Below are 56,822 nucleotides of genomic sequence, written 5' to 3' on the forward strand. Positions count from 1 at the left end.
GGCGCCTAACGGCGCCGGCCTCTTCCCTAATAAGTTACAAGCTAGGGAAAGCGAACTGAGAAGCTTCATGGCTGGCCCGCTGCGGCCAACGCTGGGTAATAGCCTTGCGGCGAGTATAGAAACGCACCCCATCCGGGCCGTAGGCATGCAGGTCGCCGAACAGCGAACGCTTCCAGCCGCCAAAGCTGTGGTACGCAACAGGAACAGGCAAAGGAACGTTGACGCCGACCATGCCGACTTCAATCTCATCGCAGAACAACCGCGCCGCTTCACCATCACGGGTGAAGATACAGGTGCCATTGCCATATTCATGATCGTTGATCAGTTGCATCGCCTCTTCCAGGCTGTTGACCCGAACGATGCACAGGACCGGCCCGAAGATCTCTTCTTTATAGATGCGCATCTCAGGCGTCACGCGATCAAACAGGCAGCCACCAAGGAAGAAGCCCTCTTCATGCCCGGCCACGCTCAAACCGCGACCATCGACGATCAGCGAAGCACCCGCCGACACACCGTCTTCTATATAGCCACTGACTTTGTCGCGATGCTGCCCCGTCACGAGCGGCCCCATGTCCAGCCCGCAAGAAGTCCCCGCGCCAATCTTCAGTGCCTGAATCTGTGGAACCAGCTTGGACACCAGCGCATCCGCCACCTGATCGCCGACACATACCGCCACCGAAATCGCCATGCAACGCTCGCCGCACGAACCGTACGCCGCGCCCATCAAGGCGCTGACGGCGTTGTCCAGGTCCGCATCCGGCATCAGCACTGCATGGTTCTTTGCGCCACCCAGCGCCTGGACGCGCTTGCCGCGTCGGGTGCCCTCGGCATAGATGTATTCGGCAATCGGCGTCGAACCGACAAAACTCAGCGCCTTCACTTCTGGCGCTTCGATCAGCGCATCCACGGCCGCCTTGTCGCCATGCACCACGCTCAACACGCCCTTGGGCAGGCCGGCTTCCAGTAATAGTTGGGCAATCAGCAATGTCGAACTCGGGTCTCGCTCGGACGGCTTGAGGATAAAACAGTTGCCACAGACGATCGCCAGCGGATACATCCACAACGGCACCATCGCCGGGAAGTTGAACGGCGTGATGCCCGCGACCACACCCAGCGGCTGGAAGTCTGACCAGGCGTCGATGTTCGGTCCTACGTTACGGCTGTATTCGCCCTTCAGGATCTCCGGCGCAGCGCAGGCAAATTCGACGTTTTCAATGCCGCGCTTGAGCTCACCAGCGGCGTCTTCCAATGTCTTGCCGTGTTCTTCGCTGATCAACTGGGCGATACGCGACTCGTTCTGTTCCAGCAATTGCTTGAAACGAAACATGACTTGGGCACGCTTGGCTGGCGGCGTGTTGCGCCAGGCGGGGAACGCCGCCTTGGCCGCGTCGATGGCTTGCTGGATAGTTGCGCGGTCCGCCAAAGGCACCTTGTGGATGGCCTGGCCGGTAGACGGGTTGAACACGTCGGCCGTGCGAGCGCTGTCGCTCAGCAGTTGGCCGTTGATCAAATGCGGAATGAGGCTCATGGGGACTCCAGAATTTATCCACAGGCGCCCGTGACCGGACGCCCATTATCGAAAGCTATATAGAAGGATGCGTCAGTCGAGCTTGTTCAGCACTTCACCGACCGCGTCGAACAGCCGATCCAGGTCCTGCGGCTTGCTGTTGAATGTTGGCCCGAACTGCAGGGTGTCGCCGCCAAACCGCACATAGAACCCGGCTTTCCATAACGCCATGCCGGCCTCGAAGGGACGCACGATTGCATCGCCATCGCGCCCGGCGATCTGGATCGCGCCGGCCAAGCCATAGTTGCGAATGTCGATGACATTCTTCGCGCCCTTCAAGCCGTGCAGTGCATTCTCGAAATGCGGGGCAACCTCGGCCACGCTCTGCACCAGGTTTTCCTTCTGCAGCAAGTCCAGCGCCGCCAGGCCCGCCGCGCACGCCACTGGATGCGCCGAGTACGTGTAGCCATGGGGAAATTCCACCGCGTATTCGGGTGTCGGCTGGTTCATGAACGTCTGGTAGATCTCAGAGCTGGCAATCACCGCGCCCATGGGGATCGCGCCGTTGGTGACTTGCTTGGCGATGCACATCAGGTCCGGGGTCACGCCAAAGCTGTCCGCGCCGAACATCGAACCGGTGCGGCCGAAGCCGGTGATCACTTCGTCGAACACCAAGAGAATGCTGTGCTGGTCGCAGATCTCCCGCAGGCGCTTGAGGTAACCCTCCGGCGGCACCAATACGCCGGCCGATCCGGCCATCGGCTCGACGAATACCGCAGCGATGTTGGAGGCGTCGTGCAGTTCGATCAGTTTCAATAATTCATCGGCCAGGGCAATGCCACCTTCCTTCGGCATGCCACGGGAATAGGCGTTGCTGGCCAACAAGGTGTGGGGCAAATGATCGACATCCATCATGGCCTGGCCGAACAATTTGCGGTTGCCGCTGACACCGCCCAGGCTGGTACCGGCGATGTTCACGCCGTGATAGCCCCGGGCACGACCGATCATTTTGGTCTTGGTCGCCTGGCCCTTGAGGCGCCAATAGGCGCGAACCATCTTCACTGCCGTATCGGCGCACTCGGAACCTGAGTCGGTAAAGAACACATGGTTGAGATTGCCCGGTGTCAGGCTGGTGATTTTTTCCGCCAGTTGGAACGACAAGGGGTGGCCGTATTGAAAGCCGGGGGAGTAGTCGAGCGTGCCCAGTTGTTTGGCCACCGCTTCCTGGATTTCCTTGCGGGTGTGTCCGGCGCCGCATGTCCACAGGCCCGACAGCGAGTCATACACCTTGCGGCCCTTGTCATCCACCAGCCAACTGCCTTCGGCGGCGACGATCAGGCGCGGGTCACGCTGAAAATTGCGGTTGGCCGTGTAAGGCATCCAGTGGGCGTCAAGCTTGAGCTGGCTAGCCAGGGAACCGACGGCGTGTTCGGGCATGTTCATCGACAAAACCTCGCAGAATAGGGGCGACAGGAATCGAAAGCGTTCTTGCAGCTAAATTGCCACGGCTATAAAGTCGGTGAAACCCAACTTTTCTAACCTTCAGTTAGCGGATCACTAAACCATGAGCGCTCGCCGTCCCGATCCACTGGCCCAGGTCAGCGACTTTGATATCCGCTTGCTGCGCATTTTCCGCAGCGTGGTCGAGTGCGGTGGTTTCTCCGCCGCCGAAACCGTGCTCGCCATCGGTCGTTCGGCCATCAGCCAGCAGATGAGCGATCTGGAACAACGCCTCGGCCTGCGTTTATGCCAGCGTGGACGTGCGGGATTTTCCCTGACCGAAGAAGGCCGCGAGGTGTATCAATCGGCCTTGCAGCTATTAAGTGCACTGGAAAGCTTTCGCACTGAGGTCAATGGCCTGCACCAGCATCTGCGAGGTGAACTGATCATCGGCCTGACCGACAATCTGGTCACCCTGCCCCATATGCGTATCACCCACGCGTTGGCGCAATTGAAGGAGCGCGGGCCAGACGTGCAGATCCAGATCCGCATGATCGCCCCCAACGAAGTCGAGCAAGGCGTCCTCGACGGTCGCCTGCATGTCGGCGTGGTCCCCCAGGCCAGTGCGCTTTCCGGGCTGGAATATCAGCCGCTCTACAGCGAACGGTCACTGCTTTACTGCGCGGTCGGGCATCCGTTGTTTTACGTGGATGACCAGCAGCTCGATGACGCGCGCCTCAATAGCCAGGACGCTATCGCGCCAACCTTCCGCCTGCCGGCCGAAATCCAGGCCCATTATCAAGCCCTCAATTGCACCGCCAGCGCGTCGGATCGCGAGGGCATGGCGTTCCTGATTCTCACGGGGCGCTACATCGGTTACTTGCCGGACCATTACGCCAGCCTTTGGGTTCAACAAGGCCGGTTGCGGGCGCTGAAACCAGCGGCACGTTTCTACGATTTGAGCCTGGCCTCGGTTACGCGCAAAGGGCGCAGGCCCCACTTGGTGCTGGAAAGTTTTCTCGAGAGCCTGGCGGCGACTCGCTGAGCCTGTTTGTTCCAGCAGATGTTCAGTCAGCTTTTTAGTGTGATGGCACTTGTCGGATCGATGCCGGTGCGCTATCAACGCAGTTGCTTGTCCCACAGACCCGGAAACGCCCATGACCTTTGAAGTCCCTGCCCACAGTGGCAAGCCCACCAGTCGCATTCGTCAAAAGAACGAAGAGACCATCCTCAAGGCCGCCGAGGATGAATTCGCTCGTCACGGGTTCAAAGGCACCAGCATGAATGCCATCGCGCTGAAGGCTGGGTTGCCCAAGGCGAATCTGCATTATTACTTCACCAACAAGCTCGGGTTGTATGTCGCGGTGCTGAGCAACATCATCGAGTTGTGGGACAGCACCTTCAATACCCTCACCGCCGAGGATGATCCGGCCGAAGCCTTGACCCGCTACATCCGCGCGAAGATGGAATTTTCTCGGCGCCAGCCCCAGGCCTCGCGGCTCTTTGCGATGGAAGTCATCAGCGGCGGCGAATGCCTGACCGAATATTTCAACCAGGATTATCGTGCCTGGTTCAGTGGTCGGGCCGCCGTTTTCCAGGCCTGGATCGATGCCGGCAAGATGGACCCGATCGACCCGGTGCACCTGATTTTCCTGTTGTGGGGCAGCACTCAGCATTACGCCGACTTCGCCACCCAGATCTGTCGCGTGACCGGACGCAGCAAGTTGACCAAGCAAGACATGGTCGATGCGGGCGACAACCTGATCCGCATCATTCTCAAGGGCTGCGGCCTGACACCAGCCCTCTGAGTTCGCCATGCCTTTTACCCTTGCCGGCTTTTGCGAATACCGTGAAGAGATTCGCAAAAGCCGCTTCATTACCGTCGCCGCGCCCATCACCAGCCCCGCCGAAGCCCAGGCCTTCATTGAACAGCAGAGCGACCTGAACGCCTCGCATAACTGCTGGGCCTGGAAACTCGGCGATCAATACCGCAGCAACGACGATGGCGAGCCCGGTGGTACCGCCGGGCGACCGATCCTGGCCGCCATTGAAGCCCAGGCTTGCGATCAGGTCGCAGTGCTGGTGATTCGCTGGTATGGCGGAATTCAATTGGGCACGGGCGGGCTGGCCCGGGCTTATGGCGGCGGTGCCAACAAATGCCTGCAAAACGCCGAAAAAATCGAGCTGATCAGCCGTGTCGCACTGCGCTGTACCTGTGGCTTCGCAGAGCTGGCCTTGGTGAAATTGCGCGTCCTCGAATCCGGCGGGCTGGTAATCGAGGAATGCTTTACGGCCAATGGCGTGGACTTACAGTTGGCGGTAGGCGAAGCGCAAATCGAAACACTGCAAACGCAACTGGCCGACCTGAGCCGCGGACGAATTCTGTTGGCGCGTTGAGATCCAGGCCTGCGACTTTTCAGGGCGCCCCGCTACCGTCAACTTGCCCACATCCACTGTGCACCCGGCTGTGGATAACCTGAGCACATCCCCTTGTAACCCTTCTGTCATGCGGGTTTGAGGGGGTTGTTCATTTTTCACCCAAACGCCTGCCGCACCCACAAATCCATCCAGAAAACAGACGCTTGCGGCGGTTTATCACCTTTAGAAGAAAGCCCCGCAGTGCTTATGCCGGAGTTTGCGGCTTGCGCACAATAACTGTGGAGCAACCTGTGGATAACCCGTTCATGGCTCCCGCCGCCCCAAGAAGGACATGGCCCGCAGCCGCTTGTTCATTTTTTAACCAGCCCCTACCGGACAAAGCCAGTGCATGGCCAGTCCCACGCGCCCCAATACAGTGCAAAGCGACATTGATGACAGGCGCCCCGACGCCCCAGCAAGGGCCCAAATTCCGGGGCCAGCTAAAAATCCTGACCTGATGGCCAGGAAATTGCTTTGTCCACAGGTATTCATCTCCATCGACCCGAGCCTGTCATGCCCAACCCCGATTCTGTCCCGCGCCTGCAATTACGCAGTATCAGCAAACGCTACCCCGGCTGCCTGGCCAACGATGCCATTGACTTGAGTATCGAGCCCGGCGAGATCCATGCGCTGCTCGGGGAAAACGGTGCGGGCAAAAGCACGTTGATGAAGATTATCTACGGCGTCACTCCAGCCGATTCGGGCGAGGTGATCTGGCAAGGCCGGCGAGTCAGCCTGCGTAACCCGGCCCAAGCCCGCAGTCTGGGAATCGGCATGGTCTTCCAGCATTTTTCGCTGTTCGAAACCCTCACCGTTGCGCAGAACATCGCCTTGGCGATGGGCGCGCAGGCCGGCACTCCAGCGCAACTGGAGCCCAGGATCCGCGAAGTCTCGCAGCGCTACGGCATGGCGCTGGAGCCGCAGCGGCTGGTTCACGACCTGTCGATTGGCGAGCGGCAACGGGTGGAAATCATTCGCTGCCTGATGCAGGACATCCGGCTACTGATCCTCGATGAACCGACGTCAGTGCTCACGCCAAAGGAGGCCGAGGAGCTGTTCGTAACCCTGCGTCGCCTGGCAAGCGAAGGCTGCAGCATTTTGTTCATCAGCCACAAGCTGGGCGAAGTCCGGGCTTTGTGCCACAGCGCCACGGTACTGCGCGGCGGACGGGTGTCGGGGCATTGCACGCCGGCGCAGTGTACGGACCGAGAACTGGCGCAACTGATGGTCGGCGAGGCGGCTGGGCTCATCACGGATTATCCGAAGGTCAATGCAGACAAAGCGTTTCTGCAGATCCGCGGGTTGTCGTGGCACAACCCTGACCCGTTCGGTTGCTCGCTGCACAACATTGACCTTGAAGTGTGCAGCGGCGAAATCGTCGGCATCGCCGGCGTGGCGGGCAATGGCCAGGACGAATGGCTGGCACTGCTCAGCGGGGAAACGCCGTTGCCCCACGCCGACAGCGAGCGCATCCGTTTCAGCGGGCAACCGGTGGCTCATCTGCGTCCCGACGCCCGTCGCCGGCTCGGCCTGGCGTTTGTCCCCGCTGAACGTTTGGGCCATGGCGCCGTGCCGCAACTGAGCCTGGCGGATAACACATTGCTCAGCGCTTTCCAGCAGGGCCTGGTCAGCCATGGGCTGATTCGCCGAAGCAAAGTCGAACGCCTCGCCGAGGAGATCATCCACCGCTTTGGCGTAAAGACACCCAACACCAAGACCCCGGCACGCAGCCTTTCGGGCGGCAACCTGCAAAAATTCATCCTCGGCAGGGAGATCCTTCAGCAACCGAAGCTGCTGGTCGCTGCCCATCCGACCTGGGGCGTGGACGTTGGCGCGGCAGCGACTATCCATCGCGCCCTGATCGCCCTGCGCGATGCCGGCGCGGCGATCCTGGTGATCTCCGAAGACCTCGACGAACTGTTCCAGATCAGCGACCGCCTCGCAGCCTTGTGCGGCGGACGTTTGTCGGCCTTGAGACCTACGGTCCAGACCCAACTCAGCGATGTCGGCGGCTGGATGGCTGGCCAGTTCGACACGCTCCAATCCCCTGTTCCCGCACCGGTTTAACGGAGTTCTTCAATGCTGCTTTCTCTCGAACCCCGCGGCCAGCAATCGCGCCTGATGCTTTGGTGTTCGCCGCTGCTTGCCGCCGTATTGACCCTGGGCAGCGGTTCGCTGCTGTTCATCGCCTTGGGCCATGATCCGTTGGAAACCTTGTTCACCTTGTTGATTGCGCCGATCAGCGACCTGTACGGGGTGTCCGAATGGCTGGTCAAGACCTTGCCAATCCTGCTCTGCGCCCTAGGCCTGGCAGTGGCCTATCAGGCGCGAATCTGGAACATCGGCGCCGAAGGCCAACTGCTCTTGGGCGCCCTGGCCGGCAGTGCCTTGGCGGTGAATATCATCGGCATGCAAAGCCGCTGGGCACTGGTGCTGATCCTGCTGACCGGAACCCTGGCCGGTGCGGCCTGGGCCGGGCTCACGGCATGGCTGCGCACACGCTTCAACGCCAACGAAATCCTTACCAGCATCATGCTCAATTACATCGCGCTGAACCTGCTGTTGTTCTGCGTGCACGGGCCGTTGAAGGACCCTGCGGGTTTCAATTTTCCCGAATCGGCGATGTTCGGCGAGGCCAGTCGCCTACCGTTACTGCTGGAGGATGGGCGGGTCCATGCCGGGTTGTATTTCGCCCTGCTGGCGCTGGTGGCGGTGTGGGTCTTGCTGCAGAAAAGTTTTGTCGGGTTTCAAATCAAGGTGCTGGGGCTCGACGCCCGTGCTGCCGGTTTCGCCGGGTTTCGCCAGAAGCCGCTGGTGTGGCTGGCATTGTTGATCAGCGGGGCGTTGGCCGGGTTGGCCGGGGTCTGCGAAGTGACGGGGCCGATCGGCCAACTGGTCCCACAGGTGTCGCCGGGCTATGGCTATGCGGCGATTACCGTGGCGTTCCTGGGCCGTCTCAATCCCATCGGCATTCTGTTTTCCAGCCTGTTGATGGCGTTGCTGTACATCGGCGGCGAGAGCGCACAAATGTCCCTGAACCTGCCCCAGGCGGTCACCCAATTGTTCCAAGGGATGATGCTGTTTTTCCTGCTGGCCTGTGACGTATTGATCCTGTACCGGCCGCGCCTGGACCTGCGCTGGACCCGACGCCCCCAGACCACCACCGTACAGGCAGGAGCGCTGTGATGGATATCGACCTGTTGAGCAATATTCTCTACGCCACCGTCCGCTGCGGGACCCCGTTGCTACTGGTGGCCCTGGGTGAGCTGGTCTGCGAAAAAAGCGGCGTCCTGAACCTCGGCCAGGAAGGCATGATGCTGTTCGGCGCGGTGATCGGTTTTATCGTCGCGTTCAATAGCGGCAACTTGTGGCTCGGCGTGCTGCTGGCGATGGCCGCCGGCATGCTGTTATCGGCGCTGTTTGCGTGGGTGGCACTGGTGTTCAACGCCAATCAGGTGGCCACCGGACTGGCGCTGACGATTTTCGGCGTGGGCCTGTCGAGCTTTGTCGGCGCGGCCTGGGTCGGCAAACCACTGGTGGGGTTCGAACCACTGACGATTCCTTATCTGAGCGACATTCCGCTGATCGGGCGGATGCTGTTTGCCCAGGATCTGCTGGTTTACCTGTCCTTCGCCCTGTTTGCCCTGGTGGCGTGGGTGATCGTGAAAAGCCGCGTCGGCTTGATCATCCAGGCCGTTGGCGAAAATCCCGACGCCGCCAGTGCCATGGGCCTGCCGGTGTTGCGCGTGCGGACCCTGGCCGTGCTGTTCGGCGGCGCCATGGCCGGGTTGGCCGGCGCCTACCTGTCGCTGGCCTACACGCCGATGTGGGCCGAGAACATGAGCGCCGGGCGCGGCTGGATCGCCCTGGCGCTGGTGGTGTTTGCCAGCTGGCGGGTGTGGCGGTTGTTGCTGGGCGCCTACCTGTTCGGCCTCGCCAGCATCCTGCATCTGGTGGCCCAGGGGTTGGGGCTGGCGATTCCATCGAGCTTGCTGGCGATGCTGCCCTATGTAGCGACCATCGTGGTGCTGGTGCTGCTGTCCCGGGATGCGCTGCGCACCCGACTGTATGCACCGGTGTCGCTGGGCCAGCCTTGGCGAGCGGGGCACTGACAAAGCCTGTGCCGAGGGTGCTGGCTCCCGCTCGACTGCGTAGCAGTCGCCTGCTATGCGGGGCGCTGCGCACCCCAGCGGGAGCAAGCGCCCTCACCACGGACAGGCAGTGCCTGCAGGACGCCCCACACCAACTCGAAAAACAGGAACCCCCACAACAGCGCACTTGCTCCGTGAAGCAGGGCGTAAAGCAGCCAGGCCGCAAACAAAAACCGCCCAGCCGCGTCATAACGCCCATACACCGGCTGCGGATCGCGAATCCTCAGGACCGCCCAGACACAGACAATCGAGCCCAGCAGATTCGCCATCAACAGGTGCATGGAGGCAAATTCCGGCAACTCACCGGGCAGGCCGAAGCGTTGGGTGAAGCTCACCAGCAAGCCATGCACCACCGCAAAGCTCCACGGCGTGGCAAATGCCGCCGTCACGAGCAGGTCGTACCAGGCGCTGCCGCGCACCAGCCGGCGGTATTGGGTAGAAGTCCACATCAGTATTGCTCCAGATAATCGGGGAGCAAAAAGCCTAAAGCCTGGGGTATGCTCCAAGGTCAAGCCCTACGGAGAGAACCATGCGCATCGGCGAATTAGCCCAGGCCTGCGCCGTCAGTCGAGACACGCTGCGCTTCTACGAGCAACGCGGCCTGATCGCGGCGGGACGCAGCGCCAATGGTTACCGCGATTACCCCGCCGACATGGTGCAACTTGTGCTCTATATCAAGACGGCCCAGCGCCTGGGCTTTACGCTTGGTGAGATCAGCGCCAGCGTCGCCGCCCTGTGGCAAGCCCCTGATCCGGACTGCGCCGTGACGCAACTGCTGCAAGACAAACTGAACCTGATCGAAACCCGCATGACCGAACTCGACGCGTTGCGCCACGAGCTGAAACAACGGCTGGGGCAACGTTGTCCATTAAATCCGTGACCTTTCCATTCAAGGATGCCTTCATGAATTCGGCAAAAAACGCATTGATCATCGGCGCCTCCCGGGGCTTGGGCCTTGGTCTGGTGAAAACGCTGCTCAGCGATGGCTGGAACGTGACCGCCACCGTGCGCAACCCGCAGAACGCAGAGGCGTTGAAGGCACTGGGCCCGGTGCGAATCGAAAAGCTCGACATGGACGACCAGCAAGCCGTCATCGCCCTGAGCCAACAGCTCAAGGGCGAAACCTTCGACCTGCTGTTCGTCAACGCGGGCGTCAAAGGCCCTGACAACCAAGGCCCGGGCGGCGCGACACTGGCTGAAGTCGGCCAGTTGTTCTTCACCAACGCAGTGGCCCCCATCAACCTGGCCCAGCGCTTCGTCGGACAGATCCGCAACGGCAGCGGCGTATTGGCGTTCATGAGTTCGGTACTGGGCAGCGTGACCATGCCCGACGCACCGGAGCTCGCCCTCTACAAGGCAAGCAAGGCGGCGCTCAACTCCATGACCAACAGCTTTGTCAGCCAACTGGGCAAGCAAGCCTTGACCGTGCTGTCGCTGCACCCGGGCTGGGTCAAGACGGACATGGGCGGCGAAGGCGCGGACATCGATGTCGACACCAGCACCCGTGGCTTGATCGATCAGGTCAACGCCTTCGCCAGCAAGGGCGGGCACCACTTCGTCAACTACAAGGGCGAAACGATTCCCTGGTAAAACGCCATAGCTCCTGTGGGAGCGGGCTTGCTCGCGAAGGCGGACTATCAGTCGACATCTACGTGGAATGACAGTCCGCATTCGCGAGCAAGCCCGCTCCCACATCTGGATCTCGGCAGGCTCTGGATATGCGCCGCACAACCTGAGTAAACTCCACCCCTCGCCCCCAAGGGCGACCCTGGATCAGCAGACAGGGCATCACTGAGCTGGCTAACCTGAACCCATTTTCAGAGGAGCCGGCCACCATGCCTGCGACCCGTACCTGGTTAAAAAAACCCCTCGCCATTTTCACCGCCAACGACCTCGATGCCCGTGGCGGTCTCGTCCTGCAGGACGGTGCCATCGTCGAACTGCTGAGCCCCGGCCAACATCCGACCCTGCCTTGCGATCATGTTTTCGATGCCCGTGAACACGTGATCCTGCCGGGACTGATCAACACCCATCACCATTTCTATCAAACCCTGACCCGGGCCTGGGCGCCGGTGGTCAACCAGCCGCTGTTCCCGTGGCTGAAAACGCTTTACCCGGTGTGGGCACGACTGACCCCGGAGAAACTCGGCCTGGCGAGCAAAGTCGCACTGGCCGAGTTGCTGTTGTCGGGCTGCACCACCGCCGCAGATCATCACTATCTGTTTCCCGAAGGTCTGGAAAACGCCATCGATGTGCAGGTGCAAACGGTCCGTGAGCTGGGCATGCGTGCGATGCTGACCCGTGGCTCCATGAGCCTGGGCGAAGCCGATGGCGGCTTGCCGCCGCAGCAGACCGTGCAGCAGGGCCAGGTCATTCTCGACGACAGCCAGCGGTTGATCAGCCAATACCACGAGCGCGGCGACGGCGCGCAGATCCAGATTGCCCTGGCGCCCTGCTCGCCATTTTCGGTCACGCCCCAGATCATGAGGGCCAGCGCCGAGCTGGCGGAACAACTCGACGTACGCCTGCACACGCACCTGGCCGAAACCCTCGACGAAGAAGATTTCTGCCTGCAACGTTTCGGCCTGCGCACCGTGGATTACCTGGACAGCGTCGGCTGGCTCGGCCCGCGTACCTGGCTGGCCCACGGCATCCATTTCAACCCGGACGAAATCGCCCGCCTCGGCGCCGCCGGCACCGGCATCTGTCACTGCCCCAGCTCCAACATGCGCCTGGCCTCGGGCATTTGCCCGACCCTTGACCTGACCTCCGCCGGCGCGCCAGTGGGCCTGGGAGTGGACGGTTCGGCCTCCAACGATGCCTCGAACATGATCCTCGAAACCCGCCAGGCCCTGTATATCCAGCGCCTGCGCTATGGCGCGCAGGCGATCACGCCGGAGCGCGTGCTGGGCTGGGCAACCCGCGGCTCGGCGCAACTGCTCGGGCGTAACGACATTGGCGAACTGGCCGTGGGCAAGCAGGCCGACCTGGCGCTGTTCAAGCTCGATGAGTTGCGCTTCTCCGGCAGCCACGATCCGATCTCGGCGTTGCTGCTGTGCGGCGCGGACCGGGCGGACCGGGTGATGATCGGTGGGCAGTGGCGAGTGATCGACGGACAGGTCGAAGGGTTGGACCTCAAGGGTTTGATTGCCGATCACAGCCAGGCGGCGCGGGAATTGATTGCCGGCGCCTGATCCAGCCGAGGCCCTGTGGGAGCGAGCTTGCTCGCTCCCACAATGGGTGCTGTGCTGGGCTTATAGACCCAGCATCGACAACATGATGAACGTCGCAAACAACACAAAATGAGTCATGCCTTCGATGGCATTGGTTTCGCCATCGTTGAGGTTGATGGCGCTGACAATCAGCGTGATGAAGATCATCACCGTTTGCACCGGAGTCATTGCCATCTGGAAGGGCTGGCCGGTGTAGAGCGCCATGGCTTCCATGACCGGCACGGTCAGGATCACGGTGGACAGCGAAGCCCCCAGCGCGATGTTCACCACCGACTGCATGCGGTTCGCCAACGCGGCGCGCAGGGCGGTGAGGATTTCCGGTGCGGCGGAGATCGCGGCTACCAGGATCGCCGTCACCACCGGTGGCGCGCCCGAGCCTTCCAGCCCGACGTCGAGGGCCTTGGACATGACCTCGGCCAAGGCACCGATCACCACCACCCCAAACACCAGCGCGCCAATGGAGAACGCCAGGCTGATGGGCTTCGGCTCGTTTTCCACCGGCTCTTTCTTGCGGCGTTTTTCCGGGTAGCTGTAGCTGAAGAAGTAACTGTGGGGCCCGACCTGCATGCGCAGGAACAGCGTGTACAGCACGATCATCGCGCCGATGGTAAAGGCCGAATAGGTTTTCCAACTTTCCTGGGGAATGAACTCCGGCACCACCATCGATACCCCCATGGCGGTGAGGATCATCACGCTGTAGGTGCGCGCCGAGTCATCGTTGTAGACCTGCTCGCCATGCTTGATCCCGCCCATCAACGCCGCCAACCCCAGGATGCCGTTGATATCGAGCATTACCGCCGAGTAGATCGTGTCTCGCACCAGGGTCGACGACGCTTCGTTGCTCATCATGATCGCCAGGATCACCACTTCTACCAGCACCGCTGACAGGGTCAGGATCATCGTGCCGTAAGGGTCGCCGACCTTTTCCGCCAACAGCTCGGCGTGATGGGCCACGCGCATGGAGGCCGCGACGATGAAGCCGATCAGCACCAGGCCGCTGATCAACGCCGCCAGTTGCCCATTGCCTAATATCCAGTGTTCCAACGGATAAGCCACAAACGCGGCGATGAGCGCCAGCAACAGCAGTTTTTCTTGCTTGATCAAAATGAGCATCGCGATGCCTGTCACGAGGATGGGGTCATGAGCTACAGACTGTAGTGGGCGGTGAACGTTTCGTCCGCAGTGGCGCACCAGTGGGTGGCGAGTGGCTGGCGGCGCGCACCTTTATCGCCCGGCCGATCTTATTGTGGCGAGGGAGCTTGCTCCCGCTCGGTTGCGCAGCGACCGTAAAAACCGGGGGCCGCTACGCGCCCCAGCGGGAGCAAGCTCCCTCGCCACAACAGGACTGTGTCGATTAGTTGTCCTTTTGGTCAGCATTTTGCATTGGTGCGGTATAGCCAACCTCACAACAAAATGGAGTTCGATTTCATGCATAAACGCCCGTTGAAGCAGTTGCTTTGCGCCGTCATCGCAGCCGCCGGCCTGAGCATCGGCCTGAATGCCAGCGCTGCCGACCCGCTGAAGGTCGGCTTCGTCTACATCGGCCCGATTGGCGACCATGGCTGGACGTATCAGCATGAACAGGGGCGCAAGGAACTGGCGGCGAAATTCGGCGAACAAATCACCACCCACTACGTCGAAAACGTGCCGGAAGGGGCCGACGCCGAGCGGGTGATCCGCAACATGGCCAAGGACAATTACGACCTGATTTTCACCACCTCCTTCGGCTACATGAACCCGACGCTGAAGGTTGCCAAGCAATTTCCCAAGGTGACGTTCGAGCACGCCACCGGCTACAAGCAGGACAAGAACCTCGGCACATACCTGGCTCGCACCTACGAGGGCCGCTACGTTGGCGGGTTCCTCGCGGCCAAGATGACCAAGAGCAAAAAGATCGGCTACGTCGCCTCCTTCCCGATCCCGGAAGTCATCCGCGACATCAACGCCATCCAACTGGCTTTGAACAAGTACAACCCCGGCACCGAGATCAAAGTGGTGTGGGTCAATTCCTGGTTCGACCCGGGCAAGGAAGCCGACGCCGCCAACGCGCTGATCGACCAGGGCGTGGACGTGGTGTTCCAGCACACCGACAGCCCGGCACCGATCCAGGCTGCCGAACGACGTGGCGTTTACGCGGTGGGCTACGCTTCGGACATGGCTCACTTCGGGCCCAAGGCCGTGTTGACGTCCATCGTCAATGACTGGGGCCCGCATTACATCCAGGCCACCCAGAGCGTGCACGATCACAACTGGAAATCCCAGGATTACTGGGGCGGCCTGAAGGAAGGCACGGTGAAACTGCCAATCAGCGACTTGGTCCCAGCCGCGGTCAAGGGCGAAGCCGAGCAGATCATCGCCGACATCGAGAGCGGCGCCTTCCACCCCTTCACTGGCCCGATCAAGGACCAGGCCGGCGTCGAGAAAATCCCCGCAGGCACGAGCGCCACCAACGCGGAACTGGCGTCGATGAACTACTACGTCGAAGGGATGAAGGCCGAAATTCCAAAATAACCTTCAAGTCCAATGTAAATACCCTGTGGGAGCGGGCTTGCTCGCGAAGGCGGAGTGTCAGTCAACATTAATGCGAATGTCCCGCCGTCTTCGCGAGCAAGCCCGCTCCCACAATGGAATCTTCATTCCACTTCAGGAAACCGCATGAACAGCCTGCCCATCATCGACATCAGCCCGCTCTACGGCGACGAGCCCGACGCCTGGCAAGCCGTCGCCGGGCAAATCGACCATGCCTGCCGCCAATGGGGCTTTTTCTACATCAAGGGCCACCCCATCAGCCCGGCGCGCATCGCCCAGGTACTGGACAATGCCCAACGCTTCTTCGCCCTGCCCGTCGAAGAGAAACTCAACATCGACATCACCCAGACCCGCCACCACCGTGGCTACGGCGCTGTCGCCACTGAACAACTGGACCCGGCCAAACCCAGCGACTTGAAGGAAACCTTCGACATGGGCCTGCATCTGCCGGCCGATCATCCCGAAGTGCTCGCGGAAAAACCGCTGCGCGGCCCCAACCGACACCCGGACCTGAGCGGCTGGGAAACCTTGATGGAGCAGCATTACCGTGACATGCAGGCCCTGGCACAAACGCTGCTGCGGGCCATGACCCTGGCCCTCGGCATTGAACGGGATTTTTTCGACACCCGCTTCAACGAGCCGGTCAGCGTGCTGCGCCTGATTCATTACCCGCCACGCCACACCGCCAGCAGTACCGAGCAGCAGGGAGCGGGTGCCCACACCGATTATGGCTGCATCACCCTGCTCTATCAGGACGCCGCTGGTGGCTTGCAAGTGCGCAACGTCGACGGGCAATGGATCGATGCGCCGCCCATCGACGGCACTTTCGTGGTCAACCTCGGCGATATGATGGCGCGCTGGAGCAACGACCGTTACCTGTCCACGCCACATCGGGTGATCAGCCCGCTGGGGATGGACCGCTATTCGATGCCGTTTTTTGCCGAACCGCACCCCGACACGCTGATCCAGTGCCTGCCCGGTTGCCAGGATGACCTGCACCCGCCGAAGTACCCGACCACCACCTGCGCCGAATTCCTGCTGTCGCGCTTCGCCGACACCTATGCTTACCGGCGGGAGCCGCAAGCGTTGTAGTGGATCAGCCGGTCAGGTTTTACCCGACAGCGCGGTCAGCCCTGTAGAATGCCCGCCATCGATTCGCTGATGAGAAAAGACCATGTACGACTGGCTGAACGCCCTGCCCAAGGCTGAACTGCATTTGCACCTGGAGGGTTCGCTGGAGCCCGAACTGCTGTTCGCCCTGGCCGAGCGCAACAAGATCGCCCTGCCGTGGAGCGACGTCGACACCTTGCGCAAGGCCTATGCCTTCAATAATTTGCAGGAATTCCTCGATCTGTATTACCAGGGCGCGGATGTGTTGCGCACCTCCCAGGATTTCTACGACCTGACCTGGGCCTACCTGCTGCGTTGCAAGGCGCAGAACGTGATCCACACCGAACCATTCTTCGATCCGCAGACCCACACCGACCGTGGCGTTCCGTTCGAAGTGGTGCTCAACGGCATCGCCGCCGCCCTCAAGGACGGTGAGCAGCAACTGGGCATCAGCAGTGGCCTGATCCTGAGTTTCCTGCGTCACCTGAGCGAAGAGCAAGCCGAGAAAACCCTCGACCAGGCGCTGCCGTTCCGCGATGCCTTCGTGGCCGTGGGCCTGGACAGTTCGGAAATGGGCCACCCGCCGAGCAAGTTCCAGCGGGTATTCGACCGGGCGCGCAACGAGGGCTTCCTGACCGTCGCCCACGCCGGGGAAGAAGGTCCACCCGAGTACATCTGGGAAGCCCTGGACCTGCTGAAGATCCAGCGCATCGACCATGGCGTGCGGGCCATCGAAGACGAGCGGCTGATGCAGCGGATCATCGACGAACAGATCCCGCTGACGGTATGCCCGTTGTCCAACACCAAGCTGTGCGTGTTCGATGACATGTCGCAACACAACATCCTCGACATGCTCGAACGCGGGGTGAAGGTGACGGTGAACTCCGATGACCCGGCGTACTTCGGCGGCTACGTGACCGAGAACTTCCACGCGCTGTACACGCACCTGGGCATGACCCAGGACCAGGCCAAGCGTTTGGCGCAGAACAGCCTGGATGCGCGGTTGGTGAAACCTTAAGCCTTGTGGCAATGAGCTGCCCCCAACCACAGGGGTTATGAACAACCCGTGGCGAGGGAGCTTGCTCCCGCTCGGTTGCGCAGCAACCGCAAAACCGGGGCCGCTGCGCAGCCCAGCGGGAGCAAGCTCCCTCGCCACGGGCGATCTTCATCAATTCGTCGCTTCGCTCAACTCCTCCAGCGTCTTGCCCCGCGTCTCCATCCCGAATAACCAGACCACCCCCGCCGCCACGGCGAAGCACAGCGCGCCCAGGGCAAATACGCCGCCCTGACCGGTGATGGGAAACACCAGCCCAGTCACCAGTGGCCCGAGCAAAGAACCGACGCGCCCGATCGCCGAGGCAAAGCCCGAGCCAGTGGCCCGAGCCGAGGTGGGGTACAGCTCCGGTGTGTAGGTGTAGAGCACCGCCCACATGCCAAACAAGAAAAACTGCATGAGCAAACCGCTGCCGATCAGCAAGCCGACGTTGCCACCAAACACCGCGCTCTGCCCGTAAAGAAATGCCATCAGCCCGCCGCCCAACAGCGTAATGACGCACACCGGCTTGCGCCCCCAGCGCTCTACCAACCAGGCCGCCATCAGGAAACCGGGAATCCCGCCCAGGGAAATCAGCACGGTGTAGTACACCGACTGGGTCACCGCGAATCCAGACTGCTGCAACAACGCGCTGAGCCAGGACGTCAAGCCATAGAACCCGAGCAAGGCAAAGAACCAGACGCACCAGATCATCATCGTGCGCTGGCGATACAGCGGGGACCAGATCTGCGCCAACGCCGAAAAGAAACCGCCCGGTGTGCTCGCCAACCTTGGCAGGCGGATTGGCTCGGGCAGATCCCCACACCCGAGCGAGGCGCGGACCTTGTCTTCGATCCGCGTGAGCACTGCGTCCGCCTCATCGCCTCGCCCGGCCTGTTCCAACCAGCGCGGCGACTCGGGAATGAAGAAGCGAATCGCCAGGACAAACACCGCCGGCACCGCCAGCACCAGGAAGATGTCGCGCCAGCCGATCACCGGCAGCAGGAGATACGACAACACCCCCGCCGCCACGAAGCCCAACGGCCAGAAGCCGTCCATCAGCGCAATGTAGCGGCCTCGGCGCTTGGCCGGGATCAGCTCCGAGAGCATCGACTGGGCGATCGGAAATTCCATGCCCATGCCAATGCCCAGCAAGATACGAAACAGCGTCAACGTCTCGACGTCTTGGGCGGTGGAGCACAGGTAACTGGCGAGGCCCCACAACACGATGCTCCACTGGAACACCGGCTTGCGCCCGAAGCGGTCCGCCAGCATGCCCGACAGCGAAGCCCCCAGCACCATGCCGAAAAAGCTCGAGCTGGCGAGCAATCCGGCCTGGGCCGTGCTCAGGCCGAACTCGGTTTTGATCGACCCCAGCAGGAACGTCATCATCGCCAGGTCCATGGAGTCGAAGAAAAACGCCAGGGCAATGATGATGAAGATAACCCGGTGATAACCGCTGATGGGCAGCCGCTCAAGGCGTTCCGCCGCGCTGTAGCCGTAAGTGTTCATGTCGCCTCCCCAATCCGATGATTCCCCGGACCGAGTGTGCGCGAACCTTGCAGCTGACCATTGCTGAATACGACCTGCCAACAGCCCTGAGCGACGCGGAGAAGCGCTCTAGAGCGCCATTTCCAACGTGTCCTCCCGGGCGAACCGATGAATTTCCTCCTGGCCGAGTACCGTGACCTGCAAGGCTCGCGAATCGTTGGGCAGGCTCAGCCAGCCGGACTGCATGAACAGCTGCAGCACCGCCGCTCCCAACGCGCCGCCCAGGTGCGGGCGACGTTCGCTCCAATCCGGGCAGGGGCATGCGATGCGGGCGTTGCGATGGGCCAGTGCCTGGATGAACAGGCCATGCCCGGCCAATTGATTAGCCCCCTTGTGGGTGACGATCACCCGCTGGTCATATTGTTCGATCCACCCTGCGTCCAGCAGGCGCTGGTACAAGTCGGCTGCCAGGGTTCCGCCCAAGTGGTCGTCGCAGAGCCTGGCGCGCATCAGCGACGCAGGGGCTGAAGGGGCTTTGGTCGGCATGACGCCACGCTTGAAGATTTCCGGGATCTGCCGCGGCTGGCTGACCAGCGTGGCGCTGGCCAATGCTTCGACGGCCGCGCCGATTTCAGGCGCGGCCAGGCGAAAAAACCGTTTGCGGCCACGGAGCTCGATTTTCAACAGGCCACCGCTGCACAGTCGCCCCAGATGGGCGCTGGCCGAGGACGGCGACAGCCCGGCGAGCAAGGCCAGCTCTTCGGCCTGGCGGGCCGTGCCGTCCATCAAGGCCCACATCATTGCGCTGCGCTTGGGGTCGGCCAGCAACGTGGCGATCTGGCTGATGCAAGGTGCATGTTCCATGTATTCACTCCCTGTTGAATCATTCGTCTACTGCTCTGGCGCAGGCGGTCGCTAGTATAAGCGCGGCGATCGAGGTTTCCTGTCCTCCGGAAACCTTTGGAGGCGATTGTTCGTGAGGGAAAAGTCTCTTTTTGTGAGCGACTAATGACCGCCCCCCGTTGAACACGGAAATTGAGCGGTCAACTGGGCGCAACGGGCCCGGAGCATGTCCCGCAAAAGATTGATCGGTTTACTCAATTGTGCGCGATGGGCACACAGCAGATTGAGCGGTGCCCGTTCGCATTGCAGGTGTGGCAACAGGACCTTCAAGCGTCCGGCCAGCACATCGGCGCCAACATCCAGCCACGACTTGTAGGCGATACCCGCGCCGGCCACCGCCCAGCGCCGCACCACATCGGCATCATCGCTGAAGCGGTCGCCGCTGACGGTGAGGCTCACCTCCCGCTTGCCGTCATGAAAACACCAGCGGTCGTGAACCCGAGAGCCAAGCATGTACAGCAGGCAGTTGTGCTGGGCCAATTGCTCCAACTGGAGGGGATCACCATGAAGCGCCAGGTAAGCCGGCGATGCGCACAACACCCGGTAGTTATCCGGCGCGACAGGCAAGGCCACCAGGCTGGAATCTTCCGGCTCGCCATATCGCAGCGCGATGTCCACCGGCTGCTTGAACAGATCGGCGATGCGATCCCCCAGCAACAGCCGCACCGTCAGCCCGGGATGTTCGCGCTGGAACTCATCCAGCCAGGGCAACAGTACGTTGCGCCCCAGGTCCGACGGTGCGGACAGCTGCAGCACCCCGCTCACCTGATCCTGGCCGCTGGTCAATAACCGACGGCCCTCATCAAGACTGCCCAAGGCGGCACGGGCATATTCGAGAAAACCTTCGCCCTCGACCGTCAGCCGCAGGCTACGGGTGGAGCGAGCCAGCAGACGGGCGCCGAGGTGTTGCTCGATCCTTTTCAACGCGGCACTGGCCACCGCCGGCGACAGGTCCATGACCCTGGCGGCTGCCGAGAGACTGCCCAGATCCGCCGCCCGGACAAACAGTTGCAAGTCATCGAATCGGAGCATGACGCTTCCATTATCAAAAAGTTATTGAAAGAGCCTGTTCTTTTAGCCGGTTTTATCTCGCCGATAAATAGCTAAACATTGGCTTCATTGCACTTACCCTCTCGGAGACGCCTCATGAAAGCCATTGCCTACTACCATTCGTTGCCCATCACCGACCCGCAATCGTTGCAGGACATCGAGCTGCCAGAGCCCGTGGCCGGTCCGCGAGACTTGCTGGTGGAGGTCAAGGCCATCTCGGTCAACCCCGTGGACACCAAGGTCCGTCAGAACGTCCAGCCCGAAGGCGGCGCCGCTAAAGTGTTGGGCTGGGACGTGGCTGGCGTAGTCAAGGCCGTGGGCAGCGAAGTCACGCTGTTCAAGGCTGGGGACAAGGTATTCTACGCCGGCTCAATTGCCCGGGCCGGTGGCAACAGCGAGTTGCATGTGGTGGATGAACGCATCGTCGGCCATATGCCCAAGACCCTCGGTTTCGCCGAAGCGGCAGCGCTGCCGCTGACGGCCATTACGGCGTGGGAGTTGCTGTTCGAGCGGCTGCACATCAAGGAAGACCCACTTGATCAAGGCCAGAGCCTGCTGATCGTCGGCGCTGCGGGCGGCGTCGGGTCGATCCTGACGCAACTGGCCAGCCAGCTCACCGGACTGAAAGTGATTGGCACTGCCTCCCGTGCCCAGACCCAGGAATGGGTCCGCAGCCTGGGCGCCGACCTGGTGATCGACCACAGCCGGCCATTGAGCGAAGTGTTGAAAGAAGCAGGCCAGCCCCAGGTGACCCACGTCGCCAGCCTGACCCAGACCGACCAGCATCTTGATCAACTGGTCGAAGCGCTGGCGCCCCAAGGCAAACTGGCGCTGATCGACGATCCCAAGACGCTGGACGTGACCAAACTCAAGCGCAAGAGCCTGTCGCTGCATTGGGAGTTCATGTATACCCGCTCGCTGTTCGAAACGGCCGACATGATCGAGCAGCACAACCTGCTCAACCGCGTGGCCCAACTGATCGACGCCGGCACGCTGAAAACCACGGTCGGCGAACATTTCGGCACGATCAATGCCGAAAACTTGCGCCGGGCCCATGCGCTGCTGGAGAGCGGCAAGTCCAAGGGCAAGATTGTGCTCGAAGGGTTCTGACTATTTTGTGGCAGCCAAAACCCTTGGCCTGTCAACCCACTGTGGCGAGGGAGCTTGCTCCCGCTCGGTTGCGCAGCAACCGCAAAAACCAAGGGCCGCTGCGCAGCCCAGCGGGAGCAAGCTCCCTCGCCACAACAGCTGCTGCATCAACGATGGGCTGCACCGTCAGTCCGAGAATTGACCCTTGTCACAATTGCGATCGTATTCGGGTCTACACTCGAGGCCTTTGCAACGCAGTCTTTTACGTGAGGAGGTCAGCAATGAAGATCCTGATAAAAGAAGTGGCAAAATCCCAATGGCAAGTGCGCCTCGACCAACACGTCGTGACCTTTCGCACCGAGGCCGAAGCCCAAGCCTTCGCCACGACGCTTCAAGCGCGCATTCACGCGCCGCATCACTTCCCTGAACAGCAGCAGCGCGCCGTCGGCTGAGTCAGCCCTCGCGACTGGCCTGGGCCAGCGCCCGGGCATTTTGCAGGCGACGGGTCAGCATCGCGGCGCCCACCACACATAACCCACAGAGGCTGATGACCAACGCCATCGGCACCGCCGTGCCGTCATGCAACGCAGCCACCAGCGCCGCGGCCCCCGCCGCCACGGAAAACTGCAGGCACCCCAGCATCGCTGACGCACTGCCGGCGCGGGCGCCCTGCCCGTTCATCGCACAGGCAGACGCGTTGGGAATGATGCACCCCAGGCTGGCGATACAGATAAACAGCGGAACCAGCAACGGCCACAGATGCTCAGGGTGCAGGGAACTGACGGCCAACAGGCTCAACCCGGCGGCGAGGTAGACCCATACTGCGCGGGTCAGCAGGAATGCAGGGCCGCGTTTGGACAGTAGCCGGGCGTTGACTTGGGCAACCAGGATGAAGCCCGCCGCGTTGGTTCCGAACAACCAACCGAAGTGCTCGGCCGGCACGCCGTAGAGTTTGATGAAGACGAAAGGCGAACCGGCGATGTAGGCAAACATCCCGGCGATAGCGATACCTCCTGTCAATGCATGACCGAGAAACACCGAGTCAGTCAATAACCGGCCGTATTGGCGCAAGGCGCCCGACAATGGCGCCCGAGGCACGTGGTCCGGCAAGCTTTCCGGTAGCCACAGGGCCACGGCCGTCGCCGCCAGCGCGCTGAACAGGGTCAGGGCAATGAAGATCGACTGCCAGCCGTGCAAATTCACCAGCAACCCACCCAGCATCGGCGCGAGGATCGGCGCCAGGCCCATCACCAGCATCAATTGCGAAAACACCTTGGCCGAGCCCACTGCGTCGCATTTGTCGCTGACGATCGCCCGGGAGATGACCATCCCCGCGCATCCACCCAGGGCCTGTACGAAACGGGCACCGATCAACCATTCCAGGCTCGGCGCGTAGGCGCAGGCCAGGGACGCCACGGTGAACAAGCCGACGCCGGTGAGCAACGGAATGCGCCGCCCAAAGCGATCCGCCACCGGCCCATAGGCCAATTGCCCGATGGAAAGGCCGAGAAAATACGCGGCCAGGGTCAGTTGGATGTGTTTTTCATCGGTCCCGAAGGCCGTGGCCATCGCCGGAAAAGCGGGCAAGTAAAAATCGATCGCCAAGGGACCGAAGGCGCTCAAGGCGCCGAGAATCAGAATGGTACGAAAGTTCATCGGGCGTCCAGGTCAGGCGTCAGTCGGCAGCCCGACAGTCTAGCTCTGCCGGGCGCTCTTGAACATTCCGATAGGTCGCTAACGATTAAAAATCTTCAGGCCAGACTGACCTCGTAGCCTTCCTCCTTGATGACTTCGGCCACCGCATCGGCCGGCAGTGAGCTCTGGACCCGAACGGTCCGGCTACCCAGGTCGACCTGCACGTCCGCTGCCGGATCCTTGGCTTGTACTGCCTGGGTGATGGCCCTGACACAGTGACCGCAGGACATGCCTTGAACGTTGAATATCTGCATGAGATGACTCCTAGGGATTGAGGTTGCCGAGAGTTTCAAGCTTGCCATCATGGCAAGGTCAAGTTCTGGCAAAAACTGCCGGGCTGGCAATCGGCCCCGCGCTCAGCCAAGCTGCACCTATCAAGGATTTCACACCGGAGGTTCAGCCATGCGCTGGTCAGCGTTCAGCCTGTTTTGCATGCTCGGTTTTTTTGCAGTAGCCCCCCAGGCGTCGGCCGCTGGCGAAGACTTTGGCGTGTTGATCATTTCCCGCGAGCGCCTGGAAGTGTCGACCAATTGCGAAATCGGCATCTACATCCAGGATCAACTCTCCGCCCGGCTTTTCCAGGAGCAGAGCACCTCCTTCAACTTGCCGCCCGGCACGGTCTCCCTGCGTTTGAAGCTGCTGCCAGGCCAGGCACCGGGATGCAACCCGGGCATGCTGGCGCCCAGCTCGCAGGAAATCACCCTCAGGGCCGGCGATATCCTTAAATTCCGCATCGCCATGGGTCAGCAAGGGATGTACCTCAAGCAGGCTGCGCTCGGTTACTGACCGAATCACATCATGGTGGGAGCGGGCTTGCTCTCGAAGGCGGTGGGTCAATTGACGCTTTAATCGACTGACACACCCCTTTCGCGAGCAAGCCCGCTCCCACATGGTTTAGGAAACCTTTTGGATTGGCGCTTGACCTTGCCAGCATGGCAAGGTTGATCCTGTGGTCACTCACTACAGGGAGCCTAGCGATGTCCGAACCCACCACCTTCGACCTACCGATAGCCGGCATGACCTGCGCCAGTTGCGCCGGGCGGGTTGAACGGGCCTTGAGCAAGGTCGCCGGCGCCCGCGCCGTCAGCGTGAACCTGGCGACCGAACAGGCACGGATCGAGGCACCCGAGGGCAGCCTGCCGGCCTTGATGCAGGCCGTCGAACAAGCGGGATATAGCGTTCCCGTGCAAACCCTGGAACTCAAGATAGATGGGATGACCTGTGCCTCCTGTGTCGGTCGGATCGAGCGCGCCTTGGGCAAAATCGGCGGCGTCAACCGTGTCAGCGTGAACCTGGCCAACGAGCGGGCGCATGTTGAATGGCTCGGTCAGGTCGATACGCAAACGTTGATCGAGGCGGTCAGGCATGCCGGTTATGACGCCCATGTCTGGCAGGCCGAGCAACCCTCTGATGCGCAGCCCCGTCGCCTGAGTCGCGAACGCCTGGCGCTGGTACTGGCAATCTTGCTGTCCGTGCCGCTGGTGTTGCCCATGCTGTTGCAGCCGTTTGGTGTGCACTGGATGCTGCCGGCCTGGGTGCAGTTCGCCCTGGCGACACCGGTGCAGTTCATTTTCGGTGCGCGCTTTTATGTGGCGGCCTTCAAAGCCGTGCGCGCCGGGGCCGGGAACATGGACTTGTTGGTGGCCCTGGGCACCAGCGCAGGTTACGGCTTGAGCCTCTATGAATGGGCCATCGCGCGTCCCGGCAGCATGCCGCACCTGTATTTCGAAGCTTCGGCCGTGGTGATTGCCCTGGTATTGCTGGGTAAATACCTCGAAAGCCGCGCCAAGCGACAGACCGCCAGTGCCATTCGTGCCCTGGAAGCCTTGCGGCCTGAGCGGGCGATTCAGGTAATCGACGGCCAGGAACGGGATGTCGCCATCAGTGCCTTGCGCTTGAACGACCTGGTGCTGGTCAAGCCCGGCGAACGTTTCCCGGTGGATGGTGAAGTGCTCGAAGGCCAGAGCCACGCCGACGAAGCGCTGATCAGCGGCGAAAGCCTGCCAGTGCCCAAACAGCCCGGTGACAAGGTCACCGGCGGCGCCATCAACGGTGAAGGCCGGCTGTTGGTGCGCACCCAGGCGCTGGGCGCTGAAACCGTCCTGGCGCGCATCATTCGCCTGGTGGAAGACGCCCAGGCAGCCAAGGCACCGATACAGAAGCTGGTGGATAAAGTCAGCCAGGTCTTCGTGCCGGTGGTACTGGTGCTGGCCCTGGCAACGCTGCTCGGCTGGTGGCTGTACGGTGCGCCGCTGGAAACCGCACTGATCAACGCCGTCGCCGTGCTGGTGATTGCCTGCCCATGCGCCCTGGGTTTGGCGACGCCCACGGCGATCATGGCCGGCACCGGCGTGGCCGCGCGCCACGGGATTTTGATCAAGGATGCCGAGGCCCTGGAGCGCGCCCATGAAGTCGATACGGTGGTGTTCGACAAAACCGGCACCCTGACCTCCGGCACGCCGCGCATCGCCCACATGACAGCCCTCGTGGGTGACGAAGACACGCTGCTGAAAATGGCCGGCGCGCTGCAACGCGGCAGTGAACATCCTCTCGCCAAAGCGGTGTTGGACGCCTGCGCCGAGCGCGGCCTGGACGTTCCGGATGTCAGCGACAGCCAATCCCTGGCCGGACGCGGCATTGCCGGCAGCCTCGCCGGTCGCCGCCTGGCCCTGGGTAATCGACGTCTGTTGGACGAACTCGGCCTGAGCCCCGGCGCACTGGCCGAGTCGGCACAGGCGTGGGAAACCGAAGGCCGGACCCTGTCCTGGCTGATCGATCAAGACGCGACGCCTCGGGTATTGGGCCTGTTCGCCTTCGGTGACACCCTCAAGCCCGGCGCCCTCGCCGCCGTACAGGCCTTGAATGAGCGCCACATCGCCAGTCACTTGCTCACGGGCGACAACCGGGGCAGCGCCAAGGTGGTGGCCGAGGCGCTGGGAATCAACCAGGTCCATGCCGAAGTGCTGCCCGCGGATAAGTCCGCCATCGTTCAGCAGTTGAAAACGCATTCCATGGTGGCGATGGTCGGCGACGGCATCAACGACGCCCCGGCCCTGGCCGCCGCCGACATCGGCATCGCCATGGGCGGCGGCACCGACGTGGCGATGCACGCTGCCGGGATCACCCTCATGCGTGGCGATCCACGGCTGGTGCCGGCGGCCCTGGACATCAGCCGCAAGACTTACGCCAAGATTCGCCAGAATCTGTTCTGGGCGTTCGTCTATAACCTGATCGGCATCCCGCTGGCCGCGTTCGGCTTCCTCAACCCGGTACTGGCCGGCGCGGCCATGGCGCTGTCGAGCGTCAGCGTGGTGAGCAATGCGTTACTGTTGAAATTCTGGACACCCAAGCGGTTGGAGGACAAGCGATGAACATTGGCCAAGCGGCCCGCCAGAGCGGCCTGAGCGCGAAGATGATTCGCTATTACGAATCCATCGGCCTGCTCAAGGCAGCCCATCGCACCGACAGCGGCTACCGGATCTACGGTGCCGACGACCTGCATACGCTGGCCTTTATCAAGCGCTCCCGGGACCTTGGGTTTTCATTGGAGGAAGTCGGAAAGCTGCTGACCCTCTGGCAGGATCGCCAACGGGCTAGCGCTGACGTCAAGGCTCTGGCTCGGCAACACATCGATGAGCTGAATCAGAAAATCCGTGAACTGGGTGAATTGCGGGACACTCTTCAAGATCTGGTGGAGCACTGCCATGGGGATCATCGTCCGGATTGTCCGATTCTCAAGGAGTTGGCTTCGGGGTGTTGTCAGGAGGCTGTAGCCGGCTGATAGGCACCCTTGCTGAGTTTTTTGGGGGGCCGTAGTTCGTGTGTATATCCGTTTCTTCGGTAACGGCGGCTGGTGGTTCCGCCCTTACGGCGGGTCACTTTCGAAAAGCCGGAATGCCGGCCCAGGCGAAAGTAACCAAAGCGCTCTTGCCCCACCACTTGGCACCTCGCCTAGGCTCGGTGTGCCCTCACTCCGGCATTGCTCCGTGGGCCCGCTGCGAAGGGCCATCCATGGCCCAGCGCAGCTATCCCGGCATCCATGCCGGGATGCCCACTCCACAATGCCTGCGTTCGGCCAGCGTGGTTAACGGGGCGCCGAAATCAACGTCCACCGCGAGGCGGCCTGATAGCCGGCCTGATTCAGGTGGGACCGCGTTCCTCCTGTGGGAGCGGGCTTGCTCGCGAAGGCGGAGGGTCAGTTTGTGATGATCTTGGATGTGCCGACACCTTCGCGAGCAAGCTCCCACAGGTTTTTGTGTCGTGTGCAGATGCTGTGAACACCCACAATCCCATGTGGGAGCGAGCTTGCTCGCGATAGCAGTGGTTCAGCCACATAGATGCTGGACATACCCCCGCTCTTGCTTTGCTTTAGATCTTGATCTGGACGCCCCATTAACCACGCTGGCCGAACGCAGGCATTGCGTAGTGGGCACCTCGGCATGGATGCCGAGGTAGCCGTGCTGGGCCATGGATGGCCCTTCGCGGCGGGCCCACGGAGCAATGCCGGAGAGAGGGCATGCCGAGCCTAGGCGAGGCACCAAGTGGTGGGGCAAAGCGTTTTTGGTTACTTTTGGCGCTCTTCCAAAAGTGACCCGCTGTAAGAGCGGAACCGCCAGCCGCCGTCACAAAAAAACGGATATACACACCAACCACACCAATCACTGCATCCAAGGCGGAGGCGGCTCTTCAGCTTTACCAGGTGGAGCATCGTCAGCAGCCCGTACAGCCTGACGTCGCTCCTCATCCAAGCGAGCAGCCTCGATCTCACGCATGATCCCCCCGACATCCGCCGCTTCTTCCGGCTCGTCGAATTCCCCGGTCAACACACTGGCCGGATGCAAGGTGCCGGCTTCATAAAGCGCCCACATCTCCTTCGCATACTTGGTGCGCTTGAGCTCCGGGGCAAACCGGCCGAAGTAGGACGCCATGTTGCCCACGTCCCGCTCCAGCATGCTGAAGGCATGGTTGTTACCGGCAGCGTCCACCGCTTGCGGCAGATCGATGATCACCGGCCCCGTCGGCGTCAGCAGTACGTTGAACTCCGACAGGTCACCATGCACCAGACCGGTACACAGCATCAGCACGATCTGGGAAATCAGGAACGCGTGATATTCACGGGCCTGATCCGGTTCCAACACCACATCGTTCAGACGCGGCGCCGCATCACCGTACTCGTCGGCCACCAGCTCCATCAGCAGCACGCCTTCAAGGAAGTCGTACGGCTTGGGCACGCGCACACCGGCACTGGCCAAGCGGAACAATGCCGCCACTTCGGCGTTCTGCCAGGCGTCCTCGGTTTCCTTGCGTCCGAACTTCGAGCCCTTGGCCATGGCTCGGGCCTGGCGGCTGTTACGGACCTTACGGCCTTCCTGATACTCGGCCGCCTGACGAAAACTTCGCTTGTTCGCCTCCTTGTAGACCTTGGCGCAACGTAGCTCATTGCCGCAGCGCACCACATAAACAGCTGCTTCTTTACCACTCATGAGTGGGCGCAGCACCTCGTCGACCAGACCGTCCTCGATCAGGGGTTCAATGCGTTTTGGAGTCTTCATCAGCTTTTATTGTGGGTCCTTTATTACCAAACACGCGAATGACAGTCGTTATACGTCAATCCTTCCTCCACGGGGAGGGGTTGCCGACCTATGAACTTGCGATGCACACAATGTGCCGGAGTATCGACCGAGCCGAATCATAGCCGAGACAGGGCATGGCATTGGCAACTCGATGCGCAGGTATTTGCGACAAGAGCTGACAGATATGCCGACAGCCCACGCTCAAGATTTAAACAGCTCCCCTGGCGTATACCCAAACATTCCCTTGAAGGCCGCGATAAAAGCGGACGTTGAATCATACCCACAAGACAGCGCCGCGCTGGTCACGCTGTCGCCCTTCTCCAACGAGCCCAGGGACGACAATAACCGCATGCGCTGGCGCCAGGCGCGAAAGCTCAGGCCGGTCTCGCGCTGGAACAAGCGCATCAGGGTTTTTTCCGAGGTGCCCAGGCGTTCGGCCCAGGCTTGCAGAGTGACGTTTTGCTCAGGCTGTTCGATCAGCTCGTTGCACAGCGCCAGGAGTCGAGCATGACGGGGCAAGGGCAGGGAAAACCCCACCTCCGGCAGCGTCGCCAACTGGTCCAGCAGCACCTGAACCAATCGCTCTTGTGGGGTATCGCCCTGCGGATACTCGGCCGGAAGCTGACAGAACACCTTGATCAACTCGCGGGCCAGCGGCGTAACCTCCAACACCCGGCAACGCGCATCCGCCCGGGGACAGGCTTGGCGATGCACATAAAGGCTGCGCATTTCCGCGCGGGTTGAGGTCACCACGTGATGCTCCAGATCCGCCGGGATCCAGATACCCCGTTGTGGCGGGGCGAAGAAACTGCCCTCAGCGGTATGCACGCCGAGAACGCCACTGATGGCGTAGGAAAACTGCACCCAATCATGCCGATGGGCTTGCGTCCACGAGCCGGCGTTCAAGCTTTCGACACGGGCGTAGAGCGGCCGGGGCAGGTGCGTCAGGTCGGGAATACGTCGTTCGAGCTGTTGGTGTCCGTTAGTCGGCATTGATTGGCCTTATGTCGCAAGACGACTGTTTGGGACGACGTTAGGCTAAGTCGACTTTTCTTACAACTTGCGGTGCCCCATGGCTATTTTCAGACACCTCAAACGTATGGTGACCGACTGGTTCCTGTGCGGCATGCTGCTCGCCACGCTGCTGGCCTACCTGTTTCCATCCTTCGGTGCCACCGGTGGCGCCATGCATGCCGAGTGGGTCGTGAATATCGGCATCTTCGTGGTGTTCTTCCTGCACGGGGTCAACCTGTCCGGCGAGCAGATCCGCCACGGCTTGAAGAACACCCGGCTGCACGTGATGGTGCAAGGCTTCACCTTTGGGGTGTTTCCGTTGATCTGGCTGCTCTGCAACGGGTTACTGGGCAGTCATGTACCGTCGTTATTGATGCTGGGGTTCTTTTATCTGTGCGCCCTGCCCTCGACCATTTCCTCCTCGGTGGCCCTGACCGGCAGCGCCGGCGGCAACGTGCCGGCGGCCATTCTCAATGCGAGCCTGTCCAGCGTACTGGGGATCTTTCTTACACCGCTGCTGGTCAGCCTGGTGGTCGGCAGCGGCGCCGGTGGCATCGACCTGGGCTCGACGTTGCTCGACCTGTGCCTGATGTTGCTGCTGCCGCTCGTGCTCGGGCAATTCTTGCGGCGCTGGGTGGCTGGTTTCTTCGGTCGATACAAACGCTACACCAGCGTCATCGACAAGCTGGTGATTCTGCTGCTGGTCTACGCTGCGTTCTGCAATTCCATGGTTTCCGGCATCTGGCGGCAGCAAGGCAACAGTGTGCTGCTCAGTGCAGTGATAGGCAGCGCAGTGCTGTTGGCGATTATCCTGTGGACAACCACCCGCACCGCTCGGGCCTTGAAATTCAGCAGCGCCGACGAGGTCGCCGCAGTGTTCTGTGCCAGCAAGAAATCCCTCGCTGCCGGGGTACCGATGGCCGCATTGATTTTTGGCGACCACCCCGGCCTCGGCCTGATTCTGCTGCCGATCATGATCTATCACCCGTTGCAGTTGATCGTCTGCTCGATCCTGGCCGAACGCTATTCCAACCACCATCGGGCGCTGGCTGCGCAACGGAGTGACTCGATCCTCAACGCTCGATAATCGCCGTCACACCCTGGCCGGCGGCTGCGCAGATGGAGATCAGGCCGCGGCCTCGTCCCGCAGCGTCCAGCAACTTGGCCAGGTTGGCGACAATGCGCCCGCCCGTGGCGGCAAACGGATGCCCGGCGGCCAGGGAGCTGCCCTTCACGTTCAAGCGGCTGCGGTCTATGGCGCCCAGCGCCGCATCGAGGCCCAGGCGGGTCTTGCAGTAGTCCGGGTCTTCCCAAGCCTTCAATGTACACAACACTTGGGCGGCAAACGCTTCATGGATTTCGTAGTAATCGAAGTCCTGCAAGGTCAGGCCGTTGCGCGCCAGCAGCCGGGGCACGGCGTAGACCGGGGCCATCAACAGCCCTTCGGCACCATTGACGAAATCCACCGCCGCGGTTTCACCGTCGCGCAAGTACGCCAGGATCGGCAGGCCGCGGGCCTTGGCCCATTCTTCGCTGCCCAGCAACACCAGCGAGGCGCCGTCGGTCAGGGGCGTGGAGTTACCCGCCGTCATTGTGCCTTTGGCGCTTCTTTCGAAGGCCGGTTTGAGGGACGCGAGTTTTTCCAGGGTCAGGTCCGGGCGCAGGTTATTGTCCCGGGTCAGGCCGAGAAACGGCGTCATCAAATCGTTCTGCCACCCTTCGGCGTAGGCCGCCGCCATTTTCTGATGGCTTTCCAGGGCCAACAGATCCTGTTCTTCCCGAGGGATCTGCCAGGTCTGGGCCATCAGTTCACAGTGCTGGCCCATGTTCAGCCCGGTGCGGGGCTCGTTGATGCGCGGCAGGTCGGGCATCAAGTGCTGAGGCCGCAACTGCAGGAAGGTCTTGATCTTATCGGCGGTGGTCTTGGCGCGATTGGCTTGCAGCAGGATCCTGCGCAGCCCTTCATTGACGGCAATCGGCGCATCCGAGGTGGTGTCCACGCCGCCAGCGATGCCACTGTCGATCTGGCCCAGGGCGATCTTGTTGGCGACCAGCAGCACCGTCTCCAGCCCGGTGCCACAGGCCTGCTGCACGTCATAGGCCGGCGTCGTGGGTGACAGCCGCGAACCGAGCACGCATTCGCGGCTCAGGTTCAGATCCCGGGACAGCTTGAGCACCGCACCGGCGGCCACTTCACCAATGTGCAGGCCATGCAGGTTGTAGCGCTCGATCAGCCCCTCGAGGGCGGCCGTCAGCATCGCCTTGTTGCTCGCGGTGGCATAGGGCCCGTTGGAACGGGCAAAGGGAATGCGGTTACCACCGATAATCGCGACGCGGCGTAGCTGTGTCATGGAGAATCCCCGTGTGTGCGCTGGAATGCCGAATGGGCTGGAAAAACGCCTCTGCCGCACAAGCTTAGGCTTTATCTCGCCGATCGAACGACTGATTGCCAATCATGGTCCACACTTGGAACCTCATCAGCCGGAGTGTGTTCCATGTCTGACCGTTATATCGACTTCGCCAATTCGCCCGTTGGCCTGCGTCTGGTCGGGGCCCTCGGCCTGCCATCGCCGGCTCGCCTGGAACGCTGGCAGGCCGGGCGGTTGCGGCCGATCGAGGGCGCGCTGCTGCTGGGCGGCGGGCCACTGACCGAACAGGTCGGCACGTTCGCCAAGCGCCTGACCGACAGCATTTTCGGCTACGGCGGCGAACCGACCCTGGCCACCGAGTGGATTCCCGGCCATGGCCCGAAAATCAAGGCTGTGGTGTACGACGCCAGCCACCTGACGCAGGTTGATCAGCTCAAGCACTTGCGCGAGTTTTTCCAGCCATTGATGAAAAATCTCGACCGCAGCGCCCATGTCGTCATCCTCGGTCGCGCCCCGGAAAGCCTGACCGAACCGTTCGCCGCCAGCGCCCAGCGGGCATTGGAAGGTTTCAGCCGCTCCCTGGCCAAAGAGTTGCGCCATGGCGGGACGCTGCAATTGTTGTATGTCGGCAACGGCGCCGAGAGCCAGTTGGAAGGCGCGCTGCGTTTTTTCCTGTCGCCCAAGAGCGCCTTCGTTTCTGGGCAGGTGATTCGCCTCAATGCCTGCGATACCCAGGTCCAGGACTGGACCCGACCGCTGACGGGGCTCAAGGCCCTGGTCACTGGCGCTGCCCGCGGGATCGGCGCCTCCATCGCCGAAACCCTGGCCCGCGATGGCGCCGATGTGATCCTGCTGGACGTGCCGCAGGCCAAGACTGATCTCGATGCCCTGGCTGCACGCTTGAGCGGGCGCAGCGTGACGCTGGACATCTGCGCCGAAGACGCCGCCACACAGTTGATCGAGCACCTGCCCGACGGCATCGACATCGTGGTGCACAACGCCGGCATCACCCGGGACAAGACCCTTGCCAACATGACCCCGGAGTTCTGGGACGCGGTGCTGGCGGTCAACCTCAACGCGCCACAAGTGCTGACCAAGGCCCTGCTCGACCACGGCACCCTGCGGGACAATGGCCGGGTGATTTTGCTGGCCTCCATCAGCGGCATCGCCGGCAACCGCGGACAGACCAACTACGCCGCGAGCAAGGCCGGGTTGATTGGCCTCGCCCAGGCCTGGGCACCATTGCTGCAAGCGCGCGGGATCAGCATCAACGCCGTGGCGCCGGGGTTTATTGAAACCCGCATGACCGCCGAAATCCCCTTCGCCCTGCGCGAAGCCGGGCGGCGCATGAGTTCCCTGGGCCAGGGCGGCCTGCCTCAGGATGTCGCCGAAGCCGTGGCGTGGCTCGCACAACCGGGCACGGGCGCGGTGACCGGGCAGGCACTACGGGTGTGTGGGCAAAGCCTGCTGGGAGCATGACCATGACAATCCAATGGCATGAGATCAGCGCCGCGCCCTCGATGTCGGGGCTCTATTCAAAAGCGGCGACCCGGCGCAAGGTCACCGGCAAGACCTTGCCGGAACAAGGGCTGCGTCAAGTGCTTCAGGTCGACCCTCAGCGCCTGGCAGCCTATCGCAAGGTCTGCGGTTTCACCGATAACGGGCTGCTGCCGCCGACTTATCCCCACGTCCTGGCGTTCGCCCTGCAAATGCAGTTGCTCACCGCGCGGGACTTTCCGTTTCCGCTGCTGGGGCTGATCCACCTGAGTAATCGCATCCGCGTATTGCGGCCCATGGGCGGGGTCGGCCAGGTGCGGGCCAGCGTCAACGTGCAGAACCTGCAAGCCCATCCGAAGGGCGCGGTGTTCGATCTGGTGACCCGCATCGATGATCAACTGGGGCCCCTGTGGGAAGCGCAGAGCCAGATGCTGTGCAAGGGCGTCCAGATTGACGGCGCGTTGGTGGAGGACCGGCCGGAAACCAGCCTGCCATTGGTGGAAGTGGCGCACTGGACGGCGCCAGCCGACATTGGCCGGCAGTACGCCAAGGTATCGGGCGACTACAACCCGATTCACCTCAGCGGCATCAGCGCCAAGCTGTTCGGCTTCCCCACCGCCATCGCCCATGGCCTGTGGAACAAGGCCAGGACCCTGGCAGCCTTGGACAACCACCTGCCGGAGGCCAACATCGAAATAGTAGTGGCCTTCAAGAAGCCGGTACGCCTGCCCAGCGAAGTAACCCTGCTGGCAAGCGCAGCGGGATCCAGCGGGGATTTGCGTTTGATCGGGGCGGGGGAATTGGAGCACATGGTGGGGAGCTGGCGGCCGACGGCTTGAGTGGCGACAGAAATCATCCCCTGTGGGAGCGAGCTTGCTCGCGATAGCGGTGGGTCAGCTTGCCTTGATGGTGAATGTGCCGCCGTCTTCGCGAGCAAGCTCGCTCCCACATTTGTTCTCGGGTGTTCACAGATTCAGTGTCCACCACCAATCCCTGTGGGAGCGAGCTTGCTCGCGAAAGCGGTGGCTCAGCTTGCATTGATGTTGGATGTGCCGCCGTCTTCGCGAGCAAGCTCGCTCCCACAGTTTATTCAGTTGCCTGTCAGCGCGGTGGGTAGTTGGACAAGATCCGCCCTACCGTCTCACGTAGCGCCAAGCTGCGGTCAGTTGGAGTGGGTGAGTTGCTGAGCATTCGCTCATCGCTGCCACGCCACACCAGTTTTCCGTCCTTGCCATCGAGCAGGTCGATCTGCACCGTGGCGACCTTGTAGCTGATGTTGCGGGTTTCGTTGTACATCGGCCCGCCCCAATAACCATTCCAGGGGCTGCCCCAACCGCCACCGTAATTGGTGGTGACCTGTTGCTGGCGATCTTCGACGATCAAATAAGCCTGGACCTGCACATCGCCTCGCCCGCCGGCCGGAGCCTGGCGCAGGCCGCGTTGGTCGAGTTGATCGACAATGGCCTGGCGAATCCGCTGTTCGGTCAGGTCGCTCTTGATCCGTGGGTCATCGGGCCGATATTGCAGCGCCGGCTCTTTCCAGCTCCAACTGCGATACGCCGCGAAATCACGGCCAGGGTCAAAGTCATGGTTAACCTGATTGGAGGCGCAGGCGCCGAGCAGCAGAGCAAAGGCCAATAGAGCAAGGCGGCGAAACATGGTTTTTCTCCGTTGCGTAATCAACTCGGTGGATAAGCCGACATGGCTTTCTCCACCGCCTCACGAATGGCATCGGTGCGCGCGCCCTGGCTGCCGCGCTGGCCCGTCTCGGCGCTGGCGCTCCACACTGGCTGGCCATTGCGGGCATCGAACAGGTCCACCCGCACCACCACGACCTGCTCCTGGTACGTGCGCACCATCGGCACCGAGTGATACGCCCCATAGCCGGGGCCGTAACGGTTATAGCCGCCGTAGTAGCCAGGGTCATAATCATCGCGAACCTGACGCACGCGGGTTTCCAGGCGCAGGTCGGCGCTGACGAACAGGTCGGCCGGCCGGTTGTCATGCAGCGGGCGCAAGCCACGCTGGTCCAGGGCATTGGTTACCGCTTCGGCCACCTGGGCCGAGTCCGCCCAAGCGGTGCCTGACGGCAATCGTCCGTTGAGCCAGGCCCAACTGCGATAGCGCCCATAGTCACGGGGCGGCGCGGGGTAAGCGCTGCGGTCGAACACCGTGGCGGCTTCGGGCGGCGCCGGGGGCAGTGGATTGGACGTGGCGACATACGGGTTGCTGCCTTGGCAGGCCACCAGTCCCAGGCACAGCACTAACAACCCTGAACGACCTTTCATTTCACTCTCCGATCAGACGGGACGGCAGACCCAATGCAGATAACGTCCCAATCCGGCAAAGGCAGGATGGCGACGGTGGGCCAGCTCCATTTCCAGCAACTGCGCAAGCTCCACGCGTGCCTGGAACTCCGCGGGCATGTAGTCATGAAAAACCCGCACGCCACTCTGGATTTCGACCTGCCACAGACCTTCAAGTTGCGCCGCCAATTCTCGCGGATCAAGGGGTTGCTGCGGCGTCAGGCTTTGTTTTTCACCGGCCATGTCGTTTTTGCGCAACTTACGGAAATGGCCCTTGAGCAGGTTGCGATAGACCAGCGCGTCGCGGTTGTAGAACGCCAAGGATAACCAGCCACCCGCGGCGGTGAGTTGATGCAGCACCGGCAGGATCGCGTGGGGCTCGGCCAACCACTCCAGCACCGCATGGCACAGCACCAGGTCGTAAGGCTCGGTGAGCTGGCCAAGCAAATCCTGCCACGGCGCCTGGATGAACGTGGCGCTCTGGCCGGCCTCGGAAAACCGCTGGCGGGCGCCTTCGAGCATGGGCTCGGCCGGCTCGGCCAGGGTCACCTGATGGCCGCGTTCGGCCAGCCACAACGACATGTGGCCCAAGCCCGCGCCGATGTCCAGCACGCGCAACGGGCGGTTCGGCAAGGTTTCCAGCAGATCGGCCTGGAGCACCGCCAGGCGGATCGCACCCTTCGCCCCGCCATAGATTTTCTCGGCGAAGCGTGTGGCCAATTGGTCGAAATGACGGTCGCTCATTGGCCGAACCGCCGTTCGCTGTCGGCCAGTTTGCTGCGCACCACGGCGTCCATGTCCAGGCCCAACTCGCTGCACAACAGCAGCAGGTACAACACGATGTCACCGACCTCTTGCCCGGCATGGGCGAGTTTGTCCGCCGGCAGCTGGCGCGACTGGTCTTCGGTCAGCCATTGGAAAATTTCCACCAGCTCAGCCATTTCCACGCTGGCGGCCATGGCCAGGTTTTTCGGGCTGTGAAATTGCCGCCAGTCGTTACGGTCGCGAATGGCATGCAGGCGTTCGGTCAGTTCAACAAGGTTCATCGGGCTCTCCTGAATGCGCATAGCTTCGGGGGGATGACGGGGGAAGGCAAGAGTCTCGGTACGAAGCGCCGGTTTGCCCCATAATCGAACGATCGCGGCCGTCGCAGCTCCTACAATCAGGGCCAACGGCTCAACGCAGATTCCCCTCACACCAGGAAGCACATATGCAGGTAGAAAGCTTTTTCGAATGGCTCGGCCAAGCGCTCGGTTCGGTGATCCGTTTCATCGTCGACCTGCTCAGCGGCCTGTTCAACATGCTGGCCAATGCCGGTGGCAACTTCGTCGACGGACTGTCACGCACCTTGGGCATGGACACCTCGATCATCAGCATCATCGCGCTGATCCTTGGGCTGATGCTGCTGTACTCGGCGATCCGCGCCTTCATGCGCGCGTCGATCGTCATGGGCATCATCTGGCTGGTGCTGGGGTTGTGGTTGTTGAGTTGGATTATTCACTGATACTCCAAGAACCACACCGAACACAGCTCCCGTGGCGAGGGAGCTTGCTCCCGCTGGGTGGCGAAGCCGCCCAAAATGGGTTGATGCAATTTTCCAGACAGACCGCACCGGCCGGTTTTACGGCTGCTTTGCAGCCGAGCGGGAGCAAGCTCCCTCGCCACAATGAGTCCGAGGTCGGTTTGGAGAACTGCGGCCCCCCTCGGCACAGACACGACCAGTCCCGGAACCCGCTACAATCTCGCTCCATCAAGGAGCCTGCATGTCCCACCTGATCACCGACTGGCGCGACCGCCTGACCCATCGCCGGGTCTGGGCGCTGGCTGCGCCGATGATACTTTCGAACATTTCCGTACCGCTGGTGGCGTTGGTGGACAGCACGGTCATCGGCCATTTGCCCCATGCCCATCAGTTGGGCGCCGTGGCGGTCGGGGCGAGCTTGTATACGGTGTTGGCGTGGGCCATGGGTTTCTTGCGCATGGGCTCCACCGGGTTCGCCGCCCAGGCCGCCGGGCGCGGGGATGGAGCGGCGTTGCGGCAAGTGTTGTTGCAAGGCCTGCTGCTGGCGATGGGGCTGGCCGTGGTGCTCGGTGCCGTCGGCGTGCCGTTGAGTGGCGTGGCCTTGCACTTCATGCAGCCGTCCACCGAGCTCAACCAACTGACCCAGGATTTCTTTCACACCCGGTTATTCGGTCTGCCGGCGGCGTTGGCCAGTTATGCGCTGGTGGGCTGGTTTCTCGGTGCCCAGAACGCCAGGGCACCCTTGGCGATCCTGCTGGTAACCAATCTGGTGAACATCGCCCTGAACCTATGGTTCGTGCTTGGCCTGGACTGGGGCGTGACCGGTTCGGCCCGGGCCTCGGTGATTGCCGAGTGGACCGGTGCCCTCGTCGGCCTGGCCCTCGCTCGCCAGACATTGCGCGCCTGGCCGGGGCATATCGCCTGGGCCGCCCTGGGGCTGTGGCAGAGCTGGCGTCCGCTGCTGGCGGTGAACCGGGACATTTTCATTCGCAGCCTGGCGCTGCAAGCCGTGTTTTTCCTGATCACCGTGCAAGGCGCCCGCCTGGGGGACGCGACCGTGGCCGCCAACGCCTTGTTGCTCAACGGCCTGCTGCTGACGGCCCACGCCCTGGATGGATTGGCCCATGCCGTCGAGGCGCTATGCGGCCACGCCATTGGCGCCCACGACCGCCTGGCCCTGCGCCGGTCGTTGGTGGTGGCCTGCGGCTGGTCACTGGTTGCAAGCGTTGGCTTCGCGCTGCTGTTCCTGCTCGCTGGCCACCTGTTCGTCGATATGCAGACCGACATACCCGAGGTGCGTGACACGGCCTACCGCTACCTGCCTTATCTCGCCGCGCTGCCGCTGATCGCGGTCTGGAGCTATCTGCTCGACGGGCTGTTCATCGGCGCCACCCGCGCCCGGGAAATGCGCAACGGCATGCTGCTGACGCTGATACTGGTGTTGCCAGTCGCCTGGGCGCTGCGCGATCTGGGCAACCATGGGCTGTGGATCACCTTCCTCTTGTTCATGGCGTTGCGCAGCCTGACCTTGGGCGCCTTCGCCTGGCACTTGCAGCGGCGTGACCGCTGGCTCGGCCGCCCCGCGCCGTAACGATCAACCTTGGTCGTCCTGCCACAGCCGTCGCAACTGATCGAGATGCTCGCGTTGCGAACCGCCCACTCGCCCCGGCACCGGCCGAGCATCGGGATATTGCAGACGCAACCACAGCCAGTCGTCAAGCACGGCCCGCTCGGTAAACCCCAGCGCCAGCCCCTGCTGCAAGGCCTTCCAGAGTTGACGGTAGTCATGCCCGGCCGCCCGGGACCATCGCCAGGCGTGATGCTCCAGCACACACTGCTGCAGCTGACTCTGTTGCCGATCGCTGAGACCCTGCTCTTTTTCCAGCGGCGCCACCGACAGCCCGGGATTGGAAAGCTGTTGCCAGCCTTGGCTGCCAATCGCCCGGTCGGCCCAGGTGCCGCCGAACCACCGCAACAGGCTGATCGGGCCCAGCCAGCAACTGAGTTCCAGCGGGTCGCAACCGTCGAAGAAATAACTGGCGGTGTGTGGGTTGTAGAAATTCAACAAGGCCTTGTGATGCAGGCCGAGCGTCACCGTCAGCATGCGACGCAGATGGGCCAGCACGTGCTCAACGGGCGACGGGCTGATCAACAAAAGCCCCGGCCACGAACGTGCATCCAGATGGCAGAGGCTGGTCAGCGCTGGTGCTTGGCGCAAATCCACCAACAACGGACCGTGTTCGCTCAGCCCATGCAATTCGGTGCCCTCGAACAAGGCAAAGGACCGTGCCTCAGGGAATTGCTCCCGGACAAGCCGCGCGGCCCCCGGCGCACCCGGCACGTCGAGCAGCAACCATTGGGGCGCCGATCCAGGCAGGCCGACAGCACTCACAGAGCCGCGCCCGAGCCACGACGGGTCAGCATGCGGCACGTACAAACGGTTTGAGAACAAGGGCTGAAACGTCCGCCACCGGGTAACAGGCATAACAGCACCAGCGGCTCGGCGCTCCGGATCGCAGCCAACAGAACCGGGTCGGCTGCGCATGACTCGGGCGTGTCGTGCAGAGCCACGCTCGCGAGCGGCTCCTCCGTATCCAGGGCGGGGGCGTCAAGGAATGCACTGATCAACGGCCGATCCGGATCACCCTCGATATAACTCACCAGCACCTCGGTACCGTCACGGATGTCGCCGGCCCCGCCAGCAGCGAGTTCGGGGGCCAGTGGCAGCCAGCAGTGACTGGGGCTGGCCCCCTCGCCCTGATAGGCCCAGTCGAACTGCACCGCCACGCGCCCCGCTTCCTGCCTCTCAGGTTCGCCCACCGCCACCACCCAGCCGCGCTGCCGGCTCACCATGCGCGGCTTGGCAGGTACGTCAGCAGCCATGAATGGAATGCCCCATGCGATGGCCTCGAAGTGGTTGCCATACACGCCCGCCTGTCCGCGATGCTCGACCTTGGTCAGCAGCCAGCGCTGGTTGCAGCCTTCGAAAGGATGGGCCGTCAGCGCCAGCACCTGGCCGCAATGCAGGCTCATCAAATCGCTGCCACCGTGGGCGACACGCTCGCCCGCCTCGGCACGCACGCTGAAGGTGCGTACACCGGGAACCGACCTGTCTTGCCCGTAAGCCGCCGCTTCGGCTGGAGGAAAATTGTCCGTACTGTCAGCGAACACCAGGCAATGCCCGCGCCGGGTGTGTTCGAAATGAAAGTGAATGCCGGCACGGGCACACACGCGCTGGAGAAATTGCAGGTCCGATTCCCGGTACTGGGTACACAAGTCCCGCGCCGGATAGTCACCGCTCAAGTCCAGGCACACGCTGCGCCCGCTGATGCCATGTGCCTTGAGTACCTGGCGGATGATCTGCGGCACCGAGCAGCCGCTGAACACCCGCTGGTTGAAACGCTGCGCCAGGCAGGCCAGCTTCGGCCCGATACGCACCCGGCAGGCAGCGCCATGATGAGGCTGGACAAGTTCGTGAAGCTGTCCGTGAACGCCCATGCCCGAGGCGCCGAAACTCAACCAGACGCTGCGGTACAGCAGAGCCGCCAAGTCCAGGGTGACGTCGTGGAGCAATAGCTCCACTTCATAGAAGAAGGGTTCGCTGATGGCTTCGCTACCACTGAACGCCAGGACGGCGAAGGGATCGGGCAGACCGGCTATCTCCAGACGGAATAATGGCTCGCTGGCTGGATTGGACATCGGCGTTTCTCTACAGGAGGGGCGGTCGGGGATTCTCGCCGAGAGCCATGGCCTAGTAGAGGGGTGAAGTACAAGTTAGGAAAGGGACTACACGAAATAAGGACATCGCCGGTTAAACGCACCGAGATTCGGAAATAACGGCGGTACGAACAAAAATGCCCTTCAGGACTGCCCGAAAAATCCCGCAACATGCGGCGTAGTTTCTGACAGCCCTGGAGGGCGGTGTTAATCAGTAGGGAGAACAGATACGGTCCCGTGGCGAGGGAGCTTGCTCCCGCTTGAGTGCGAAGCGCTCATGAAGAGGGGAGCTGCTGCGCAGCCCAGCGGGAGCAAGCTGCCTCGCCACAGGTCCGGTGGGCCTTCAGACTCTCCTCACGACGACAGGTACGACGAACGCGTCAGCCCCAGGCGCAAGGCATCCAGGAACTGGGTGCGCTCGGCGGCGCTGATGCGGGCGCTGGCGCACTTGTCGCGGTAGTGAGTCATCAACTCCTCCGGCGACAAGTGCACGTAGCGCAGCATGTCTTCGATGGTGTCGTGGGTTTCGATACCGGCGTGGTACACGCTGCCGTCGGCGTTCTGGTAGATGTTCACCGAGTCGGTGTCACCGAACAGGTTGTGCATGTCGCCAAGGATTTCCTGGTAGGCGCCCACCAGGAAGATGCCCAGCAGGTAATCTTCACCTGGGTTGAGGGAGTGGACCGGCAGGCTGGTCTCGATGCTCTGCTCGTCGACGTACTGCTTGATCTTGCCGTCGGAGTCACAGGTCAGGTCTTGAAGCACGGCGCGGCGCAGCGGCTCTTCATCGAGACGGTGCAGCGGCAGGATCGGCAACACCTGGCCGATGGCCCAGGTGTCCGGCAGGCTCTGGAACACCGAGAAATTGCAGATGTACTTGTCGGCGAGCTTGTCGTTGAGTTCATCGAGCACCTGGCGATGGGAGCGCTGACGGGCTTTCAACGAGTTGTGCAGGCGACGGCACACGGCGAAGTAGCACTGCTCGGCCAAGGCTTTTTCGGCCAGGGTCAGCTTGCCATCGGCATACTGGGCCGCCACGTCGCTCATGTAGTGGGTGGCGCGCCAGTAGGTCTCGGTGACCATCTCGATATCGGTCGGCCCCAGCAGGTCAACCAGCCATTGCACGGTTTCCGGTAGTTCCTGATTGCTGTCAATCACCGGCACGTCGTCGTGATGTTTCTCGACGTCGGTCACCTGCACCACCAGCATCGCGTGGTGGGCGGTCAGGGAGCGGCCGCTTTCGGAGAAGATGTGCGGATGCGGCAGGCTCTGGGCATCGCAGAACTCCTTGAGCATGCCCACCACGACACCGGCATAGTCGTCCATGTCGTAGTTGATCGAACTGGCATTGCGCGAATGCGTACCGTCGTAGTCCACACCCAGGCCACCGCCAACGTCGATGTGATCCACCGGCAGGCCGAGGTTGCGCAATTCGCCGTAGTAACGGATCGCTTCCTTGAAGCCGTGCTGGTAGTCCGCCAGGTTGGCGATCTGCGAGCCCATGTGGAAGTGCAGCAGGCGAATGCCCTGGTCCAGGCCGGCGGCGCGGAAACGCTCGACCACCGAGAGCAGTTGTGCGGCGGACAAGCCGAACTTGGATTTCTCGCCACCGGTATCGGCCCATTTGCTCGATGCCAGGGATGACAGGCGCACCCGCAGGCCAACCTGTGGCTTGACCTTCAGGGAGGCGGCCTCTTCGATCACCAGGCCGACTTCGGATTCTTTCTCGATGACGATGAAAACGTTGTGCCCCAGCTTCTGGCCCATCAGCGCCAGGCGGATGAATTCACGATCCTTGTAGCCGTTGCAGACGATGGTCCCGCCCTTTGGCGCCAGCGCCAGCACGGCCAACAGTTCAGGCTTGGAGCCGGCTTCCAGGCCGATGGAGACGTTCTGGGTGGCGATGATGTTTTCGATCACCGCTTCCTGCTGGTTCACCTTGATCGGATAGAGTGCGGTGTACTGGCTCTGGTATTCCAGGCGCGCGATGTTGCTGTCGAACGCGCCGGTGAGTTGGCGCACACGGTCTTGCAGGATGTCGGGGAAGCGCACCAGCAAGGGCAGCGACAAGCCGCTCTGGCGCAGTTGGTCGACTTGCTCGAACAGGTCGATGGGCGAGCTGTCGGGACCGTTCGGACGAACTTCGACGCGACCGGCGTCATTGATCGCGAAATACCCGGCCCCCCAATGGCGAATCCCGTAAACACTGCGGCTGTCCGCAACTGTCCATTGGCTGCCATCGTCTTTGCGTGTGCGTCGTACGGACATCGAAGTCCCCTATAAGAAGTCGAAAAAGCACCATCCGATCGGAGGCTGGCGCAGTCTAGAAAATGGAAATGACGATTTGCCTGTTAGCAAGGTAGACCCTGCTCCCAGCGCTGAGTTTAGAATCCCGTTCAGAACAGGCTCTGTGAAAACCATGTAGGCGACCTCGAACACCGGGTTCGGATCAAGCCGGGGGTGGTTTTCACAGAGGCTGCTAGCCGCCGGATTTTTTTGCCTTGAAACCGTGCCTGGTCAGTTCCGCCAGCAACAGCTCGACGTGATCGCCCTGGATCTCGATGATGCCGTCTTTCAACGCACCGCCGGTGCCACAGCGTTTCTTCAACGTAGTGGCCAGTTCCTTGAGCGCGTCTTCGGCCAACGGCACGCCGGTGATGGTGGTCACCGTCTTGCCGCCGCGGCCTTTGCTTTCACGGCGCACGCGAGCGATGCCGTCACCTTCCGGGATGGCGGTCTGTTTGCAGATGCAGGCATCCACCGGTTGACGGCAATCAGGGCAATGACGACCAGCGTCGGTAGAAAATACCAGGCCGCCCAGGGCGGCGAAGGATGCGGCTTTTTTGGCCACCGGCAATCCTCTTGGGAGGACAAAGACTGGTCGAGGGGCTGAACGTGCCTCGACCGCGAAGCCCCACTCAGGCAGGGGCAGCGCTACTGGACCGCAGACGCGGTTCAGCTTGAAAAGTCGCGCAGTGTAACGGCAAAAAGCCGACTTGCTAAGGGCCAATCGGCGCCAATTTATAGCTTCTTTGCGACGCCATCGCCATGGGCGTGCAAATAGCGCCCAAGCGCCGCCAGAGAGTCCGGGCAATACGGCTTGCGCTGGATTCCATCCAGCACCTGTTCGATGGGCAGGAAACAGGCTTCCAGGACTTCCTCGGGCTGCAGGACCAACGGCCCGTCCCACACGGCCGAAAACGCCGAGCACCACAAGCGGCTGCCGGTGTCCTCGAAATAGAAATGGTCATGGGGCGTCAGTTCGACACCGCTTACGCCCAGTTCTTCCGCCAGTTCACGGGCGGCCGACTCGGCGTAAGTCTCGTGCGCCTGCACCATGCCGCCGGCCGCCACATCCCAGAAGCCAGGATAGATCGCCTTGCTCAGGGTGCGCCGATGAACGCACAGTTCGCCAGCCGAGTTGAACAGCATGATGTAGGTGCCGCGCCCGATCAGGCCACGCTCACGCAGGTCCGAACGCACCAGGCTGCCAAGCAGGTTGTCGTGCTCATCGACCCAAGCGATCAGTTCGGCATCCGAGGCCGCTCGATGGGCGACCTCCCGGGTGCTTTCATCCATGGATCAACCCTGGTTCAGCAATTGCCGCAAGTCGATGACCGCCGCGTTGGCCCGGGAAATGTAGTTGGCCATTACCAACGAGTGGTTCGCCAATACACCGAAGCCGCTGCCATTGAGGATCATCGGGCTCCAGACTGGCTCCTGGGAGGCCTCGAGTTCACGAATGATCTGCCGCACGCTGACCGTCGCGTTCTTTTTCGCCAATACGTCGGCGAAGTCCACTTCGATGGCGCGCAGCAGGTGCGACAGCGCCCAAGCCTGGCCGCGTGCCTCATAGAACACATTGTCGATTTGCAGCCACGGGGTCTCGACCACTTCCTCGTCCACCTGCGGCACCTGGCCCGGGGCCGGGACTTCGGTTTTCAATGAGGTGTTCAGTTTGACCCGGCCAACGCTGGCAGATAAGCGCTGGGACAGCGACCCCAGGCGAGTGCCGACATCCCCCAGCCAGTTGTTCAGGTTGTCGGCGCGGGCGTAGAACAGCGCACTTTTCTGGGCGGGATCGGACAGGCGCGCCTGATAGCGGCTCAGGGAGTTGATGCCTTCCTGGTATTCCGACTCGCTGGAGGGCAGCACCCAACTGCGGTTATCGAAGTTGAAACGCGGTTCGGCCTTGGCCAGGTCCGCGTCTTCAGCGGACTGGGACTGCGAGCGGGCGAAGTCCTTGCGCAGGGCACGGCTCAGGTCGCGGACTTGCACCAGCACGCCGTATTCCCAGCTCGGCATGTTGTCCATCCACAAGCCTGGCGGAAAACGGTCGTTGGAGATGTAGCCGCCCGGCTTGGTCAGCAAGGTGCCGGCCACGCTCTTGAGGGTTTCGACGGTGGTGTAGCCCACCACCATTTGCCGGCCGTCCCGCTCGGCGGCTGCCTGGGCGTTCTGCTGCACCGGAAACAAGGCGGGCTCCTGGCTCCAATACCAGCCGACGGCGATGGTCACCAGTAGATACAAGCCGATCAGCGTGGCCAGTGCCCGGCTGAAAAACAGCCCACCCAGGTAGCTGCGGGTGTCCGATTTCGGCTCGGCGGCACGTTCAGGCGCGCTGCCCGCGCGGTTTTTCCAGTCCAGCATGGCGATATCCCTTCAATCACTTGAGTTCACGGTTCGACCACAACCCTACGCCAACGTGCCTGGGATGAAACGCCAAAATGCGGCGTCAGGCATGTCGGCCGCGACAGACAGTCGAACAGGCACTATAAAGGAAGCGCTGCCATCGGCCTACGAGACTGACAAGTCATAAACTGAATTTGCTGCCAAGACAGATTATTGACGTATGACACTCATGTAGAGGAAAAGAGGTGCTAGCATAGAGCCACCAGTCGACCTCAGCATGCACCCTAACTAGTAGTCAGGATATGACCGAGCCAGAAGACCCCAGCCGTGAGCGCCTCAAGCACCACTTTGCCCAGCGGGTAATTCATCAGGCTCGTCAGATCCTGGAGATTTGGCAGCGCCTGCAACGCAGTGAGTGGTCAAGCACCGATCTGTCGGAGCTCAGCGAAGCCAATCTGCGCTTGCTGCGCTTCGCCGAGCGCTTCGAACAGCCCGAGCATTCCCAACTGGCCCAGGGCATCAGCCAGTCGCTGCAAGCGGTGGACGCCAATCGCGGGCGCCTGAGCAGCCAGTTGATCACCGAAATCAACCGCCTGATGCAGCGCTTGTCGCGCACCGGCCTGCGTCACGGCGACCACCTCGAACAGACTTTCCTGCCGCCACTGCGCAAACCCATCTATGTGATGCTGCAGGACCATGACCGTGCCGAGCGCCTGGCCAAACAGCTGGAGTTCTTCGGCCTCAGCGCCCAGGCGCTGGACAGCGTCGCAGCGTTCCGGGCCTCGATGATCGAGCGCCTGCCCGCAGCCATCGTCATGGACGTGGATTTCAGCGGTCCCGGCGCAGGCCTGAAGCTGGCCGCCGAAGCCCAGGAAGGCCTGGAGCAACCGTTGCCGTTGCTGTTTTTCAGCTTGCTGGAAACCGACACCCCGACCCGCCTGGCGGCCGTACGCGCCGGCGGCCAGGAATTCCTCACCGGCACCCTTGAAGCCTCGAGCCTGCTGGAAAAAATCGAAGTACTGACCTGTGTCGCCCAGTACGAACCCTACAAAGTGCTGATCATCGATGATTCCCGCGCACAGGCTTTGCACACCGAACGCCTGCTCAACAGCGCCGGGATCGTCACCCGCACACTGATCGAGCCAATCCAGGCCATGGCCGAGCTGGCGGATTTCCAGCCCGACCTGATCATCCTCGACATGTACATGCCTGCCTGCACCGGCACGGAACTGGCAAAAGTGATCCGCCACAACGACCGCTACGTCAGCGTACCGATCATCTACCTGTCCGCCGAAGACGACCTGGACAAGCAACTCGACGCCATGAGCGAAGGCGGCGACGATTTCCTGACCAAGCCGATCAAGCCCCGGCATCTGATCACCACCGTGCGCAACCGCGCGGCCCGGGCCCGCAACCTCAAGGCGCGGATGGTGCGCGACAGCCTCACCGGCCTGTACAACCATACCCATATCCTGCAATTGCTCGAGGACTGCAGCTTCCGCGCCCGCCGCGAAGGCAAGCCCCTGAGCTTCGCCATGCTCGACATCGACCATTTCAAACGGGTCAATGACAGCCACGGCCATCCCATGGGCGACCGGGTAATCAAGAGCTTGGCGCTGTTTCTCAAGCAGCGCCTGCGCAAGACCGACTTCATCGGCCGTTACGGCGGTGAAGAGTTCGCCATTGTCATGCCCGACACCGATATCGAGGCTGCCTGCAAGGTGTTGGATGAGATTCGCCAACGCTTTGCCGAGATTCACTACCCGGCCCAGCCCCAAGATTTGTGGTGCACGTTCAGCGCCGGCGTGGTGGAGATGAGCGACGGTTGTGACAGCCTGATGATGGCGAGCCAGGCGGACGAAGCGCTGTACCGTGCCAAGCATGCCGGACGCAACCGAGTGCAGAGCGCGCGGCAATCAAAGCAAAGTGCCACCTTTTCATCGGAATCGACCGATTCGGTCATAAACGTGTAACACAAACGCAATAACTTCAGGCACTTACGATTCTGCCCCCGGTAGACCCTTGATGCGCCTGAAGCTGCTGACCAATCTCAATACTGTTCTTTTAGTTGCCGTGTGCCTGGGCCTGGGCGTTACGTTGTGGTGGTCGCAGATCGCCCTGGAGCGGCCCTATCTGCTGATGGAGCGCTACCTGGGCCTGTCGCGGCAGTTCCAGGGCGAAGCGGCGCGCAATATCGAGGACTATCTGGCCAGCGGCGATGCCTTGCGCCTGAGCGCTGCCAGCCAGGCGTTGGAAACCCTGCAAAAAGAACTGGATCAATTCCCACCGGAACTGGCCAAGACCCTGCGCCCGAGCCTGTCGAACCTCGATGGCTTCAGCAAAACCGATCTGCTGGCCGCCGGCAAACTGGCTGGCGACCCGCAGGCGCTGTTGCTGCAGGCCGAGCGCGAACTGAGCGCCAGCCTCGACCAGCTCGCCCAATACGCCAATGGCGTCCCGACCTACCTGCCACCGCTGTTTGCCGCTTCGCAGCACCTGGGACGGCTGTCCCTTACCCGGGACAAACTGGTCAGCAGTGGCCGCAGCGAATTGGCCGCCGATGTCGAACGGGAGCTGGCGAGTATCCGTGTCGAGGCCGAACACCTCGACGCCCTGCCGCTGTTGGGCGTTACCGCCAGCAGTGAATCGGGCAGCGATGACTTCGCCGCGTTGATGGGGCTGCAAACCCAGGAAACAACCGCGACCGAAGATGCAGGCATCGCCCTCAAGCGCGAACTCAACAGCCTGCTCGGCCGTTACCCTGCTGAGCTGGCCCGCACCCGTGAACTGATCCAGAAACGCACCGAGCTGAGCAACGCCACGCACCTTAAAATCGCCGATGTGCAGCAGGCGATCGATGCCATGGAGCCGGCGGTGCGGGCCCAGCATGGGCAGATCCAGGCAGAGGTCCGGTTGATCCAGGGCGTGATGATCGGCCTGATCCTGCTGATCGCACTGCTCATCGACACGTTGCAGCGGCGCCTTGCCCGGACCTTGACCCACTTGGCCCCGGCCCTGTCGACCTGGGCCGAAGGGGACTTCAGCCGCGACATCCGGGTCGGCGCGAGCAACCGTGAGCTGCAAGACATCGAGGCCTCGCTCAATCGTCTTCGCGCTTATCTGGTGGACTTGGTGGGCACCATTCGCGTGAACGCCGAACAGGTCGCCGGCAGCAGCCGAGCCCTGGCCGAACTGAGTGGCGAGCTGCACAGCGGCGCCGAGCACCAGGCCGGCGATACGGCGCTGATCCGCGATTCCCTCAGCGAGCTTGAGGCCACGATCCAGCAGGTGGCCGGCGATGCCAGTCAGGCCGCCGAGGCCAGCCGCGGTGCCGGGCACGCCGTGGAGCATGGGCAGAAAGTCATCGGCATGAGCCTCACGGGCCTGCACGCACTGGTGGGCGAAGTGCAGGGCAACGCGCAGATGATCGAGCAACTGGCTGAGGAGTCCGCCACCATTGGCGGTGTGCTGACGGTAATTCGCTCGATCGCCGACCAGACCAACCTGCTGGCCCTGAACGCCGCCATCGAAGCCGCCCGTGCCGGGGAAATGGGCCGAGGCTTTGCCGTGGTGGCCGAGGAAGTCCGCTCACTGGCCCAGCGCACCGCGGGCGCCACGGCCGAGATCCAGGCGCTAATCGCCCGCCTGCAACTGGCCGCGCGCCAGTCGGTGGAAGGCATGCGTGCCCAGGTCGAACACGCCGAAGCCACCGCCAGCCAGGCACAAGCCGCCGACGGCGCGCTGGATAAAATCGTCGGGGCCATCCAGACCATTTCCGACACCGCCGTACGCATCGCCGATGTCACCGCCCAACAAAGCGGCGCCGTCAGCGAAATCCGCGATCACAGTGAACGTATCCACCAATTGGGCGGGGATAACCTGGTGCGCATCGGCCAGGGCCGGGAACAGGGCGACAACCTGTTGGTGCTGGGCGGAAGGCTGCACACGGCGGTGCAGGCGTTTCGAGTTTAAGCACCACAGACCCATTGTGGGAGCGGGCTTGCTCGCGAAAGCGGTCGCTCAGCTGCATTGATGTTGAAGGTGCCGCCCTCTTCGCGAGCAAGCCCGCTCCCACACTGGATCTCGGGTGCCCACAAGTCCGGCGGTCACCACAACTTCCCTGTGGGAGCGAGCCTGCTCGCGATAGCGGCGGGTCAGCTTGCGATGATATTGAATGTGTCATTGTCATCGCGAGCAGGCTCGCTCCCACAGGGTTCAGCGCAAGCCTCGCAGCCATGGGTGACCGAATCCAGGCGCATGGTCACAAATTTCGCGCAAACATCGGGCATCGTGCCGGCTATTGCCGAGAACTGGACAGTCATTAAGGCTTTGCGGCATAGTCGCCGGGTTCTGACACCTGCTCACAGATAACAAGGAACAGCAGATGGCGACTCTACTGGTCCTCCACGGACCCAACCTGAACCTGCTAGGCACACGCGAACCGGGCGTCTACGGGGCCGTCACCCTGGACCAGATCAACCAGGACCTGGAACAGCGAGCCCGCACCGCCGGCCATCATTTGCTTTATCTGCAAAGCAACGCCGAATATGAATTGATCGACCGCATCCATGCCGCGCGTGGCGAAGGCGTGGACTTCATTCTGATCAATCCCGCAGCTTTTACGCATACAAGTGTCGCATTACGTGACGCGCTGCTGGCGGTGAGCATCCCATTCATCGAAGTGCACTTATCCAACGTGCACAAACGCGAACCTTTCCGCCATCACTCCTACTTCTCCGATGTAGCGGTGGGAGTGATCTGCGGCCTTGGCGCCAGCGGTTACCGACTGGCCCTGGAGGCCGCCCTAGAGCAGCTTGAAAGACAGGCAACGGCTTGAACAACAAGCGTAAACGCCCCTGACCGACCCTTGGGAGTTGATGATTCATGGATATCCGTAAAGTTAAGAAATTGATCGAATTGCTGGAAGAGTCCGGCATCGACGAGCTCGAGATCAAGGAAGGCGAAGAGTCCGTACGTATCAGCCGCCATAGCAAGACCCCGGCCCAGCAGTTCTACGCACCGGCACCGATGCAGGCACCAGCTGCCGCACCAGCTCCGGCCGCGCCTGCAGCTGCCGCCGCACCAGCAGCGCCAGCCGCACCAACGCTGAACGGCACCGTGGCCCGCTCGCCAATGGTCGGTACGTTCTATCGCAAGTCTTCGCCATCCTCGCCTTCCTTCGTTGAAGTGGGCCAGACCGTGAAGAAAGGCGACACCCTGTGCATCGTCGAAGCCATGAAGATGATGAACCACATCGAAGCTGAAACCAGCGGTGTGATCGAATCCATCCTCGTTGAAGACGGCCAGCCGGTTGAGTACGACCAACCGCTGTTCACCATCGTTTGAACCGCGGAGAGCTTTCGATGTTGAAACCTGCGAAGTTGGAAAAAGTACTGATCGCCAACCGCGGTGAAATTGCCCTGCGGATCCTGCGCGCCTGCAAAGAGATGGGCATCAAGACTGTCGCCGTCTACTCCAAGGCCGACAAGGAACTGATGCACCTGGGCCTGGCGGATGAATCCGTCTGCATCGGTCCGGCGTCGGCTGCGCATTCCTACCTGCACATCCCGGCGATCATCGCCGCTGCCGAAGTGACCGGTGCCACCGCCATTCACCCGGGCTACGGTTTCCTGGCGGAAAACGCCGACTTCGCCGAACAGGTCGAAAACTCCGGTTTTGCCTTCATTGGTCCGAAAGCCGACACCATCCGCCTGATGGGCGACAAGGTGTCGGCCAAGCACGCCATGATTGCTGCCGGCGTGCCTACCGTCCCGGGTTCCGACGGCCCGCTGCCTGAAGACGAAGAAACCGCCTTGCGCATTGGTCGCGAAGTCGGCTACCCGGTGATCATCAAGGCCGCTGGCGGCGGCGGTGGTCGCGGCATGCGCGTGGTACACAAGGAAGAAGACCTGATTTCCTCGGCGAAACTGACCCGCTCCGAAGCAGGCGCGGCATTCGGCAACCCGATGGTCTACCTGGAAAAATTCCTGACCAACCCACGTCACGTCGAAGTCCAGGTGCTGTCCGACGGCCAAGGCCAGGCCATCCACCTCGGTGACCGCGACTGCTCGCTGCAACGTCGTCACCAGAAGGTCCTCGAAGAAGCGCCGGCACCGGGCATCGACGAGAAGGCTCGCCAGGAAGTCCTGGCGCGCTGCGTCAAGGCCTGCATCGACATCGGCTACCGTGGCGCCGGCACCTTTGAGTTCCTGTACGAGAACGGTAGCTTCTACTTCATCGAAATGAACACCCGTGTTCAGGTGGAGCACCCGGTTTCGGAAATGGTCACCGGTATCGACATCGTCAAGGAGATGCTCAGCATCGCCGCTGGCAACAAGCTGTCGTTCACCCAGGACGATGTGGTCATTCGCGGTCACTCGCTGGAATGCCGTATCAACGCCGAAGACCCGAAAACCTTCATGCCAAGCCCAGGCACGGTCAAGCATTTCCATGCTCCGGGCGGCAATGGCGTTCGCGTCGACTCGCACCTGTACAGCGGTTATGCAGTTCCGCCGAACTACGATTCGCTGATCGGCAAGCTGATCACCTACGGGGCGACCCGCGAGGAAGCCATGGCGCGCATGCGCAATGCACTGGACGAAATCGTGGTGGACGGGATCAAGACCAATATCCCGCTGCACCGCGACTTGGTCCGTGACGAAGGCTTCTGCAAAGGCGGCGTCAACATCCATTACCTGGAACACAAGCTGGGCAACCAGCACTGATGCTCCAAGTGATGTAAAAAAACCCCGGTCATTTGGCCGGGGTCTTTTTTTGCCTGGCGTTCAGGCTCCCCACGATTGAATCAGCTCAGCGTCACCGTGGGAAATGCGTGGGCTTCGATCTGCGCCGCCGTCGCGGGCCTGCCCTGCAGCGTGCTGACGGTGCCCTGGGCATTGGCGACAAGGGGATCGCTGCGCAAGCGCGTCATGAACCCGCGTGCACGTACCGACACCGGGTCAGTGCTTTTTTTCGCCCGCGCCAACACCGGTATGTAGTAGCGCTCGACCTGGCTGCGCGATGTCTTGAACACCGACGTGACGCCACTGCGCAAATCCAGTGCGACCCCGAAGGTATTGCCGAAGCAGGACGAATACGACCAGTGATCCCATGTCGGTCGAAGGCCCTGGCGCCTCATCACCGACCTGACCCGTCCGCCGATATCGGCACCTGTCAGCCAGTCCCCGCCCACCAATGTGGCGCGAATATCCTTGGTAGCGCCCCCCAAGCGCTGCGTCACGTCCCGGACACTGCGCTCGATCAGCGTGCGAATATTGTGATCGAAATGAATGACGGCCCCTACCCGGGTGGTCGGGTTGTACAACGAAGCGATCACGCATGTCTGGGCATTGAGGGAGAACACGTAGTTATCCGCCACTGCCTCGCTGAACCTCGCCACCACCGCCTCGCCCTGCAACGCCCCTCTTGCGACATCTGGATAGGCATGGCCGGGAAATGCCTCGCGCAGGTCGCTCACTCGGCCCAGGACGAGTATTTGATCGTTGCCTCCGCGCAAGCCGACTTCATTGTGTGTCCACTTGCCATTTCCCAGCCTGCGGATTGGCAATTTGTATAAAGCCGTGGGGCGACTGGCATCCACCAGACACAAACCGCCAAAGTAAGGATCCTCCTTGACTTGGTAGTACTTGCCCCTACTGCGGATGTAATACGTGCTGCGCGGCTGTAATGCACTGGGCGGGCTGCGATAGGTGCCCTGGAAAAGGCCTTTCTCGGCCACCCGTTCAAGGTTCTCGGGCGTCTTGCCGACTGCCTGTTTCGGCTTGAGGCGTATGGGGCGGACAATCGGCCCGGCTTCCCTGGCAATCAGCGGCGCCGCGCTTCTCAAGCGCTGCCCCGACAAGGACAGCGGCGCCATGACAAGTTTCAGGCTTCTGGCCGCCCGCCCTAGCAACGTCGCGATGGCGCCCGTCCCCAACGCTGCGAACAGGACACCCCACGAGGCAGCCAGCCAGTGGCCCAGCGCGCGCTCCGTCTCGCCTTGTCGATGCGCCTCGGCGGCGTCCTTGACGCTAGCGGCCATCAAGGCAACATCCAGCAACAGCGCAAAGGGTGGATAAACCAGGCATACCGGAGCGGACGCAAACAGCAACCCTTTGACGACTTGCTGCCTGATCACCTCGGCACGGCTTTTGGTGATGTCCTCCACATCGCCAATAGCACGTTCGACGATGGCATCGAACTCTGCCCGGACATCGATCACTCGATTGAACTCACGCAATGTATCGACACCCAGGGCCGACGCCGCCAGGGCCGTCAGCGAGCGCCTGACCGCTGCACGGGCGCCGAGCGCCACCCGCTCCAGCACGTAGTCATGCAAGCGCGAGGCGACCGTTCCGGGGAAGTCATGGTACTGGCGAAACATGACGCCATCCGCCGCGTCAGGCGTATACAACCAGTAGCGCCCCTTCGGATTGAAATAGGCAAAGACGTAGACGCCCATGACGACATGACCGCCAATGGAAAATTTGATCACGCCCTCGCGCTGCACGGCAGTTCCCAGATACACCGGGCCGGACAACGGCACCGACTCGCTCAACAGCGTGACTTGTCGGGTCAACCACCAGAACTCATCGGCGCTCAACTGCGACTTGCCTGCGGCGACGCGCAGGTCGCGGTCCATCCTGGTCAACAACAGGTTGCGGTAGGCATTGCGGCGCGTGGCGTATTCGGGCGCGCCGGCATCGAGGAACCTGGCACGAATCTCCCGCGTATATCGCTCGCCCACGTATGCCCGCCGGATATACGTGGCCAGCTCGGCACTGCGAACCTGCCCCAGCGCCTGCCCCACCGATGAGCGCACGCCTTTGCCGGGGTTGTCGATACCCGAGTTGTCGTCATACCCGAAGATCACCAGATCCAACAGGCTGGCGACCTTCGTCCTGCCATCCGACAGCTGCGGGTTGTAGTCGATGAGCACCGTCGCAGGATCGACCGGCTCGTCCACGCCCTTGCTGCGCATATACGGAGCGATTGCCTGGGTGACGATCCGCCTGGCGAAGTCCACGAAGACTTCATAGCCGGCAATTTCCCGGCTGAAGACCTCCTGATGAACCAGCAGCTCCTGATTCAAAGTGCTGAGGGTTCGTCGCGAATCCAACGGCAGCGCGCTGTACCAGCCGGGCGATTCGTCGCGCTCCACCTGTGCCAGATTACGCTCCAAGCCCATCGCAACAATGTCTTCAAGACAATCCTGCAAGCCTGTCACCGCCGCCCTGGGATCCTTGCTTGAATCCCACAATGCCGGCTTGTCCGCCACGTTGGCAAAATACTCCCGGGCCCTGTCGCGGTCGGCTGGGGCAATCCGCTGCAGCAGGTATTCGCGACCGGCTTCACTACGGGTCCAGCCTCCTACTTCCACACTCACGGCCCAAAGCGAGGGCAGCTCGACCCATTCCTGGCCATCCGGTTTGTCGGGGGCGTACAGCAGCAAGTCGCCTTGCAGGTCTGCACGGTAGAACAACAGGCAATCGGCGCATTTCAACGCGTTCGGCAGTACCAGGCCGGCGACCCGCACGCTGGCAGGGACGACTTGCGCCGAGACCTCGGTCTCCCAGAGGGTCTTGATGGCTGCATGGTTACTCATTTTCAAATGACCGGCACACCGCGCAATGAACGCACTTTGCCGCAGCCGTGCCTTGAACCAATCGAGCATGGCGTCTTTCAGGTCGCCACGACCATAGAGAGCGGTCAGCGCCTGCGAATACCCGGCGGGGGCATCGACGTCCGCCAGCAACTGGCTGACGTAGGCGGGTGAAAGAGGCTGGTTACGCAGCATGGCGCCGTTCTCCACCAGATATACCGACACCGCATCCGGCCTCAGCGGACCGGCCACCAGCAGTTCGCTGAGGTTGTGGGTTTGCACGGGCTGACCGAGGACGCTTCGCCAGCGCAGCTGTACACGAATGCTGTCCGGCTCGACCTCCATGTCCAACTCATGCCTGACGTGCTCCTTGGCCAAGGACCGGGCAAAGGACCGCAGCGAGCCCATGTCGTTGAGCAACGAGTCCACCAGCGCCTGCGCCTGGGACGTCTGCGCCTGGAGAGTCTCCAATTGCTGGCGATCAGCTTCGCCAAGCCAACGCAGCCAATCGGGCAATTGCAAACGGGCTATCGCTTCAAGCGCCTGGTGCTCCGCAGGGGCCGCCAGTGCGGTCAATCGACTTGTCAGCTGCCAGTTATCCTGCAGGGCTTCAATCTTTTCTTGCAGCGCATCGACATCCAGGCCCGCCAATTGCTCAGGCTGGAAAATCGCGTCGAACCGGGCCAGATGATTGTCGAGCCTGTCGTTGATCAGCGCCGCCAAGGAGATATCGTGCCCGAACACGCTCCAATGACGGCGCAGGTAGTCCTTGTAGTGATGAACCAAGCCAGAAGCCATGCCTTCCACCGCCTGGACGATGACTTCCTGGCGCTCGGCCGAAAAACCAGTATCCGGCCCATCCGGCCAACGGTAGGGCGAATTCTCTTCGGCATCGGGGACGACAGGCACCTGGTCGATCAGGCGTTGCAGCACGGCATCGAG

General features: G+C 62.0%; 50 protein-coding genes and 1 pseudogene (1 of these 51 running past the window's edge). 28 read left to right on the forward strand and 23 right to left on the reverse strand.

Annotated elements, in window-relative coordinates:
* Positions 1 to 34 precede the first annotated feature (34 nt).
* Positions 35 to 1,528 (reverse strand): CoA-acylating methylmalonate-semialdehyde dehydrogenase, encoded by a 1,494-nt coding sequence (locus AD663_RS24485; protein WP_053214687.1) that lies wholly within the window; start codon positions 1,526 to 1,528, stop codon positions 35 to 37.
* Between the two features lie 72 nt (positions 1,529 to 1,600).
* A complete protein-coding gene (locus AD663_RS24490) occupies positions 1,601 to 2,950 on the reverse strand; it encodes an aspartate aminotransferase family protein (RefSeq protein ID WP_003186116.1) in 1,350 nt (449 codons plus the stop codon).
* 121 nt (positions 2,951 to 3,071) lie between these two features.
* On the opposite strand from AD663_RS24490, the gene AD663_RS24495 reads away from it, so the two are divergent.
* The 6 genes from AD663_RS24495 (at position 3,072) to AD663_RS24520 (ending at position 9,477) form a co-directional block, all read left to right on the forward strand.
* Positions 3,072 to 3,992: a LysR family transcriptional regulator gene (locus tag AD663_RS24495; RefSeq protein ID WP_003186118.1), complete on the forward strand. Its 921-nt coding sequence runs from the start codon at positions 3,072 to 3,074 to the stop codon at positions 3,990 to 3,992.
* Between the two features lie 112 nt (positions 3,993 to 4,104).
* A complete protein-coding gene (locus AD663_RS24500; RefSeq protein WP_003186120.1) occupies positions 4,105 to 4,755 on the forward strand; it encodes a TetR/AcrR family transcriptional regulator in 651 nt (216 codons plus the stop codon).
* A 7-nt stretch (positions 4,756 to 4,762) separates the two neighbouring features.
* The gene (locus AD663_RS24505; RefSeq protein ID WP_003186122.1) at positions 4,763 to 5,344 is read left to right on the forward strand and encodes a YigZ family protein; all 582 of its coding nucleotides are present in this window, start codon (positions 4,763 to 4,765) and stop codon (positions 5,342 to 5,344) included.
* A gap of 534 nt (positions 5,345 to 5,878) precedes the next feature.
* The gene (locus tag AD663_RS24510) at positions 5,879 to 7,432 is read left to right on the forward strand and encodes an ABC transporter ATP-binding protein (protein WP_053214688.1); all 1,554 of its coding nucleotides are present in this window, start codon (positions 5,879 to 5,881) and stop codon (positions 7,430 to 7,432) included.
* A 12-nt stretch (positions 7,433 to 7,444) separates the two neighbouring features.
* The gene (locus AD663_RS24515; protein WP_003186126.1) at positions 7,445 to 8,551 is read left to right on the forward strand and encodes an ABC transporter permease; all 1,107 of its coding nucleotides are present in this window, start codon (positions 7,445 to 7,447) and stop codon (positions 8,549 to 8,551) included.
* Positions 8,551 to 9,477 (forward strand): ABC transporter permease, encoded by a 927-nt coding sequence (locus AD663_RS24520; protein ID WP_003186128.1) that lies wholly within the window; start codon positions 8,551 to 8,553, stop codon positions 9,475 to 9,477. The genes AD663_RS24515 and AD663_RS24520 overlap by 1 nt, the downstream gene beginning before the upstream one ends.
* Positions 9,478 to 9,530: 53 nt before the next feature.
* Here AD663_RS24520 and AD663_RS24525 read toward each other — a convergent pair whose 3' ends face one another.
* Positions 9,531 to 9,965 carry a hypothetical protein gene (locus AD663_RS24525; RefSeq protein ID WP_003186130.1) on the reverse strand — a complete coding sequence of 145 codons (435 nt, stop codon included), beginning with the start codon at positions 9,963 to 9,965 and terminating at the stop codon, positions 9,531 to 9,533.
* Between the two features lie 80 nt (positions 9,966 to 10,045).
* Here AD663_RS24525 and AD663_RS24530 point away from each other — a divergent pair, with 80 nt between their 5' ends.
* The 4 genes and pseudogenes from AD663_RS24530 to AD663_RS24540 all read left to right on the forward strand — a co-directional run bounded on the left by AD663_RS24530 (position 10,046) and on the right by AD663_RS24540 (position 12,710).
* Positions 10,046 to 10,396, forward strand: a complete 351-nt coding sequence (locus AD663_RS24530) for a MerR family transcriptional regulator (protein WP_003186133.1) — start codon at positions 10,046 to 10,048, stop codon at positions 10,394 to 10,396.
* Between the two features lie 23 nt (positions 10,397 to 10,419).
* Positions 10,420 to 11,106, forward strand: coding sequence for an SDR family oxidoreductase (locus AD663_RS24535; protein ID WP_003186135.1), 687 nt, complete (start codon positions 10,420 to 10,422; stop codon positions 11,104 to 11,106).
* 6 nt (positions 11,107 to 11,112) lie between these two features.
* Positions 11,113 to 11,214: pseudogene (locus AD663_RS29725) on the forward strand (metal ABC transporter ATP-binding protein); the annotation flags it as partial.
* A 137-nt stretch (positions 11,215 to 11,351) separates the two neighbouring features.
* Entirely contained in the window at positions 11,352 to 12,710 is a 1,359-nt protein-coding gene (locus tag AD663_RS24540; protein ID WP_053214689.1) for an 8-oxoguanine deaminase, read from the forward strand.
* 60 nt (positions 12,711 to 12,770) lie between these two features.
* Here AD663_RS24540 and AD663_RS24545 read toward each other — a convergent pair whose 3' ends face one another.
* Entirely contained in the window at positions 12,771 to 13,862 is a 1,092-nt protein-coding gene (locus tag AD663_RS24545) for a calcium:proton antiporter (RefSeq protein WP_003186139.1), read from the reverse strand.
* A gap of 315 nt (positions 13,863 to 14,177) precedes the next feature.
* Between AD663_RS24545 and AD663_RS24550 the strand changes: the two genes are divergently transcribed.
* The 3 genes from AD663_RS24550 to AD663_RS24560 all read left to right on the forward strand — a co-directional run bounded on the left by AD663_RS24550 (position 14,178) and on the right by AD663_RS24560 (position 17,406).
* The gene (locus tag AD663_RS24550; RefSeq protein ID WP_053214690.1) at positions 14,178 to 15,260 is read left to right on the forward strand and encodes a BMP family ABC transporter substrate-binding protein; all 1,083 of its coding nucleotides are present in this window, start codon (positions 14,178 to 14,180) and stop codon (positions 15,258 to 15,260) included.
* A 144-nt stretch (positions 15,261 to 15,404) separates the two neighbouring features.
* Positions 15,405 to 16,370, forward strand: coding sequence for a 2-oxoglutarate and iron-dependent oxygenase domain-containing protein (locus AD663_RS24555; protein WP_053214691.1), 966 nt, complete (start codon positions 15,405 to 15,407; stop codon positions 16,368 to 16,370).
* 82 nt (positions 16,371 to 16,452) lie between these two features.
* Complete coding sequence (locus AD663_RS24560) at positions 16,453 to 17,406, forward strand: adenosine deaminase (RefSeq protein WP_003186147.1); 954 nt, start codon at positions 16,453 to 16,455, stop codon at positions 17,404 to 17,406.
* Between the two features lie 150 nt (positions 17,407 to 17,556).
* Here AD663_RS24560 and AD663_RS24565 read toward each other — a convergent pair whose 3' ends face one another.
* From AD663_RS24565 to AD663_RS24575, 3 genes are all read right to left on the reverse strand, one after another.
* Complete coding sequence (locus AD663_RS24565) at positions 17,557 to 18,933, reverse strand: MFS transporter (RefSeq protein WP_003186149.1); 1,377 nt, start codon at positions 18,931 to 18,933, stop codon at positions 17,557 to 17,559.
* A gap of 108 nt (positions 18,934 to 19,041) precedes the next feature.
* Positions 19,042 to 19,776 carry a helix-turn-helix transcriptional regulator gene (locus tag AD663_RS24570; protein ID WP_003186151.1) on the reverse strand — a complete coding sequence of 245 codons (735 nt, stop codon included), beginning with the start codon at positions 19,774 to 19,776 and terminating at the stop codon, positions 19,042 to 19,044.
* Positions 19,777 to 19,917: 141 nt separating this feature from the next.
* On the reverse strand, positions 19,918 to 20,847 hold the full coding sequence (locus AD663_RS24575) for a LysR family transcriptional regulator (protein ID WP_003186154.1): 930 nt from the start codon (positions 20,845 to 20,847) through the stop codon (positions 19,918 to 19,920).
* Positions 20,848 to 20,961: 114 nt separating this feature from the next.
* Here AD663_RS24575 and AD663_RS24580 point away from each other — a divergent pair, with 114 nt between their 5' ends.
* Together AD663_RS24580 and AD663_RS29150 are read left to right on the forward strand one after the other, a co-directional pair.
* Positions 20,962 to 21,975, forward strand: coding sequence for a zinc-binding alcohol dehydrogenase family protein (locus AD663_RS24580; RefSeq protein WP_003186156.1), 1,014 nt, complete (start codon positions 20,962 to 20,964; stop codon positions 21,973 to 21,975).
* 260 nt (positions 21,976 to 22,235) lie between these two features.
* A complete protein-coding gene (locus tag AD663_RS29150; protein WP_003186158.1) occupies positions 22,236 to 22,406 on the forward strand; it encodes a hypothetical protein in 171 nt (56 codons plus the stop codon).
* Position 22,407: 1 nt separating this feature from the next.
* Here the strand turns inward: AD663_RS29150 and AD663_RS24585 are convergent, their stop codons facing one another.
* Both AD663_RS24585 and AD663_RS24590 read right to left on the reverse strand, forming a co-directional pair.
* Positions 22,408 to 23,610 carry a multidrug effflux MFS transporter gene (locus AD663_RS24585; protein ID WP_053214692.1) on the reverse strand — a complete coding sequence of 401 codons (1,203 nt, stop codon included), beginning with the start codon at positions 23,608 to 23,610 and terminating at the stop codon, positions 22,408 to 22,410.
* 95 nt (positions 23,611 to 23,705) lie between these two features.
* On the reverse strand, positions 23,706 to 23,903 hold the full coding sequence (locus AD663_RS24590; protein ID WP_003186162.1) for a heavy-metal-associated domain-containing protein: 198 nt from the start codon (positions 23,901 to 23,903) through the stop codon (positions 23,706 to 23,708).
* 148 nt (positions 23,904 to 24,051) lie between these two features.
* On the opposite strand from AD663_RS24590, the gene AD663_RS24595 reads away from it, so the two are divergent.
* The 3 genes from AD663_RS24595 to cueR all read left to right on the forward strand — a co-directional run bounded on the left by AD663_RS24595 (position 24,052) and on the right by cueR (position 27,430).
* A complete protein-coding gene (locus tag AD663_RS24595) occupies positions 24,052 to 24,435 on the forward strand; it encodes a hypothetical protein (protein WP_003186164.1) in 384 nt (127 codons plus the stop codon).
* Positions 24,436 to 24,626: 191 nt separating this feature from the next.
* Positions 24,627 to 27,020 carry a heavy metal translocating P-type ATPase gene (locus AD663_RS24600; RefSeq protein WP_053214693.1) on the forward strand — a complete coding sequence of 798 codons (2,394 nt, stop codon included), beginning with the start codon at positions 24,627 to 24,629 and terminating at the stop codon, positions 27,018 to 27,020.
* Positions 27,017 to 27,430, forward strand: coding sequence for a Cu(I)-responsive transcriptional regulator (gene cueR, locus AD663_RS24605; RefSeq protein ID WP_003186171.1), 414 nt, complete (start codon positions 27,017 to 27,019; stop codon positions 27,428 to 27,430). The genes AD663_RS24600 and cueR overlap by 4 nt, the downstream gene beginning before the upstream one ends.
* Before the next feature lie 877 nt (positions 27,431 to 28,307).
* Here cueR and AD663_RS24610 read toward each other — a convergent pair.
* Positions 28,308 to 29,201, reverse strand: coding sequence for a PA4780 family RIO1-like protein kinase (locus tag AD663_RS24610; RefSeq protein WP_053214694.1), 894 nt, complete (start codon positions 29,199 to 29,201; stop codon positions 28,308 to 28,310).
* Between the two features lie 222 nt (positions 29,202 to 29,423).
* Positions 29,424 to 30,215, reverse strand: coding sequence for a helix-turn-helix transcriptional regulator (locus tag AD663_RS24615; protein WP_053214695.1), 792 nt, complete (start codon positions 30,213 to 30,215; stop codon positions 29,424 to 29,426).
* 79 nt (positions 30,216 to 30,294) lie between these two features.
* On the opposite strand from AD663_RS24615, the gene AD663_RS24620 reads away from it, so the two are divergent.
* Entirely contained in the window at positions 30,295 to 31,323 is a 1,029-nt protein-coding gene (locus tag AD663_RS24620) for a bile acid:sodium symporter family protein (RefSeq protein ID WP_053214696.1), read from the forward strand.
* On the opposite strand, the gene AD663_RS24625 is transcribed toward AD663_RS24620, so the two are convergent.
* Positions 31,310 to 32,587 (reverse strand): acetyl-CoA C-acetyltransferase, encoded by a 1,278-nt coding sequence (locus AD663_RS24625; protein WP_003186179.1) that lies wholly within the window; start codon positions 32,585 to 32,587, stop codon positions 31,310 to 31,312. The genes AD663_RS24620 and AD663_RS24625 overlap by 14 nt on opposite strands.
* Positions 32,588 to 32,731: 144 nt before the next feature.
* On the opposite strand from AD663_RS24625, the gene AD663_RS24630 reads away from it, so the two are divergent.
* A complete protein-coding gene (locus AD663_RS24630; protein WP_003186180.1) occupies positions 32,732 to 34,084 on the forward strand; it encodes a 3-oxoacyl-ACP reductase in 1,353 nt (450 codons plus the stop codon).
* A gap of 2 nt (positions 34,085 to 34,086) precedes the next feature.
* Positions 34,087 to 34,941, forward strand: a complete 855-nt coding sequence (locus tag AD663_RS24635; protein WP_003186182.1) for a MaoC family dehydratase — start codon at positions 34,087 to 34,089, stop codon at positions 34,939 to 34,941.
* 262 nt (positions 34,942 to 35,203) lie between these two features.
* Here the strand turns inward: AD663_RS24635 and AD663_RS24640 are convergent, their stop codons facing one another.
* Genes AD663_RS24640 through AD663_RS24655 form a run of 4 tightly spaced genes read right to left on the reverse strand, consistent with a single transcriptional unit; the run spans position 35,204 to position 37,454 of the window.
* Positions 35,204 to 35,761, reverse strand: coding sequence for a DUF4136 domain-containing protein (locus tag AD663_RS24640; protein ID WP_053214697.1), 558 nt, complete (start codon positions 35,759 to 35,761; stop codon positions 35,204 to 35,206).
* 20 nt (positions 35,762 to 35,781) lie between these two features.
* Positions 35,782 to 36,390, reverse strand: a complete 609-nt coding sequence (locus AD663_RS24645; RefSeq protein ID WP_053214698.1) for a DUF4136 domain-containing protein — start codon at positions 36,388 to 36,390, stop codon at positions 35,782 to 35,784.
* 12 nt (positions 36,391 to 36,402) lie between these two features.
* Positions 36,403 to 37,152, reverse strand: a complete 750-nt coding sequence (locus AD663_RS24650) for a methyltransferase (RefSeq protein ID WP_053214699.1) — start codon at positions 37,150 to 37,152, stop codon at positions 36,403 to 36,405.
* The gene (locus AD663_RS24655) at positions 37,149 to 37,454 is read right to left on the reverse strand and encodes a MazG-like family protein (protein ID WP_003186192.1); all 306 of its coding nucleotides are present in this window, start codon (positions 37,452 to 37,454) and stop codon (positions 37,149 to 37,151) included. The genes AD663_RS24650 and AD663_RS24655 overlap by 4 nt, the downstream gene beginning before the upstream one ends.
* Before the next feature lie 164 nt (positions 37,455 to 37,618).
* Between AD663_RS24655 and AD663_RS24660 the strand changes: the two genes are divergently transcribed.
* Positions 37,619 to 37,912: a hypothetical protein gene (locus tag AD663_RS24660; RefSeq protein WP_003186194.1), complete on the forward strand. Its 294-nt coding sequence runs from the start codon at positions 37,619 to 37,621 to the stop codon at positions 37,910 to 37,912.
* A 259-nt stretch (positions 37,913 to 38,171) separates the two neighbouring features.
* Positions 38,172 to 39,521, forward strand: a complete 1,350-nt coding sequence (locus AD663_RS24665) for an MATE family efflux transporter (protein WP_003186196.1) — start codon at positions 38,172 to 38,174, stop codon at positions 39,519 to 39,521.
* Between the two features lie 3 nt (positions 39,522 to 39,524).
* On the opposite strand, the gene AD663_RS24670 is transcribed toward AD663_RS24665, so the two are convergent.
* The 6 genes from AD663_RS24670 to AD663_RS24695 form a co-directional block, all read right to left on the reverse strand.
* Complete coding sequence (locus AD663_RS24670) at positions 39,525 to 40,322, reverse strand: DUF4123 domain-containing protein (protein ID WP_053214700.1); 798 nt, start codon at positions 40,320 to 40,322, stop codon at positions 39,525 to 39,527.
* Complete coding sequence (locus AD663_RS24675) at positions 40,319 to 41,629, reverse strand: type VI secretion system Vgr family protein (RefSeq protein ID WP_053214701.1); 1,311 nt, start codon at positions 41,627 to 41,629, stop codon at positions 40,319 to 40,321. Before AD663_RS24675 ends, AD663_RS24670 begins: the two co-directional genes overlap by 4 nt.
* Before the next feature lie 372 nt (positions 41,630 to 42,001).
* Positions 42,002 to 43,915, reverse strand: coding sequence for an arginine decarboxylase (speA, locus tag AD663_RS24680; RefSeq protein ID WP_003186202.1), 1,914 nt, complete (start codon positions 43,913 to 43,915; stop codon positions 42,002 to 42,004).
* Between the two features lie 211 nt (positions 43,916 to 44,126).
* Entirely contained in the window at positions 44,127 to 44,498 is a 372-nt protein-coding gene (locus tag AD663_RS24685) for a translation initiation factor Sui1 (protein WP_003186205.1), read from the reverse strand.
* Positions 44,499 to 44,668: 170 nt separating this feature from the next.
* Complete coding sequence (locus AD663_RS24690) at positions 44,669 to 45,226, reverse strand: NUDIX hydrolase (protein ID WP_053214702.1); 558 nt, start codon at positions 45,224 to 45,226, stop codon at positions 44,669 to 44,671.
* A 3-nt stretch (positions 45,227 to 45,229) separates the two neighbouring features.
* Positions 45,230 to 46,297, reverse strand: coding sequence for a DUF2333 family protein (locus AD663_RS24695; RefSeq protein ID WP_003186208.1), 1,068 nt, complete (start codon positions 46,295 to 46,297; stop codon positions 45,230 to 45,232).
* A 284-nt stretch (positions 46,298 to 46,581) separates the two neighbouring features.
* Between AD663_RS24695 and gcbA the strand changes: the two genes are divergently transcribed.
* The 5 genes from gcbA (at position 46,582) to accC (ending at position 53,004) form a co-directional block, all read left to right on the forward strand.
* A complete protein-coding gene (gcbA, locus tag AD663_RS24700) occupies positions 46,582 to 48,252 on the forward strand; it encodes a diguanylate cyclase GcbA (protein ID WP_053214703.1) in 1,671 nt (556 codons plus the stop codon).
* Positions 48,253 to 48,304: 52 nt separating this feature from the next.
* Positions 48,305 to 50,251, forward strand: a complete 1,947-nt coding sequence (locus AD663_RS24705) for a methyl-accepting chemotaxis protein (protein WP_053214704.1) — start codon at positions 48,305 to 48,307, stop codon at positions 50,249 to 50,251.
* Positions 50,252 to 50,663: 412 nt separating this feature from the next.
* Complete coding sequence (aroQ, locus tag AD663_RS24710) at positions 50,664 to 51,116, forward strand: type II 3-dehydroquinate dehydratase (RefSeq protein ID WP_003186214.1); 453 nt, start codon at positions 50,664 to 50,666, stop codon at positions 51,114 to 51,116.
* A 47-nt stretch (positions 51,117 to 51,163) separates the two neighbouring features.
* Positions 51,164 to 51,625, forward strand: a complete 462-nt coding sequence (gene accB / locus AD663_RS24715; RefSeq protein ID WP_003186217.1) for an acetyl-CoA carboxylase biotin carboxyl carrier protein — start codon at positions 51,164 to 51,166, stop codon at positions 51,623 to 51,625.
* A gap of 17 nt (positions 51,626 to 51,642) precedes the next feature.
* The gene (gene accC, locus AD663_RS24720) at positions 51,643 to 53,004 is read left to right on the forward strand and encodes an acetyl-CoA carboxylase biotin carboxylase subunit (protein WP_003186219.1); all 1,362 of its coding nucleotides are present in this window, start codon (positions 51,643 to 51,645) and stop codon (positions 53,002 to 53,004) included.
* 80 nt (positions 53,005 to 53,084) lie between these two features.
* Here the strand turns inward: accC and AD663_RS24725 are convergent, their stop codons facing one another.
* Positions 53,085 to 56,822, reverse strand: the 3' portion of a protein-coding gene (locus AD663_RS24725) for a dermonecrotic toxin domain-containing protein (protein ID WP_053214705.1). The gene runs 234 nt beyond the window's last position; only the last 3,738 of its 3,972 coding nucleotides appear in the window; its start codon lies off the right edge, out of view; its stop codon occupies positions 53,085 to 53,087.

It is taken from the genome of Pseudomonas sp. Q12-87, from assembly GCF_001269755.1.
Lineage (GTDB): Bacteria > Pseudomonadota > Gammaproteobacteria > Pseudomonadales > Pseudomonadaceae > Aquipseudomonas > Aquipseudomonas fluorescens_S.

Excerpts from the sequence above, each read along its gene's own strand:
- AD663_RS24485 (WP_053214687.1), bottom strand. The coding sequence starts at position 1,528 with ATGAGCCTCATTCCGCATTTGATCAACGGCCAACTGCTGAGCGACAGC.
- AD663_RS24490 (WP_003186116.1), bottom strand. The coding sequence starts at position 2,950 with ATGAACATGCCCGAACACGCCGTCGGTTCCCTGGCTAGCCAGCTCAAG.
- AD663_RS24495 (WP_003186118.1), top strand. The coding sequence starts at position 3,072 with ATGAGCGCTCGCCGTCCCGATCCACTGGCCCAGGTCAGCGACTTTGAT.
- AD663_RS24500 (WP_003186120.1), top strand. The coding sequence starts at position 4,105 with ATGACCTTTGAAGTCCCTGCCCACAGTGGCAAGCCCACCAGTCGCATT.
- AD663_RS24505 (WP_003186122.1), top strand. The coding sequence starts at position 4,763 with ATGCCTTTTACCCTTGCCGGCTTTTGCGAATACCGTGAAGAGATTCGC.
- AD663_RS24510 (WP_053214688.1), top strand. The coding sequence starts at position 5,879 with ATGCCCAACCCCGATTCTGTCCCGCGCCTGCAATTACGCAGTATCAGC.
- AD663_RS24515 (WP_003186126.1), top strand. The coding sequence starts at position 7,445 with ATGCTGCTTTCTCTCGAACCCCGCGGCCAGCAATCGCGCCTGATGCTT.
- AD663_RS24520 (WP_003186128.1), top strand. The coding sequence starts at position 8,551 with ATGGATATCGACCTGTTGAGCAATATTCTCTACGCCACCGTCCGCTGC.
- AD663_RS24525 (WP_003186130.1), bottom strand. The coding sequence starts at position 9,965 with ATGTGGACTTCTACCCAATACCGCCGGCTGGTGCGCGGCAGCGCCTGG.
- AD663_RS24530 (WP_003186133.1), top strand. The coding sequence starts at position 10,046 with ATGCGCATCGGCGAATTAGCCCAGGCCTGCGCCGTCAGTCGAGACACG.
- AD663_RS24535 (WP_003186135.1), top strand. The coding sequence starts at position 10,420 with ATGAATTCGGCAAAAAACGCATTGATCATCGGCGCCTCCCGGGGCTTG.
- AD663_RS24540 (WP_053214689.1), top strand. The coding sequence starts at position 11,352 with ATGCCTGCGACCCGTACCTGGTTAAAAAAACCCCTCGCCATTTTCACC.
- AD663_RS24545 (WP_003186139.1), bottom strand. The coding sequence starts at position 13,862 with ATGCTCATTTTGATCAAGCAAGAAAAACTGCTGTTGCTGGCGCTCATC.
- AD663_RS24550 (WP_053214690.1), top strand. The coding sequence starts at position 14,178 with ATGCATAAACGCCCGTTGAAGCAGTTGCTTTGCGCCGTCATCGCAGCC.
- AD663_RS24555 (WP_053214691.1), top strand. The coding sequence starts at position 15,405 with ATGAACAGCCTGCCCATCATCGACATCAGCCCGCTCTACGGCGACGAG.
- AD663_RS24560 (WP_003186147.1), top strand. The coding sequence starts at position 16,453 with ATGTACGACTGGCTGAACGCCCTGCCCAAGGCTGAACTGCATTTGCAC.
- AD663_RS24565 (WP_003186149.1), bottom strand. The coding sequence starts at position 18,933 with ATGAACACTTACGGCTACAGCGCGGCGGAACGCCTTGAGCGGCTGCCC.
- AD663_RS24570 (WP_003186151.1), bottom strand. The coding sequence starts at position 19,776 with ATGGAACATGCACCTTGCATCAGCCAGATCGCCACGTTGCTGGCCGAC.
- AD663_RS24575 (WP_003186154.1), bottom strand. The coding sequence starts at position 20,847 with ATGCTCCGATTCGATGACTTGCAACTGTTTGTCCGGGCGGCGGATCTG.
- AD663_RS24580 (WP_003186156.1), top strand. The coding sequence starts at position 20,962 with ATGAAAGCCATTGCCTACTACCATTCGTTGCCCATCACCGACCCGCAA.
- AD663_RS29150 (WP_003186158.1), top strand. The coding sequence starts at position 22,236 with ATGAAGATCCTGATAAAAGAAGTGGCAAAATCCCAATGGCAAGTGCGC.
- AD663_RS24585 (WP_053214692.1), bottom strand. The coding sequence starts at position 23,610 with ATGAACTTTCGTACCATTCTGATTCTCGGCGCCTTGAGCGCCTTCGGT.
- AD663_RS24590 (WP_003186162.1), bottom strand. The coding sequence starts at position 23,903 with ATGCAGATATTCAACGTTCAAGGCATGTCCTGCGGTCACTGTGTCAGG.
- AD663_RS24595 (WP_003186164.1), top strand. The coding sequence starts at position 24,052 with ATGCGCTGGTCAGCGTTCAGCCTGTTTTGCATGCTCGGTTTTTTTGCA.
- AD663_RS24600 (WP_053214693.1), top strand. The coding sequence starts at position 24,627 with ATGTCCGAACCCACCACCTTCGACCTACCGATAGCCGGCATGACCTGC.
- cueR (WP_003186171.1), top strand. The coding sequence starts at position 27,017 with ATGAACATTGGCCAAGCGGCCCGCCAGAGCGGCCTGAGCGCGAAGATG.
- AD663_RS24610 (WP_053214694.1), bottom strand. The coding sequence starts at position 29,201 with ATGAAGACTCCAAAACGCATTGAACCCCTGATCGAGGACGGTCTGGTC.
- AD663_RS24615 (WP_053214695.1), bottom strand. The coding sequence starts at position 30,215 with ATGCCGACTAACGGACACCAACAGCTCGAACGACGTATTCCCGACCTG.
- AD663_RS24620 (WP_053214696.1), top strand. The coding sequence starts at position 30,295 with ATGGCTATTTTCAGACACCTCAAACGTATGGTGACCGACTGGTTCCTG.
- AD663_RS24625 (WP_003186179.1), bottom strand. The coding sequence starts at position 32,587 with ATGACACAGCTACGCCGCGTCGCGATTATCGGTGGTAACCGCATTCCC.
- AD663_RS24630 (WP_003186180.1), top strand. The coding sequence starts at position 32,732 with ATGTCTGACCGTTATATCGACTTCGCCAATTCGCCCGTTGGCCTGCGT.
- AD663_RS24635 (WP_003186182.1), top strand. The coding sequence starts at position 34,087 with ATGACAATCCAATGGCATGAGATCAGCGCCGCGCCCTCGATGTCGGGG.
- AD663_RS24640 (WP_053214697.1), bottom strand. The coding sequence starts at position 35,761 with ATGTTTCGCCGCCTTGCTCTATTGGCCTTTGCTCTGCTGCTCGGCGCC.
- AD663_RS24645 (WP_053214698.1), bottom strand. The coding sequence starts at position 36,390 with ATGAAAGGTCGTTCAGGGTTGTTAGTGCTGTGCCTGGGACTGGTGGCC.
- AD663_RS24650 (WP_053214699.1), bottom strand. The coding sequence starts at position 37,152 with ATGAGCGACCGTCATTTCGACCAATTGGCCACACGCTTCGCCGAGAAA.
- AD663_RS24655 (WP_003186192.1), bottom strand. The coding sequence starts at position 37,454 with ATGAACCTTGTTGAACTGACCGAACGCCTGCATGCCATTCGCGACCGT.
- AD663_RS24660 (WP_003186194.1), top strand. The coding sequence starts at position 37,619 with ATGCAGGTAGAAAGCTTTTTCGAATGGCTCGGCCAAGCGCTCGGTTCG.
- AD663_RS24665 (WP_003186196.1), top strand. The coding sequence starts at position 38,172 with ATGTCCCACCTGATCACCGACTGGCGCGACCGCCTGACCCATCGCCGG.
- AD663_RS24675 (WP_053214701.1), bottom strand. The coding sequence starts at position 41,629 with ATGTCCAATCCAGCCAGCGAGCCATTATTCCGTCTGGAGATAGCCGGT.
- speA (WP_003186202.1), bottom strand. The coding sequence starts at position 43,915 with ATGTCCGTACGACGCACACGCAAAGACGATGGCAGCCAATGGACAGTT.
- AD663_RS24690 (WP_053214702.1), bottom strand. The coding sequence starts at position 45,226 with ATGGATGAAAGCACCCGGGAGGTCGCCCATCGAGCGGCCTCGGATGCC.
- AD663_RS24695 (WP_003186208.1), bottom strand. The coding sequence starts at position 46,297 with ATGCTGGACTGGAAAAACCGCGCGGGCAGCGCGCCTGAACGTGCCGCC.
- gcbA (WP_053214703.1), top strand. The coding sequence starts at position 46,582 with ATGACCGAGCCAGAAGACCCCAGCCGTGAGCGCCTCAAGCACCACTTT.
- AD663_RS24705 (WP_053214704.1), top strand. The coding sequence starts at position 48,305 with ATGCGCCTGAAGCTGCTGACCAATCTCAATACTGTTCTTTTAGTTGCC.
- aroQ (WP_003186214.1), top strand. The coding sequence starts at position 50,664 with ATGGCGACTCTACTGGTCCTCCACGGACCCAACCTGAACCTGCTAGGC.
- accB (WP_003186217.1), top strand. The coding sequence starts at position 51,164 with ATGGATATCCGTAAAGTTAAGAAATTGATCGAATTGCTGGAAGAGTCC.
- accC (WP_003186219.1), top strand. The coding sequence starts at position 51,643 with ATGTTGAAACCTGCGAAGTTGGAAAAAGTACTGATCGCCAACCGCGGT.